This window comes from Cupriavidus sp. USMAA2-4 (assembly GCF_001854305.1).
GTDB classification, from domain to species: Bacteria; Pseudomonadota; Gammaproteobacteria; order Burkholderiales; family Burkholderiaceae; genus Cupriavidus; species Cupriavidus malaysiensis.
In genome coordinates this window covers 2,765,262-2,822,747 of the sequence record NZ_CP017748.1, presented here as the reverse complement: position 1 = coordinate 2,822,747, position 57,486 = coordinate 2,765,262, and the positions used below count along the sequence as shown (strand labels likewise).

Below are 57,486 nucleotides of genomic sequence, written 5' to 3'. Positions count from 1 at the left end.
GCCACGCCGGTGGCGTAGCGCGAGCAAACCCGGCGCAGGGTACGGCCGTCGAGGGTGCCCGGCTGCTTGTCGGCTGCGGCGTCCATGTCAGGCTGCCTGCGGCAGGTACTGCTCGATCAGCGCATGGCAGGCCTGGGCATCGCGCCACCAGGGGAAGAAGTCGGGCGGATTGTCGAAGCCGTTGGCAATGCGGCCCGCCAGCGCCGGCGCCTGGCCAGCCGCGCCCAGCAGTGCCAGGATGTGCGGCGGCGGCGGCGCCAGCAGGGAGTTGGTCCAGTCCACCACATACGAGGCGTAGTCCCAGTAGCGGGCGAAGGTCTGCTCCATCCAGGCGGCGTCGAAGGGGCGGTCGCCGCGGGCGAGGATGGCATCGAGATAGACCTTGCAGCACTTGGCGGCATTGTTCGAGCCCTGTCCGGTGATGGGGTCGTTCACCACCACCGCATCGGCCATGCCGAACACCGGCCGGCCGGACGGCAGCGTCATCACCGGCTTGCGCACCGTGGGAGCGAAGCGCCCGGCCAGGATGCCGTTGGCGTCGGTCAGCTCGACCGCGGCGCAGCGTTCAGCCTCCCAGGGCAGCCAGGTGCGCAGGATGCGCAGGCTCTCCTGCAGGTGCTCCGCGGGCGTACGCGCGTCCTGCCAGCGGTCCATGGGGCCACCCGGCACGCCTTCGAACACCATGATCTCGCAGGGCCCGGACAGGGTCAGCGCGGGAAATACGAAGTATTCGCCCACGCCGGGGATCAGGTTGAAGCAGACCCGGGAGAACGGCTCGCGCGGCGCCATGCCATGCACATAGGTCAGGGCAAGCGAGCGCTGCGGCGCTGCGTAGGGACTGCGCGCGGCATCGCGCTCGAAGCGGCCGACGATCTCTCCCTTGCCGGCAGCCAGCAGCACCAGGTCATGGCTGGCCGCCAGCGCCTCCAGTTCGTCGATGCCGGCGTCACCGATGCGCAGGTCGCCACCACGCGCGGCGAAGGCCTCCATCCATGCCGGCATCTTGAGGCGCTGGTCGACCGCCTGCGCCGGCTTGTCCAGCGGCGCCGCCCAATCGATCAGGCGGGCGCCCGGCTGCTCGGGATGCGGCACGGCCAGGCCGATTCCCTCGACCGGCGGGCAGTCGGCCTCCCACCAGTTCAGGTCGAGGTCGCGCTCAGTCTGCAGCGCACGGTCGAACATGCACTGGCTGGACATGACCTTGCCGGCCCGGACCTGTTCCGGGGTGCGGTTGGTCATCAGGGTCACGTGGTAGCCCCGGGCCTGCAGGCCCAGGGCCATCTGCAGGCCGGACTGGCCGGCCCCGACGATGGCGATGCGTTGGCTCATGGCGTTGTCTCCTCGATGGACGGGTCGCGCGGTCTGGAAAAGGACGAAGGCAGCCGGCCGGCGGCGCGCGACGCCGCGCCGGCAGATAAGGCAACAGAGGGAATGCGGCGCGACGGCCGCGACGGCTCAGCCGGCCAGGCGCGGAATGGCCGGTTCGGCGCGCTCCGGCCCCATGGCCGAGTAACCGCCGTCGACCGCGTAGTCGGCCCCGGTCACGAAGCTGGCATGGTCCGAGCACAGGAACAGCACCACCTGGGCCACCTCGTCGGGCTCGCCGACGCGGCCGAGCAGGTGGAAGTCGGCCGCCACGCGGTCGGTGCGGGCGCGGTCGCCGCCTGACACCTCGTCCATCAAGCGGCACCAGGTCCAGCCGGGCGACACGGCATTGACGCGGATGCGGTCGGGCGCGAGGTCCATGGCCATGTTGCGCGTGAGTTGGCGCAGCGCGGCCTTGGACACCGGGTAGAGCCAGCGGCCGGTCTGGGCGACATTGGCGGAGATGCTGGTGAAGTTGACGATGGCGCCGCCACCGCGCGCGCGCATCAGCGGCTGCACCGCCTGCGCCAGCATCACCGCGGAGACCACGTTGACGTCGAGGGCGGTGCGCCAGTCGGCGCGGCTGGAGCGCAGTCCGTCATCAAGATAGGTGCAGGCCAGGTTGACGAGGAAATCGACCCCGCCGAACTGCTCGGCAACCTGCGCCACGGCCGCTGCGACCTGGGCGTCATCGCTGATGTCGGTACGCAGGAAACGGCAGCGCTCGCCCAGTTCCGCCGCCACCCGCTCACCGCCGGCGGCATCGATGTCCAGGATGGCCACGCGCGTGCCGGCGGCCACGAAAGCACGCGCCACGCCGGCGCCGATCAGCGTCGCGCCACCGGTGATGATGGCGACCTTGTCCTGCAAGCCTTTCATGTCATCGTCTCCTCGTCTGCGGGCGGCGCCTCATGCGGGCGCCGGCTCCGGGGGTTGAAGCGGCCGCACGGCACCTGGCGGTGCCTGGCGGTGCCATGCGGTGGCCATCGCGTCGGCCTTAGTGGTGGTCCTGGCGGTGGTCTTAGCGGTGGCCTACTTGCCTTCGCTGTCCTGCCAACGCGCCATCAGGGTGTTCGATGGCAGCGTTTCGTCGAGCAGCTTGCGCGCGGTCTCGATGCCGGCCACCGGCAGCCCAGCGGGGTCCAGCCTGCCGATCTGCACCAGCACGCTGGCCTGGTCCCAGTAGATGTGTTCGTGATAGAGCTTGTCGCCGCGGAACTTGACGATGGCGACCAGCGGAATCTCCACGCGGCGGCCGGTGGGCGCCACGCCGGGCAGCATCCAGTCGATCTCGCAGGTGTGCGTGAAACAGAACAGCAGCTCGTCGACGATCTGGCTCGCGCCGATGGTGCGCGACAGCGGGATCAGCGCGGTGTCCGGCGGATTGCTGTGCACGAAGTGGTGCTGGTAGAAGCGCTTGAGCTGGCGGTAGCCCACGCCGCCGGTCATGGTCGGAATATGGTTGACGTAGGGCTCGGCGACCATCGTCGCCATGGTGGCGTCGACGTCGCGCGTGGCGAATTCGTACTCGCAGTGCTTGTCCCACAGTGCCGAGAAATCGTAGTGCGGCCCCATCTCGCGACGCAGCGCGGCAATCGAGCGCTGGTGCGCCATCAGGGCGCTGGGCTTGTCGAAGTGCTCGCCGCCGGCGCGCGCGAAGGCGTGGTCCACGCCCGGGTAGACATAGACCTCGATGCCGTCGCGCCCGCCCAGCGCCGCCCCGATGCGCGCCTGAGACTCGGGCGGGCAGAAGCCATCCTGCGCAGCGATGTGCAGCACCAGGCGGCCGCGCACCCTGGCCGCCTCATCGAGGGCATGCTCGATGCCGACCCCGTAATAGGCGACGGCGCAGGCGACGTCCGGCAGCCTGCAGGCAGCCAGGTAAGCCAGCTTGCCGCCGAGGCAGAAGCCCAGCACGCTGGTGCGGCCGACGCATTCCGGGCGCTGGCGCAGGGCCTCGAGGGCAGCGCCGACATCCTTGACCCCCAGGGCCTCGTCGAAGCGCTGGTAGAGGCCCAGCGCGCGCTGGAAGTCTTCGCCGCGATCTCCCAGCTCGATGCCGGGCTCCAGGCGCCAGAACAGGTCCGGCACCAGCACCGTGTAGCCCTCTTCGGCGTAATAGTCAGCTACCTGCCGCATGGTGGCGTTGACGCCGAAGATCTCCTGGCACAGAACGATCCCGGGCCCCTTGCCGGCAGCCGGGGTGGCGAGATAGCCGCTGAAGCTGCCGTCGGGGGTCTGGATCTGGATGGTCTGGCCCATTGCCTGGTCTCCTTGTTGGTGTGGGGGTCGGGCTGCCTGCGGTTGGCGCCGGCGATGACGCCGAAGGGTGACACCGGAACCGGGCCGCGTCGCCACATGGATTCCATCATGGGCGCTCCGCACTGCAGCAAGCTAGCCGCCGCCTGCAGCGGCTATCCGATTAGTGCAGGAAATTGCAGCCGTGCGCAAGCCGGCGCACCCGCGGCCGGTGCGCGGCCCGCGCGCTCCGCTATAGTGGTGCGCAGGGAGTCCACCGCGCGGGCAGAGACCGGGCGTGGCGAGACCATCCCGGGATCGCGCGCGCCACCGGCAGCGCCCGGCCACCTCCAGTGGAGCGAGACATGCTGCTGCCCCCGACCGCCACGGCCACCATGGCCACCCCCGCGCTGGCCGCCGCCCTGCTGGGCGACCCCGGCCGCCTGGTGTTCGCCTCGACCGACCAGGACCAGGCCCGCGCGGCGGTGGGCGCCGTCTTCAAACCCCATCGGCTCGCCATCGGTGGCAACCGCCTGGCCGCCCGCCTGCACCACGCGCCGCTGGGAGCGGTCTCCTTCAACCGCCTCGCCTACGGTGCAGAGGTGGAGATCGACCCCGGGCCCATGGGTGATTTCCTGCTGGTGCAGATGCCGTTGTCGGGCCAGGCCGACGTCGCCTGCGGTACCCAGCGCATCCTGTCCGACGCCGACCTGGCCTCGGTGCTGACGCCGAGCGACCCCGTGCGCATGCGCTGGAGCGCCGACAATGACCAGCTCATCGTGCGGGTGGAACTGGGCGCGCTGGAACGTGTCTGCGCCGCCTACCTGGGACGGCGCCCCGAGCAGGCGTTGCGCTTCGCCCTGGGCATGGCCTGGCGCCGCCAGGCCGGCTGGTACCAGCTGATGCAATACCTGGCCGACCTGCTGGCCTGCTCACCCGAAGCCGCGCAGCATCCCCTGACCGCCTGCCAGCTCGAGCAACTGGTGATCGGCACCCTGCTGACGGTACAGCCGCACAGCTTGTCGGAGGACCTGCGCGGCCGCGGCAAGCCGCTCGCGCCGCGCCATGTGAAGGTGGTCGAGGAATACATCCACGCCCACGCCGACGACGCGCTGACGCCGGCCCACCTGGCCGAGGTCGCCGGCGTCAGCCTGCGCAGCCTGTACGCAGGCTTCCGCGAACACCGGGGCCTGAGCCCGATGGCCTATCTGCGCGCGGTGCGGCTGGAGCGCGTGCGTCATGATCTGCTCAACGTCGCAGCGGTGGGTTCGGTCAGCACGGCTGCGATGCGCTGGGGCTTCACGCATCTCGGGCGCTTCAGCGCCGAGTATCGGCGAGCGTTTGGGGAGTGTCCGGGGGAGACGTTGAGGAGGAGGGGGTGATCTGGCGGGCTGATGCCTGATGCCTGATGCCTGATGCCTGATGCCTGATGCCTGATGCCTGATGCCTGATGCCTGATGCCTGATGCCTGATGCCTGATGCCTGATGCCTGATGCCTGATGCCTGATGCCTGATGCCTGATGCCTGATGCCTGTATGAGCGTAAGCGGTATTCGGGGCAAGAGACTGTTTCGACTCCCCTGCGGGGAGCCGAAACAGGCCGTTGCCTCGCAAACCAACACCTCCGAACAGAGGGCGGAAGGGTATACAACGCACGACCCTGCCCCAAAAACAAAAACGGCGAACTTACGTTCGCCGTTTCCGCTGCAAAAGGCCACATCACTGCGGCCCAAGGCATCAAAACCTTACACCTTGATCTCGACGTCCACGCCGGCCGGCAGGTCGAGCTTCATCAGCGCGTCGACGGTCTTATCGGTCGGGTCGACGATGTCCATCAGGCGCTGGTGGGTACGGATCTCGAACTGATCGCGGCTGGTCTTGTTGACGTGCGGCGAACGCAGGATGTCGAAGCGCTGGATGCGGGTCGGCAGGGGCACGGGACCCTTGACGATCGCGCCGGTGCGCTTGGCGGTATCCACGATTTCAGCGGCCGACTGGTCGATCAGGCGATAGTCGAAAGCCTTCAGGCGGATACGGATCTTCTGGTTCTGCATGATATTTCCTTAAAAGAGCGATGGGCGGATAGCGCCCGGAAACAGGGAACAAGCCGGCGGTATTGTACGCCGACCTGCTCCAGGAAGTTTGCTTAGTCGATGATCTTTGCCACGACGCCGGCGCCGACGGTACGGCCGCCTTCACGGATAGCGAAGCGCAGACCTTCTTCCATGGCGATCGGGGCGATCAGCTTGACGGTGATCGACACGTTGTCGCCCGGCATGACCATTTCCTTGTCCTTCGGCAGCTCGATCGAGCCGGTCACGTCGGTCGTACGGAAGTAGAACTGCGGACGGTAGTTGTTGAAGAACGGGGTGTGACGGCCGCCTTCGTCCTTCGACAGAATGTACACCTCACCGGTGAAGTGGGTGTGCGGCTTGATCGAGCCCGGCTTGCACAGCACTTGGCCGCGTTCCACGTCTTCACGCTTGGTGCCGCGCAGCAGCAGACCGACGTTGTCGCCAGCCTGGCCCTGGTCCAGCAGCTTGCGGAACATTTCCACGCCCGTGCAGGTCGTCTTCACCGTCGGCTTGATACCGACGATTTCGATTTCTTCACCGACCTTGATCACGCCGCGCTCGATACGGCCGGTCACCACGGTGCCGCGACCCGAGATCGAGAACACGTCTTCCACCGGCATCAGGAAGGTACCGTCAACGGCACGCTCCGGCGTCGGGATGTAGGTGTCCAGGGCGTCGGCCAGGTTCATGATGGCCACTTCGCCCAGCTCGCCCTTGTCGCCTTCCAGCGCCAGCTTGGCCGAACCCTTGATGATCGGGGTGTCGTCGCCGGGGAACTCGTACTTCGACAGCAGCTCGCGAACTTCCATCTCGACCAGCTCGAGCAGTTCAGCGTCGTCCACCATGTCGCACTTGTTCAGGAACACGATGATGTAAGGCACGCCAACCTGACGGGCCAGCAGGATGTGCTCGCGGGTCTGCGGCATCGGGCCGTCAGCGGCCGAGCACACCAGGATCGCGCCGTCCATCTGGGCGGCACCCGTGATCATGTTCTTCACGTAGTCGGCGTGGCCCGGGCAGTCAACGTGCGCGTAGTGGCGGTTGGCCGTCTCGTACTCGACGTGGGCGGTATTGATGGTAATACCGCGTGCCTTCTCTTCCGGCGCTGCGTCGATTTCGTCGTACTTCTTGGCGGCACCGCCGAACTTCGCAGCCAGCACCGTCGCGATCGCTGCCGTCAGCGTCGTCTTGCCGTGGTCAACGTGACCAATCGTACCAACGTTCACGTGCGGCTTAGTCCGCTCGAACTTTTCCTTTGCCATGTTTCAGCTCCTAATGGAATACAGTCTGATTCAATTCTTTGCGCCGCCACGCAGGTCGTGCGTGGCGGCGCAGCGTTTATTACTTGCCCTTGGCCGTCATCACGGCTTCGGCGATGTTCTTCGGTGCCTCAGCGTAATGCTTGAATTCCATGGTGTACGTGGCGCGACCTTGCGTGGCCGAGCGCAGCGACGTCGAATAACCGAACATTTCCGACAGCGGGACTTCGGCCTTGATGATCTTGCCACCGCCCACCATGTCGTCCATGCCCTGCACGATGCCGCGGCGGGACGACAAGTCGCCCATCACGGTACCCGTGTAGTCTTCCGGCGTTTCCACTTCCACGGCCATCATCGGCTCGAGCAGGACCGGGCTGGCCTTGCGCATGGCTTCCTTGAAAGCCATCGAGCCGGCCATGCGGAATGCGTTTTCGTTCGAGTCCACGTCGTGGTACGAACCGAACGTCAGCGTGACCTTCACGTCCACCACCGGGAAGCCAGCCAGGATGCCGTTCGGCAGCGTGTCGACGATACCCTTTTCGACCGCCGGGATGTATTCGCGAGGAATCACACCGCCCTTGATGGCATCGATGAACTCGAAGCCCTTGCCCGGCTCTTGCGGTTCCAGCGTGATCACAGCGTGACCGTACTGGCCGCGGCCGCCCGACTGCTTGACGAACTTGCCCTCGACGCCTTCGGCCGTCTTGCGAATGGTTTCGCGGTAGGCCACCTGCGGCGCGCCGATGTTGGCTTCCACGCCGAATTCGCGCTTCATGCGGTCGACCAGAATTTCGAGGTGGAGCTCGCCCATGCCCGAAATGATGGTCTGACCCGATTCTTCATCGGTACGCACGCGGAACGACGGATCTTCAGCGGCCAGGCGGTTCAGGGCGATGCCCATCTTTTCCTGGTCAGCCTTGGTCTTCGGCTCGACAGCCTGCGAGATCACCGGCTCCGGGAACACCATGCGCTCGAGCACGATCGGGGCAGTCGGATCGCACAGCGTATCGCCCGTGGTGGCATCCTTCAGGCCGACCGCAGCGGCGATATCGCCGGCCAGCACTTCCTTGATTTCTTCGCGCTGGTTGGCGTGCATCTGCAGAATACGGCCCAGACGCTCCTTCTTCTGCTTCACCGGGTTGTACACGGTGTCGCCCGAATTGATCTTGCCCGAGTACACGCGGAAGAAGATCAGCTGGCCAACGAACGGGTCGGTCATGATCTTGAACGCCAGTGCCGAGAACTTTTCGTTGTCGTCAGCCTTGCGCTCGAGCTTCTTCTCGCTGTCGTCCTCGTCCGTGCCCTTGACCGGCGGAATGTCGACCGGCGACGGCAGGAAGTCGATCACGGCGTCGAGCATGCGCTGCACGCCCTTGTTCTTGAACGCGGTGCCGCACAGCATCGGCTGGATTTCGCAGGCGATGGTACGGTCACGCAGCGCCTTGACGATCTCGGCGCGGGTCAGCTCTTCGCCGCCCAGGTACTTTTCCATCAGCTCTTCGCTGGCTTCGGCGGCGGACTCGACCATCTTCTCGCGCCATTCGTCAGCGGTGGCTTGCAGCTCGGCCGGGATGTCCTGGTATTCGAACTTCACGCCCTGGCTGGCTTCATCCCAAATGATCGCCTTCATTTCCAGCAGATCGACGACGCCTTGGAAGCCGTCTTCAGCGCCGATAGGCACCACGACGGGCACCGGGTTGGCCTTCAGGCGGGTCTTCAGCTGGTCGTAGACCTTGAAGAAGTTCGCGCCGGTGCGGTCCATCTTGTTGACGAATGCCAGACGCGGCACGCCGTACTTGTTGGCCTGACGCCACACGGTTTCGGACTGCGGCTGCACGCCACCCACTGCGCAGTACACCATGCACGCACCGTCCAGCACGCGCATGGAACGCTCCACCTCGATGGTGAAGTCCACGTGGCCCGGGGTGTCGATGATGTTGAAGCGGTGCTCGGGGTAGTTGCCGCCCATGCCCTTCCAGAAGGCGGTGGTCGCAGCAGACGTGATGGTGATGCCGCGCTCCTGCTCCTGCTCCATCCAGTCCATGGTGGCCGCGCCATCATGCACTTCACCGATCTTGTGGTTCACACCGGTGTAGAACAGGATCCGCTCGGTCGTGGTGGTTTTACCCGCGTCAATGTGAGCCGAAATACCGATGTTACGGTAGCGCTCAATGGGAGTCTTACGAGCCACTTTAATCCTCTATTCGTCCGTGAGACGCCGGCATCTCATCGCCGTCGCCCCTAACACAAACGGGCGAGATGTGTAGGAATACACAGCCCGCCCGGCAACCAACAGCTGTAATCGCGCGCCTTAGAAGCGGAAGTGCGAGAACGCCTTATTGGCTTCGGCCATGCGGTGCACTTCGTCGCGCTTCTTCATCGCGCCGCCGCGGCCTTCGGCAGCTTCCAGCAGCTCACCTGCCAGGCGCAGCGCCATCGACTTCTCGCTGCGTTTCTTCGCGGCCTCGCGCAGCCAACGCATCGCCAATGCCAAACGACGCGACGGACGGACTTCGACCGGAACCTGATAGTTGGCGCCGCCCACGCGACGGCTCTTCACTTCCACCACCGGCTTCACGTTGTTGATTGCAACGGAGAACACTTCGATGGGGGCCTTGCCTGCCTTCTTCTCGATCTGGTCGAACGCGCCGTACACGATGCGTTCGGCAACCGACTTCTTGCCGTCCAGCATCAGCACGTTCATGAACTTGGCAACTTCGACATTGCCGAACTTCGGATCAGGCAGGATCTCCCGCTTGGGGACTTCACGACGACGTGGCATCTTCTTTCCTTTAGATTCAGTTGAGAGCGCGGTAACAGGTTTCCGCTCTCCGGCCACCAACTAGCTTGCCGGCACTGGGCCTGGGCAAATTCGCCGGGTGACCACTTACTCGACGGCACGGCGCTGAACGCTCCGTTGTACCGCCGCCTGGTGACAGCACCATGACGCTGCGCGCCAAGGACCTGCCGCTTGTTGCTTGTCTTACTTCACTGCTTCGCGACGCCTTGCCGGCGCCACGCGGACAGCCTGTCTTAGGCTGCCTTCGGGCGCTTCGCGCCGTACTTCGAACGCGCTTGCTTACGGTCCTTGACGCCTTGCAGGTCGAGGGAGCCGCGCACGATGTGGTAACGCACACCCGGCAGATCCTTCACACGGCCGCCGCGGATCAGCACGACCGAGTGTTCCTGCAGGTTGTGGCCTTCACCGCCGATGTACGAGATGACCTCGAAACCGTTGGTCAGGCGCACCTTGGCGACCTTACGCAGTGCCGAGTTCGGCTTCTTCGGAGTCGTGGTGTACACGCGGGTGCACACGCCACGACGCTGCGGGCAGTTCTCAAGCGCCGGGCTCTTGCTCTTGATGACTTCCGAGACGCGCGGCTTGCGAACCAGTTGGTTGATAGTTGGCATTGTTCAATCCAGCTTGGTTTTTACGACAAAACACCCTTCCGGGCGCCACGTGGCGGAACCGGAACGGCAACTACGGGTTTTGGGCGGGAACAGTGTGAGCGGGCGCTCTTGAGACGATAGACCGGCGGGAACCAGACTGACCAAAGAACGCGAGCTCGACCGGGATCCCCTGTGCCACACCATGCCACCGCCGCATCACGCGACTGGCCGACGGCGCTTGCCGAAAGCGCATCCGGCCTCACAGGCAGGGTGCAAGATCGACGGGCGAGCGAAATCCAAAGCCAAAAACTCGAATCTGACATGCTAGCAGGCAAACCGTAAACGGTCAAGCACGTTTACGTATACCATAAAGCTTGACTCAGACGCCCTCGAGCGTCTCCAGAATCTCTTCGCCATAGCGCTCCAGCTTCGCGGCACCGATGCCCGGCACCTCGGCCAGTTCGTCGAGCGTGGCCGGCGCGCTGCGCGCGATCTCCGCCAGCGTGGCATCGTGGAAGATGACGTAGGCCGGCACGCCGTGCTCGCGCGCGGTGGCGGTGCGCCACTTGCGCAGCGCCTCCCAGTTGGCCAGCGCGTCTTCGTCCATGCCGGCGGTATGGTCGGTGCGGCTGCCGCGCGATGCGGAGCGCTCGCCGCCGCGGGCGGGCTTGCTGGCCTGCCGGCGCAGCGTGATGGTGGTCTCGCCGCGCAGCACCTGGCGCGCCGACTCGCCCAGCAGCAGCGCGCCGTGGCCGCCGTGGTCGATCATCAGCAGGCCGTGGGCGATCAGCTGGCGGAAGATGGCATGCCACTCCGCCACCGAGCGGTCGGCACCGATGCCGAAGGTGGACACCTTGTCGTGTCCCCACTGCCGGATCTTCTCCGACGCATTGCCGCGCAGCACGTCGACCAGGTGGGTGGCACCGAAATGCACGCGGCTGGCCTGGGCCACCCGATAGACGCAGGACAGCGCCATCTGCGCCTCGCGCGTGCCGTCCCAGGTGGCCGGCGGCTCCAGGCAGGTATCGCAGTTGCCGCACGGCTCGGACTGCTCGTCGAAATAGGCCAGGATGCGCACGCGGCGGCAACCTGCCGTTTCGCACAGGCCGAGCAGCGCGTCGAGCTTGGACGAGGACACGCGCTTGTGCGCGTCGTCGGCCTCGGATTCGTCAATCATGCGCTTCTGCTGCACCACGTCGCCCAGGCCATAGGCCATCCAGGCATTGGCGGGCAGGCCGTCGCGGCCGGCACGCCCGGTCTCCTGGTAGTAGCCCTCCATGCTCTTGGGCAGGTCGAGGTGGGCCACGAAGCGCACGTCGGGCTTGTCGATGCCCATGCCGAAGGCGATGGTGGCCACCATCACGATCCCTTCCTCCACGCGGAAGCGCGCCTGATACTGTGCGCGCAGTTGCGCATCCATGCCGGCGTGGTAAGGCAGGGCCTTGAGGCCCTGGGCGCCGAGCCAGGCCGCGGTCTCTTCCACCTTCTTGCGCGACAGGCAGTAGATGATGCCGCTGTCATGGGTGCCGTCGGCGTTGGCATGCTCGGCCTTGATGAAAGCCAGCAGTTGCTGGCGCGCATTGTCCTTCTCGACGATGCGGTAGCGGATATTGGGCCGGTCGAAGCTGGAGAGGAAGACGCGTGCATCCTGCAGCGCCAGGCGCTCGGCGATCTCCTGCCGCGTCAGCGCGTCGGCGGTAGCGGTCAGCGCGATGCGCGGTACCTGCGGGAAACGCTCATGCAGCACCGAGAGCTGGATGTATTCGGGGCGGAAATCGTGCCCCCACTGCGATACGCAGTGCGCCTCGTCGATGGCGAACAGGCCCACGCGGGTGCGCTCGAGCAGGTCGAGGAAGCGCGGCGTCATCAGCCGCTCGGGGGCCACGTAGAGGACCTCGAGCCGCCCGGCCAGCAGGTCGCGCTCGACCGCCGAGGCCTCGCTCGAGGTCAGCGTCGAATTGAGCACGGCAGCACGCACGCCGGCCTCGCTCAGCGCGGCCACCTGGTCCTGCATCAGCGCGATCAGTGGCGACACCACGATGCCCGTGCCCTGGCCTGCACGCTGGCGCAGCAGGGCCGGGACCTGGTAGCAGAGGGACTTGCCACCGCCGGTGGGCATCAGCACCAGGCTGTCGCCGCCGCCGGCCACGTGGTCGATGATTTCGGCCTGCTGTCCGCGGAAGGCGTGGTAGCCAAAGACATCTTTGAGAATGGCCAATGCGGACGACATAGGTGCGGGATCGGGAAAACGGGTGGAGCGGGTACGCCGGAAGGCGTAACCATACCATCAAGCGGGAGACGGATTGCTGCAGATTGTGCCGGCGGCCCGCTGGGCGGCAGGCTGCCGCACGTGCGGCGCTGGCATGAAAAAAGCCCGGCGCGAAGGCCGGGCTGGTTCCGTTCGGCGCCGGGGCAGCGATCGCCGCCCCGGCCGGGAAACGCGTCAGGCCGCGTCGCCCTCGCCTTCGGTGGTGGTCGCCTGCACCACCGGCGGCTCGATGAAGAGCGACTGCTCTTCTTCGGCGATCGCCTGGGCGCGTTCGCGCTCGGCCGCCTCGCGCGCCTTGCGGGCACGGTGGTAGGCCAGGCCGGTACCGGCCGGGATCAGGCGGCCGACGATCACGTTTTCCTTCAGACCGCGCAGGTCGTCCGTCTTGCCCATGATCGCGGCTTCGGTCAGCACGCGGGTGGTTTCCTGGAACGATGCCGCCGAGATGAAGCTGTCGGTCGACAGCGACGCCTTGGTGATACCGAGCAGCAGGTTCTCGTAGGTGGCCGGACGCTTGCCTTCGGCGATCACGCGGTCGTTCTCGTCGAGCAGCTCCGAGCGCTCCACCTGTTCACCCGGGATGAACTTGGTGTCGCCCACATCCGAGATCTGCACGCGGCGCAGCATCTGGCGCACGATCACTTCGATGTGCTTGTCGTTGATCTTCACGCCCTGCAGACGGTACACGTCCTGCACTTCGTCGACGATGTAGTGCGCCAGTTCCTCGATGCCCTTCAGGCGCAGGATGTCGTGCGGGTCCGCCGGACCTTCCACGATCATTTCGCCCTTGTTCACCACCTGGCCATCGTGCACCAGGACCTGCTTTTCCTTGGCGATCAGGAACTCGTGGGCGTTGCCGTCCAGGTCCGTGATCACCAGGCGCTGCTTGCCCTTGGTGTCCTTGCCGAACGAGGTCGTGCCGGTGACTTCCGCCAGCACGGCGGCGTCCTTCGGCGAACGCGCTTCGAACAGCTCGGCCACACGCGGCAGACCACCGGTAATGTCGCGGGTCTTCTGCGATTCGGTCGGGATACGTGCGAGCACTTCACCCACGTGCACCTGCTGGCCGTCCTTCACGGTGATCAGCGCGCCGACCTGGAAGCCGATGGTCACGGAGTGGTCCGTGCCCGGGATCTTCACTTCCTGGTTGTTGGCGTCGAGCAGCTTCACCTGCGGGCGGATGCCCTTGGTGGCGGCCGTGCGGCGCTTGGCGTCGATCACCACGAGGGTCGACAGGCCCGTCACTTCGTCCATCTGCTTGGCGACGGTCACGCCCTCTTCGACGTTCTCGAACTTGATGGTGCCCGAGTACTCCGAAACGATCGGACGCGTCAGCGCATCCCAGGTAGCCAGCTGCGTGCCGGCCTTGATCGCCTGGCCATCCTGCACCAGCAGCGTGGCACCGTACGGGATCTTGTGGCGCTCACGCTCGCGGCCATGGTCGTCGGTGATCAGCGCCTCGCCCGAACGCGAGATGACGATCAGCTCGCCCTTGGCGTTGGTGACGTAGCGCATGGTCGCCGTGAAGCGCACGGTACCGGTCGCCTTGGCTTCCACGCTCGACGCGACTGCCGCACGCGATGCCGCGCCACCGATGTGGAAGGTACGCATGGTCAGCTGCGTGCCCGGCTCGCCGATCGACTGCGCGGCGATCACGCCCACCGCTTCGCCCGAGTTCACCAGCACGCCGCGGCCGAGGTCGCGGCCGTAGCACTTGGCGCACAGGCCGTAGCGCGTGTCGCAGGACAGCGGCGTACGCACCTTGACCTCGTCCACGCCGATGTTGTCGATCAGCTCGACCAGATCTTCGTCCAGCAGGGTGCCGGCCTCGATCGCGGTTTCCTGGGTTTCCGGGTTCACCACGTCGGAGACGGTCACGCGGCCGAGGATACGGTCACGCAGGGCTTCGATCACTTCACCGCCTTCGACCAGGGCCTTCATGGCCACGCCGTTGCTGGTGCCGCAATCGTCTTCCACCACCACCAGATCCTGCGTCACGTCGACCAGACGGCGGGTCAGGTAACCGGAGTTCGCGGTCTTCAGTGCCGTATCGGCCAGACCCTTACGCGCACCGTGGGTCGAGATGAAGTACTGCAGAACGTTCAGGCCTTCGCGGAAGTTCGCCGTGATCGGCGTCTCGATGATCGAGCCGTCCGGCTTTGCCATCAGGCCGCGCATGCCGGCCAGCTGGCGGATCTGCGCCGCGGAACCCCGCGCGCCCGAGTCGGCCATCATGTAGATGGAGTTGAACGACTCTTGCTTGACGGTATTGCCGTTGCGGTCGACCACGTCCTCGTGCTGGAGCTGCTCCATCATCGCCTTGCCCACCTGGTCGCCGGCGGCGCCCCAGATGTCCACGACGTTGTTGTAGCGCTCCTGGTCGGTCACCAGGCCCGACATGTACTGCTTGTCGTATTCCTTCACCTTGGCCGAGGCTTCGGCGATGATCTTTTCCTTCGCGGGCGGCACCAGCATGTCGTCGATCGCGATCGAGATGCCGGCGCGCGTGGCCAGGCGGAAGCCCGACTGCAGCAGCTTGTCAGCGAAGATCACGGTCTCACGCAGGCCGCACTTGCGGAAGGCGGTGTTGATCAGGCGCGAGATCTCCTTCTTCTTCAGCGGCTTGTTCAGCACCGAGAAGGGCAGGCCCTTGGGCAGGATCTCCGACAGGATGGCGCGGCCGACCGTGGTGGCCTGCAGCGTGATCTTGGGCGCGAAGCGGGCGTCGCCCTCGGCGTCCTTGTCCACCAGCTCGAACTCGGTGATACGCACGTTCACGCGGGAAGCCAGCTCGACTTCCTTGTTCTCGTAGGCGCGGATCACTTCGCTGATGTCGGCGAAGGTCATGCCCTCACCGCGGCCGTTGATCTTGTCGCGGGTGGTGTAGTACAGGCCCAGCACCACGTCCTGCGACGGCACGATCGACGGGTCGCCGTTGGCCGGGAACAGCACGTTGTTGGAGGCCAGCATCAGGGTGCGGGCTTCCATCTGCGCTTCCAGCGACAGCGGCACGTGGACGGCCATCTGGTCACCGTCGAAGTCGGCGTTGAACGCCGCGCAGACGAGCGGGTGCAGCTGGATCGCCTTGCCTTCGATCAGCACGGGTTCGAAGGCCTGGATGCCCAGGCGGTGCAGCGTCGGCGCGCGGTTCAGCATCACCGGATGCTCGCGGATCACCTCTTCGAGGATGTCCCACACCACCGGCGTCTGGCTTTCGACTTCCTTCTTCGCCGCCTTGATGGTGGTGGCGATGCCCATCGTCTCCAGCTTGTGGAAGATGAAGGGCTTGAACAGCTCGAGCGCCATCAGCTTGGGCAGGCCGCACTGGTGCAGCTTCAGGGTCGGGCCCACCACGATGACCGAACGGCCCGAGTAGTCGACGCGCTTGCCCAGCAGGTTCTGACGGAAGCGGCCGCCCTTGCCCTTGATCATTTCGGCCAGGGACTTCAGCGGACGCTTGTTGGCGCCGGTCATCGCCTTGCCGCGACGGCCGTTATCCAGCAGCGAATCCACCGCTTCCTGCAGCATGCGCTTCTCATTGCGCACGATGATCTCGGGCGCCTTCAGTTCCAGCAGGCGCTTCAGGCGGTTGTTGCGGTTGATGACGCGGCGATACAGGTCGTTCAGGTCCGAGGTGGCGAAACGACCGCCATCCAGGGGCACCAGCGGACGCAGCTCGGGCGGCAGCACCGGCAGCACTTCCATGATCATCCACTCGGGCTTGATACCCGAGCGCTGGAAGGCCTCCAGCACCTTCAGGCGCTTGGCGAACTTCTTGATCTTGGCTTCGGAGCCGGTGGCCTGCAGCTCGGCGCGGATCTGTTCGATCTGCTTCTCGATATCGATGCCGCGCAGCAGTTCGCGGATGCCCTCGGCACCCATCATGGCGACGAACTCACCCTCGCCGTACTCGTCGCACTTGGCCAGGTAATCGTCCTCGGACATGATCTGGCTCTTCTTGAGCGGGGTCATGCCGGGTTCGATCACCACGAATGCTTCGAAGTACAGCACGCGCTCGATGTCGCGCAGCGTCATGTCGAGCACCATGCCCAGACGCGACGGCAGCGACTTCAGGAACCAGATGTGCGCGGTCGGCGCGGCCAGTTCGATGTGGCCCATGCGCTCGCGGCGCACCTTGGCCAGCGTCACTTCGACGCCGCACTTCTCGCAGATCACGCCACGGTGCTTCAGGCGCTTGTACTTGCCGCACAGGCACTCGTAGTCCTTGATCGGGCCGAAGATCTTGGCGCAGAACAGGCCGTCGCGCTCGGGCTTGAACGTGCGGTAGTTGATCGTTTCCGGCTTCTTCACTTCACCGTACGACCACGAGCGGATCTTCTCGGGCGAGGCCAGGCCGATCTTGATCGCGTCGAACTGCTCTTCCTGCTGTACCTGCTTAAAGAGATCGAGCAATGCTTTCATTGCAACTCCTTGTTTCGCCGCCGTGTCCGGCTCCGGCCGGGCCGGCGGCATTCATCCTGTGGGAAATCCTTCGCTGGCGGGGCCGCACGCGCGGCCCCCGCATCGTCACGATCAGTAGCGATCGAGGTCGATGTCGATACCCAGCGAGCGGATTTCCTTCACCAGCACGTTGAACGACTCCGGCATGCCGGCATCGATCGAGTGCTCGCCCTTGACGATGTTCTCGTACACCTTGGTACGGCCGTTCACGTCATCGGACTTGACCGTCAGCATCTCCTGCAGCACGTAGGAGGCGCCGTAGGCTTCCAGCGCCCACACTTCCATCTCACCGAAACGCTGGCCACCGAACTGCGCCTTGCCGCCCAGCGGCTGCTGGGTCACCAGGGAGTACGGGCCGGTCGAACGCGCGTGCATCTTGTCGTCGACCAAGTGGTGCAGCTTCAGCATGTGCATCACACCCAGCGTGACCGGACGCTCGAACGCCTCGCCGGTGCGGCCGTCATACAGCGTGACTTGCTGCTTGGAGGCGGTCAGGCCCTTCTCCTTGGCCACGTCGCTCGGGTAGGCCAGGTCCAGCATGCGGCGGATCTCGTCCTCATGCGCACCATCGAACACCGGCGTCGCGAACGGCACGCCCTTCTTCAGGTTGGTGGCGAGTTCCAGCACTTCGGCGTCGGACAGGCTGTCCAGGTCTTCCGCCTTGCCGCTCTCGTTGTAGACCTGAGCCAGCAGCGGACGCAGTTCCTGTGCCTTCGCCTGTGCCTTGAGCATCGCGCCGATGCGCTCGCCCAGGCCGCGCGCGGCCCAGCCCAGGTGGGTTTCCAGGATCTGGCCCACGTTCATCCGCGACGGCACGCCGAGCGGGTTCAGCACGATGTCGGCAGGGGTGCCGTCGGCCATGTAGGGCATGTCTTCGATCGGCACGATCTTCGACACCACACCCTTGTTACCGTGGCGGCCTGCCATCTTGTCGCCAGGCTGCAGGCGACGCTTGACGGCAAGGTAGACCTTGACCATCTTGATCACGCCCGGCGGCAGTTCGTCGCCCTGGGTCAGCTTCTTGCGCTTCTCTTCGAAGGCGAGGTCGAACTCGTGGCGCTTCTGCTCGATGGCCTCCTTGACGGCCTCGAGCTGGGCGGCGACTTCCTCGTCGGCCGGACGGATGTCGAACCAGTGGTACTTGTCCAGTTCGGCCAGGTACTCCTTGGTCAGCGTCGCACCCTTCGACAGCTTCTTCGGGCCACCGTTGACGGTCTTGCCGACCAGCAGGCGCTCCAGACGCTGGAAGGCATCGCCTTCCACGATACGCAGCTGGTCGTTCAGGTCCAGGCGGTAACGCTTGAGTTCGTCATCGATGATCGACTGGGCGCGCTTGTCGCGCGTCACGCCTTCACGGGTGAAGACCTGCACGTCGATCACGATGCCGCTCATGCCCGAAGGCACGCGCAGCGAGGTGTCCTTCACGTCCGAGGCCTTCTCCCCGAAGATCGCGCGCAGCAGCTTCTCTTCCGGCGTCAGCTGGGTCTCGCCCTTCGGCGTGACCTTGCCCACCAGCACGTCGCCGGCTTCCACCTCGGCACCGATGTAGGTGATGCCCGACTCGTCCAGGCGCGCCAGCTGGGCTTCGGCCAGGTTCGAAATATCGCGCGTGATTTCCTCGGGTCCGAGCTTGGTGTCGCGGGCCACGACCGACAGTTCCTCGATGTGGATCGAGGTGTAGCGGTCTTCGGCGACCACGCGCTCCGAGATCAGGATCGAATCCTCGAAGTTGTAGCCGTTCCAGGGCATGAACGCGACCAGCATGTTCTGGCCGAGCGCCAGCTCGCCCAGGTCGGTCGACGCGCCGTCGGCGACCACGTCGCCGCGGGCGACGATGTCGCCGACCTTGACCATCGGACGCTGGTTGATGTTCGTGTTCTGGTTCGAACGCGTGTACTTGATCAGGTTGTAGATGTCCACGCCGACTTCGCCGGCCACGGCTTCGTCGTCGTTGACCCGGATCACGATACGCATCGCGTCGACGTAGTCCACCACGCCGCCGCGCATGGCCTGCACGGCAGTACCCGAGTCGACCGCGACGGTGCGCTCGATGCCGGTACCGACCAGGGGCTTGTCCGGACGCAGGCAGGGCACGGCCTGGCGCTGCATGTTCGCGCCCATCAGTGCACGGTTCGCGTCATCGTGCTCGAGGAACGGCACCAGCGAGGCTGCCGCCGAGACGATCTGCGACGGCGCCACGTCGATGTACTGCACGCGGTCCGGCGTGACCATGCGGGTCTCGCGCTCGGATCCTTCGCGCGCCGACACCAGCTCGTCGATCAGGTTGCCCTCGGCATCCACGGTCGCGTTGGCCTGCGCCACAACGTACTTGCCTTCCTCGATCGCGGACAGGTAGTCGACCTGGTCGGTCAGCTTGCTGTTCTCGACCTTGCGGTACGGCGTTTCCAGGAAGCCGTATTCGTTCAGGCGGGCATACAGTGCCAGCGAGTTGATCAGACCGATGTTCGGGCCTTCCGGCGTTTCGATCGGGCAGACGCGGCCGTAGTGGGTCGGGTGCACGTCGCGGACTTCGAAGCCGGCGCGCTCGCGGGTCAGACCGCCCGGGCCCAGTGCGGAGACACGGCGCTTGTGCGTGATCTCGGACAGCGGGTTGGTCTGGTCCATGAACTGCGACAGCTGCGACGAACCGAAGAACTCGCGGATGGCCGACGAGATCGGCTTCGAGTTAATCAGGTCGTGCGGCATCAGATTCTCGGTCTCGGCCTGGCCGAGGCGCTCCTTGACGGCGCGCTCGACGCGCGACAGGCCGGCGCGGAACTGGTTCTCGGCCAGTTCACCGACGCAGCGCACGCGACGGTTGCCCAGGTGGTCGATGTCATCGACCTCGCCCTTGCCGTTGCGCAGGTTGACCAGGATCTTGATGGTCTCGAGGATGTCCTCGTCCTGCAGCACCATGGCGCCTTCGCCGCTGGGGCGGCCCAGACGGCTGTTGACCTTCATGCGGCCCACGCGCGACAGGTCGTACGACTCTTCGCTGTAGAACAGGCGCTGGAACAGCGCTTCGACGGCCTCCTCGGTGGGCGGCTCGCCCGGGCGCATCATGCGGTAGATGGCGATGCGCGCCGCGGTCTGGTCGGCCGTGTCGTCCGTACGCAGGGTCTGCGAAATGTACGGACCCTGGTCCAGGTCGTTGGTGTACAGGGTCTGGATCTGCTTGACGCCGGCTTCGCGCAGGTTTTCCAGCACGGTCTCGGTCAGCTCGTCGTTGGCGTTGGCGATCACCTCGCCCGTGTCGGGGTCGATGATGTTCTTGGCCAGCACGCGGCCCAGCAGGTAGTCTTCCGGCACGCTGATCAGCTTGGTGCCGGCCGAGTCCAGGTCGCGGATGTGCTTGGCGTTGATCCGCTTGTCCTTCTCGACGACCACGCGGCCGTTCTTGTCGACGATGTCGAAGCGGGCGACTTCGCCGCGCAGGCGCTCGGGCACGAACTCGAGCTGCGCACCTTCGGTCTGCAGCGTGAAGTTGTCGAAGACGAAGAAATGCGCGAGGATCTGCTCCGGCGTCAGGCCGATCGATTTGAGCAGGATCGTGACCGGCATCTTGCGACGGCGGTCGACGCGGAAGTACAGGATGTCCTTCGGGTCGAATTCGAAGTCCAGCCACGAACCGCGGTAGGGGATGATGCGCGCGGAGAACAGCAGCTTGCCCGAGCTGTGCGTCTTGCCCTTGTCGTGCTCGAAGAACACGCCCGGCGAACGGTGCAGCTGGGACACGATGACACGCTCGGTGCCGTTGATCACGAAGGAGCCGGTCGAGGTCATGAGCGGAATCTCGCCCATGTACACTTCCTGTTCCTTGACTTCCTTGACCTTGGTCGGGTTCTCGCGATCGTTGATGATCAGGCGCACCTTGGCACGCAGCGCCGAGTGGAAGGTCAGACCGCGCTGTTGACACTCCTTGACGTCGAACGGCGGGTTCGAGAGGTGGTAGGAGACGAACTCCATGCGGGCGAGGCCGTTATGGGACACAATCGGGAAGATTGCGTTGAAGGCGGCCTGCAGGCCTTCGCTCTTGCGACGCGCGGTTGGCGTATCCGCTTGCAAAAACTGGGTGTAGGATTCAATCTGAGTCGCAAGCAGGAATGGAACCTGATGGACCGTCGCGCGCTTCGCAAAGCTTTTGCGAATGCGCTTCTTTTCGGTGAAGCTGTACGCCATGGGATCTCCGAATCATCGCAGGGCTGGCTGGACCTGGCACAGCACCTGAGGTGTTCAGCGACTGGGAGGGGATTTGGCGGTTGGCCGCTACCAACCTCTGGCTGACGGTGCCCGCACGCAGTGGACCGGAGCGATCGTCGCGAAGCGACGCCATGCCTGCACCGGTCCGGGGACACCCGACCAAACTTGTCTTCTGCAGTCGGTTCAGAAGACAAACATCAGCAACCACTTAGTGTGCCACTGATGTTTAGCCTCTGCTGAGCCATCGGGCAAGGTCCGCATAAAAGCGATCCCCACTCCACTCACAGGCCTCTTAAAACGCATTTGCGCGGAGAAAAAACACCCTCCGCTAAAGCGCAAAAAGGCTGGCGCCGGGATTCCCCTTTGCCAGCCCCATTCGCGTGCCCAAAAGGCACGCGAGCACCACTTACTTGACGTCGACCTTCGCGCCAGCGTCTTCCAGCTTCTTCTTGGCTTCGGCAGCAGCAGCCTTGTCCACGCCTTCCTTGACGGGCTTCGGTGCGCCATCGACCAGGTCCTTGGCTTCCTTCAGGCCCAGGCCGGTGATTTCGCGCACGGCCTTGATCACGCCAACCTTGTTGGCGCCGACTTCGGCCAGGATCACGTTGAACTCGGTCTGCTCTTCGGCAGCAGCGGCAGCACCGCCAGCGCCCGGAGCGGCGGCCACGGCCATCGCAGCGGCGGACACGCCAAACTTCTCTTCGAACGCCTTGACCAGGTCGTTCAGTTCCATCACGGACATCGCGCCTACGGCTTCGAGGATGTCGTCTTTGGTGATTGCCATTTGGATTACTCCTAGATGTGATTCGGTATCGGTATTGCGATCGGGTGGTGCGAGGCCTGGATTGCCTTAGGCTTCGGCGGCTTCCGCAGCAGCGGGAGCGCCTTCTTCCTTCTTGGCAGCCAGTGCGGCCAGCAGACGGGCAAAGCCCGACACCGGCGCCTGCATCACGCCAAGCAGCTGAGCGATCAGTTCGTCGCGGCTCGGGATCGTTGCCAGCGCCTTGACGGCGTTGACGTCGAGCACCTTGCCGTCGTACGACCCTGCGCGCAGGACCAGCTTGTCGTTGGTCTTGGCAAAGTCGTTCAGAACCTTGGCCGAGGCCACTGCGTCTTCGGAAATCCCGTAGATCAGCGGACCGGTCATTTGCTCTGCGAGGCCTGCAAACGGCGTACCTTCCACGGCACGGCGAGCCAGCGTGTTCTTCAGAACGCGCAGGTACACGCCTTGCTCACGGGCCTTGGTACGCAGCTTGGTCAGATCGCCAACCGTGATGCCGCGATATTCGGCGACGACGATGGTCTGAGCTTTCGCGACTTGCGCCGAAACCTCAGCAACGACGGCCTTCTTATCTTCAATATTGAGTGGCACGGTTAAGCTCCAAAACGATGCTTGTCTCCCGGAAGACCGGGACACGCACATCAGTCCAAACGAACGGCGTCCGATTGGCCCGAATCACCCGGGCTGGGCCCGGATTCTTCAATCCCTTCGGGTGCGCCATCTGCGCTGGTTGGGCGGTGATTGCCACGGCGGACCGGAGTCCGTCACTGCATGTCGCCCGATTAAGATCACGCTGCGCCAGGCGCGGCACGACCACCAGCGGTCTTTGATAACCAGCGGAAGCCGTCCGTGCTTGCGCATCGGCGGGCTCCACTGCCCAAAGCCTTGCTTCCTTCCCGGCCCGCCGGCGAGGCGGGTACCGTTCCGGAAGAACGCCGCGGCAGTGCCGCGGCTTGCGATTCTGTTCCGACCGGCGTTATCGGGTCCGGTCGGATCGCGCTGTCAGCCTCAGGCTGCCAGCGAAGCCTGCTCGACGCGCACGCCAACGCCCATGGTGGACGAGACGGCGATCTTGCGCAGGTAGACACCCTTGCTGGTGGCCGGCTTGGCCTTGACCAGCGCGTCCAGCAGCGCAGCCAGGTTGCTCTTCAGCGCGGCGTCCTCGAACGAACGGCGGCCGATGGTGGCGTGGATGATACCGGCCTTGTCGACACGGAACTGGACCTGACCGGCCTTGGCGTTCTTCACGGCCTGGGCCACGTCGGGGGTCACGGTACCGACCTTCGGGTTCGGCATCAGGCCGCGCGGGCCCAGGATCTGGCCCAGCGTACCGACGATACGCATGGTGTCGGGCGAAGCGATCACCACGTCGAAGTTCAGGTTGCCGGCCTTGACCTGTTCAGCCAGGTCTTCCATGCCGACCACCTCAGCGCCGGCGGCCTTGGCAGCCTCGGCCTTCTCGCCCTGGGCGAACACGGCCACGCGCACGCTCTTGCCGGTACCGGCAGGCAGCACCACGGAACCACGGACGACCTGGTCCGACTTCTTGGCGTCGATGCCCAGCTGGACGGCGACGTCGATCGACTCGTCGAACTTGGCGCTGGCGCAACCCTTGACCAGGCCCAGGGCCTCGTCGATCGGGTAGAACTTGGTACGCTCGATCTTCGCCTTGTTGGCGGCGACGCGCTTGGAAACCTTAGCCATTTACAGACCCTCCACGGTGATGCCCATCGAGCGAGCCGAGCCGGCGATGGTACGCACGGCCGCGTCCAGGTCGGCGGCGGTGAGGTCAGCGTTCTTCGCCTTGGCGATTTCTTCAGCCTGGGCGCGGGTGATCTTGCCGACCTTGTCGGTATGGGGCTTGGGCGAACCCTTGGTGATGCCTGCTGCCTTCTTGATCAGCACGGTCGCGGGGGGCGACTTCATCACGAAGGTGAAGCTCTTGTCGGCGAAGGCGGTAATCACCACCGGCACCGGCAGACCGGGCTCCATGCCCTGGGTCTGGGCGTTGAACGCCTTGCAGAACTCCATGATGTTCAGACCACGCTGACCCAGTGCCGGGCCCACGGGCGGGGAGGGATTTGCCTTACCAGCCGGAATTTGCAGCTTGATAAAGCCAACGATCTTCTTGGCCATCTTTACTCCAATCCAGACCGCTCCATCGCTGGATACGGTCCTGTTGAGTCGTAACGCGCTGTCGCCTTGCAAACCGTTGCCGGCCTGCCCGACCTCACGCTCCTCTTTCGGCACGCCATCTCTGGCCTGCCACGCTTGCTGCCTACCAGGAGGTCGGCCGCATGCGCAAAATCTTCAAACCGATCAGACCTTCTCGACCTGGCCGAACTCCAGTTCGACCGGAGTGGCGCGACCGAAGATGGTGACCGAGACGCGCAGGCGCGATTTCTCGTAGTTCACTTCCTCGACGTTGCCATTGAAGTCGGTGAACGGACCGTCCTTGACGCGGACCATCTCGCCCACTTCGAACAGCGTCTTGGGGCGCGGCTTCTCGACCCCTTCCTGCATCTGGGTCATGATCTTGTCGACTTCCTTCTGGGAAATCGGGCTCGGGCGGTTGCGTGCACCGCCCACGAAACCGGTCACCTTGCTGGTGTTCTTCACCAGGTGCCAGGTCTCGTCAGTCATTTCCATCTCGACCAGCACGTAGCCGGGGAAGAAACGACGCTCGGTGACCGACTTCTGGCCACCCTTGATTTCCACCACTTCTTCCGACGGCACCAGGATGCGGCCGAACTTGTCCTGCATCTCGGCGCGCTCGATGCGCTCCTGCAGCGCCCGCTGCACGCTCTTTTCCATGCCGGAGTAAGCGTGAACCACATACCAGCGCTTCTTCGACGAAGGCGATTCAGCGGCGGCAGTTTCCTGCTGTGCGTTATCCGTCATGTCCGATTCCTTCATTTCCAGCCGAGCACGAGTGAGAAAATAACCCACTCGATCAGCTTGTCGGCCGACCACAGAAACAGCGCCATGATCACGACGAAGGCGAACACCAGCCCCGTCATCTGCCCCGCTTCCTTACGCGTCGGCCAGACGACTTTGCGGAGCTCCCGATACGATTCCTTGGCGAATCCGATGAATTCCTTGCCCGGCAGGGAGGTCAGGGCAACGGCTGCACCCAGCGCGAGACCGGCGATCAGCGCTGCCGCGCGAACGTAGGACGGCTGCTGCGCCAGAACATAGAAACCGATGACGCCGGCAACCACAAGAAGCACCGCGAGGCCGAGCTGCAATTTGCCGCCCGAGGCGTTGACGGTTTCGACGTTGGGATTGGCCATGTTTCGCAAACGAGATAGGCCGCGCCGCGAGGAAGATCGCGGCGCGGCCAAGGATTTGGCAGGGGCAGAGGGAATCGAACCCCCAACCTTCGGTTTTGGAGACCGACGCTCTGCCAGTTGAGCTATACCCCTAGAACAACTGTGGAGCCGACCGGATCGCCAGCTCCTCTGGCAACGAGCGCGACCGGTTGCTGCCGCGCTCGCCTGTTACAGCCTGTACTACTTAGTCGATGATCTTTGCCACGACGCCGGCGCCGACGGTACGGCCGCCTTCACGGATAGCGAAGCGCAGACCTTCTTCCATGGCGATCGGGGCGATCAGCTTGACGGTGATCGACACGTTGTCGCCCGGCATGACCATTTCCTTGTCCTTCGGCAGCTCGATCGAGCCGGTCACGTCGGTCGTACGGAAGTAGAACTGCGGACGGTAGTTGTTGAAGAACGGGGTGTGACGGCCGCCTTCGTCCTTCGACAGAATGTACACCTCACCGGTGAAGTGGGTGTGCGGCTTGATCGAGCCCGGCTTGCACAGCACTTGGCCGCGTTCCACGTCTTCACGCTTGGTGCCGCGCAGCAGCAGACCGACGTTGTCGCCAGCCTGGCCCTGGTCCAGCAGCTTGCGGAACATTTCCACGCCCGTGCAGGTCGTCTTCACCGTCGGCTTGATACCGACGATTTCGATTTCTTCACCGACCTTGATCACGCCGCGCTCGATACGGCCGGTCACCACGGTGCCGCGACCCGAGATCGAGAACACGTCTTCCACCGGCATCAGGAAGGTACCGTCAACGGCACGCTCCGGCGTCGGGATGTAGGTGTCCAGGGCGTCGGCCAGGTTCATGATGGCCACTTCGCCCAGCTCGCCCTTGTCGCCTTCCAGCGCCAGCTTGGCCGAACCCTTGATGATCGGGGTGTCGTCGCCGGGGAACTCGTACTTCGACAGCAGCTCGCGAACTTCCATCTCGACCAGCTCGAGCAGTTCAGCGTCGTCCACCATGTCGCACTTGTTCAGGAACACGATGATGTAAGGCACGCCAACCTGACGGGCCAGCAGGATGTGCTCGCGGGTCTGCGGCATCGGGCCGTCAGCGGCCGAGCACACCAGGATCGCGCCGTCCATCTGGGCGGCACCCGTGATCATGTTCTTCACGTAGTCGGCGTGGCCCGGGCAGTCAACGTGCGCGTAGTGGCGGTTGGCCGTCTCGTACTCGACGTGGGCGGTATTGATGGTAATACCGCGTGCCTTCTCTTCCGGCGCTGCGTCGATTTCGTCGTACTTCTTGGCGGCACCGCCGAACTTCGCAGCCAGCACCGTCGCGATCGCTGCCGTCAGCGTCGTCTTGCCGTGGTCAACGTGACCAATCGTACCAACGTTCACGTGCGGCTTAGTCCGCTCGAACTTTTCCTTTGCCATTTCGCGACTCCTGTCTTGGTAGCGATATTGCCAGTGCGGTGTATTGGTGCCCATGGGCAGGATCGAACTGCCGACCTCTCCCTTACCAAGGGAGTGCTCTACCACTGAGCCACATGGGCGAAACTTGACTTACTTCGATCGGCAGCGGCGCCTGGAGCGGGTGAAGGGAATCGAACCCTCGTCGTAAGCTTGGAAGGCTTCTGCTCTACCATTGAGCTACACCCGCCCGGTTACTACACTTGCTCACCGACGAGCCACTCGCGCCGCGATACTGCCTTGCGGCTGGCGCAGCGCTTGCTTGGCTCGCTGCCTTGCATTCTGGTGGAGAGGGTTGGATTCGAACCAACGTAGGCGTAAGCCAACAGATTTACAGTCTGCCCCCTTTAGCCACTCGGGCACCTCTCCGCAGAGAACTTGCGATTATGATGGAACTTGCCAGGGGTGTCAAGCACTTTCGGGTCGCGAAACCTGGCAGGTCCTGTGGGACCGCTCTGCTTGGTGGCTTGGCGCCGCTCAGCATTGCGTCACAATCGCACGCATCGAAGTTCGATGCTCTCACCCTATAGGGGCTCTGGAAACGCGCCAGGAGGCGCCGTCAGAGGGCTCGGCAAGGCATCGAGTGCGCCGCTGCGCAGCTCACGACACGCGCTGCGAGCGCCGCAAAGACAAAACCCCTCGCAGCGTTTGCTGTCGAGGGGTTTTGCGGGAGGGAGAGCCTGGCGATGACCTACTTTCACACGGGTAGTCCGCACTATCATCGGCGCAAAGTCGTTTCACGGTCCTGTTCGGGATGGGAAGGGGTGGTTCCGACTCGCTATGGTCACCAGGCATAAGGGGTTGCTGCGCCGGGGTTGAGCCGTCGCAGCGAATAGGGATGTAGTCTTGGTTGTGAGGTATCGGCACCGTCTTGGGCACACGCGATACGTCAACCAGTGAAACACACTGGTTATAGGATCAAGCCTTACGGGCAATTAGTACTGGTTAGCTTAACGCATTACTGCGCTTCCACACCCAGCCTATCAACGTCCTGGTCTCGAACGACCCTTCAAGGAGGTCAAGCCTCCAGGGAATCCTCATCTTCAGGCGAGTTTCCCGCTTAGATGCTTTCAGCGGTTATCTCTTCCGTACATAGCTACCCTGCGATGCCTCTGGCGAGACAACAGGTACACCAGCGGTACGTCCACTCCGGTCCTCTCGTACTAGGAGCAGCCCCCGTCAAGATTCCAACGCCCACGGCAGATAGGGACCAAACTGTCTCACGACGTTTTAAACCCAGCTCACGTACCTCTTTAAATGGCGAACAGCCATACCCTTGGGACCGGCTACAGCCCCAGGATGAGATGAGCCGACATCGAGGTGCCAAACACCGCCGTCGATATGAACTCTTGGGCGGTATCAGCCTGTTATCCCCAGAGTACCTTTTATCCGTTGAGCGATGGCCCTTCCATACAGAACCACCGGATCACTATGTCCTGCTTTCGCACCTGCTCGACTTGTCGGTCTCGCAGTTAAGCACGCTTTTGCCATTGCACTTTAGGTACGATGTCCGACCGTACCAAGCGTACCTTCGAACTCCTCCGTTACACTTTGGGAGGAGACCGCCCCAGTCAAACTGCCTACCATGCACTGTCCCCGACCCGGATTCACGGGCCAAGGTTAGAACCTCAAACAAACCAGGGTGGTATTTCAAGGACGGCTCCACCGGAACTAGCGTCCCGGTTTCAAAGCCTCCCACCTATCCTACACAGATCGGTTCAAAGTCCAATGCAAAGCTACAGTAAAGGTTCATGGGGTCTTTCCGTCTAGCCGCGGGGAGATTGCATCATCACAAACACTTCAACTTCGCTGAGTCTCGGGAGGAGACAGTGTGGCCATCGTTACGCCATTCGTGCAGGTCGGAACTTACCCGACAAGGAATTTCGCTACCTTAGGACCGTTATAGTTACGGCCGCCGTTTACCGGGACTTCAATCAAGAGCTTGCACCCCATCATTTAATCTTCCGGCACCGGGCAGGCGTCACACCCTATACGTCCACTTTCGTGTTTGCAGAGTGCTGTGTTTTTATTAAACAGTCGCAGCCACCAGTTTATTGCAACCCCTTCACCCTTCTGGCGCAGGCCAGTCAAGCTACCAGGGCGTACCTTATCCCGAAGTTACGGTACCAATTTGCCGAGTTCCTTCTCCCGAGTTCTCTCAAGCGCCTTAGAATACTCATCTCGCCCACCTGTGTCGGTTTGCGGTACGGTCTCGTATGACTGAAGCTTAGAGGCTTTTCTTGGAACCACTTCCGATTGCTTCGCGACGCATGGTCGCTCGCCCCACAGCCTTGAATCCCGCGCCCGGATTTGCCTAAGCGCCTTCTCCACTGCAGGGACCGGGACTTCCAACACCCGGACAACCTTCCGCGATCCGTCCCCCCATCGCATCATACGACGGTGCAGGAATATTAACCTGCTTCCCATCAGCTACGCATCTCTGCCTCGCCTTAGGGGCCGACTCACCCTACGCCGATGAACGTTGCGTAGGAAACCTTGGGCTTACGGCGAGGGGGCCTTTCACCCCCTTTATCGCTACTCATGTCAGCATTCGCACTTCTGATACCTCCAGCATCCTTTACAAGACACCTTCACAGGCTTACAGAACGCTCTCCTACCACGCACTTGCGTGCGTCCGCAGCTTCGGTGACTGGCTTAGCCCCGTTACATCTTCCGCGCAGGACGACTCGATCAGTGAGCTATTACGCTTTCTTTAAAGGGTGGCTGCTTCTAAGCCAACCTCCTGACTGTTTTAGCCTTCCCACTTCGTTTCCCACTTAGCCAATCTTTGGGACCTTAGCTGGCGGTCTGGGTTGTTTCCCTCTTGACACCGGACGTTAGCACCCGATGTCTGTCTCCCGTGATTGCACTCTTCGGTATTCGGAGTTTGCTATGGCGGGGTAATCAGCAATAGACCCCCCAACCATGACAGTGCTCTACCCCCGAAGGTGAGACACGAGGCACTACCTAAATAGTTTTCGGAGAGAACCAGCTATTTCCAGATTTGTTTAGCCTTTCACCCCTATCCACAGCTCATCCCCTAGTTTTTCAACACTAGTGGGTTCGGTCCTCCAGTACGTGTTACCGCACCTTCAACCTGGCCATGGATAGATCATCTGGTTTCGGGTCTACACCCAGCGACTGAACGCCCTGTTCGGACTCGCTTTCGCTACGCCTGCCCTAATCGGTTAAGCTTGCCACTGAATGTAAGTCGCTGACCCATTATACAAAAGGTACGCCGTCACCCGTTTCCAGGCTCCGACTGTTTGTATGCATGCGGTTTCAGGATCTATTTCACTCCCCTCCCGGGGTTCTTTTCGCCTTTCCCTCACGGTACTGGTTCACTATCGGTCGATCACGAGTATTTAGCCTTGGAGGATGGTCCCCCCATCTTCAGACAGGATTTCACGTGTCCCGCCCTACTTGTCGTACACCTAGTTCCACAACGCTGTTTTCGCATACAGGGCTATCACCTGCTATGGCCGGGCTTTCCATCCCGTTCTGCTAACAATGCTGCTAAAGAGTACAAGGCTGTTCCCATTTCGTTCGCCACTACTCTGGGAATCTCGGTTGATTTCTGTTCCTGCAGCTACTTAGATGTTTCAGTTCGCCGCGTTCGCTTCCCTTGCCTATGTATTCAGCAAGGGATGACCCATACGGGCCGGGTTTCCCCATTCGGACATCTCCGGATCAAAGCTCGTTTGCCAGCTCCCCGAAGCTTTTCGCAGGCTACCGCGTCCTTCATCGCCTGTGATCGCCAAGGCATCCACCACATGCACTTGTTCGCTTGACCCTATAACGAGTGTGTCTCAAGCTCGCGCTTGAAACGCTCATTACAGGTTGAGTTCTCGCATTTGTGCCGTATTCCAAGTCATCTTTCGATCACTTAAATACTTTGGTTGATACAATCACAACCCGGTATCGTGTTGGTTACTTCAGCCTCTCATCAAGGCTTCACGACACCTTTACTACATCCCATATTGTTAAAGAACAGCCGATGCTTTCACATCGCTTGGCCAACGCCAAATGCAAGCGCTCAACGCTAAGCGCTTGCATTTGGCTTGTCCAACCCAAGGTCGATGGTGGAGGATGACGGGATCGAACCGACGACCCCCTGCTTGCAAAGCAGGTGCTCTCCCAGCTGAGCTAATCCCCCTCGGATAACTTGGTGGGTCTGGTAGGACTTGAACCTACGACCCCCGCCTTATCAAGACGGTGCTCTAACCACCTGAGCTACAGACCCTTGGCTGTAACAGCAAACAGACCGATAAGTGTGAACGCTTCACTTGGGAAGCACGCTCTGGAAAGGAGGTGATCCAGCCGCACCTTCCGGTACGGCTACCTTGTTACGACTTCACCCCAGTCATGAACCCTGCCGTGGTAATCGCCCTCCTTGCGGTTAGGCTAACTACTTCTGGCAAAACCCACTCCCATGGTGTGACGGGCGGTGTGTACAAGACCCGGGAACGTATTCACCGCGGCATGCTGATCCGCGATTACTAGCGATTCCAGCTTCACGTAGTCGAGTTGCAGACTACGATCCGGACTACGATGCGTTTTCTGGGATTAGCTCCCCCTCGCGGGTTGGCAACCCTCTGTACGCACCATTGTATGACGTGTGAAGCCCTACCCATAAGGGCCATGAGGACTTGACGTCATCCCCACCTTCCTCCGGTTTGTCACCGGCAGTCTCTCTAGAGTGCCCTTTCGTAGCAACTAGAGACAAGGGTTGCGCTCGTTGCGGGACTTAACCCAACATCTCACGACACGAGCTGACGACAGCCATGCAGCACCTGTGTCCACTTTCCCTTTCGGGCACCTAATGCATCTCTGCTTCGTTAGTGGCATGTCAAGGGTAGGTAAGGTTTTTCGCGTTGCATCGAATTAATCCACATCATCCACCGCTTGTGCGGGTCCCCGTCAATTCCTTTGAGTTTTAATCTTGCGACCGTACTCCCCAGGCGGTCAACTTCACGCGTTAGCTTCGTTACTGAAGAAATGAATCCCCAACAACTAGTTGACATCGTTTAGGGCGTGGACTACCAGGGTATCTAATCCTGTTTGCTCCCCACGCTTTCGTGCATGAGCGTCAGTCACGTCCCAGGGGGCTGCCTTCGCCATCGGTATTCCTCCACATCTCTACGCATTTCACTGCTACACGTGGAATTCTACCCCCCTCTGACGCACTCTAGCCTTGCAGTCACAAGCGCCATTCCCAGGTTGAGCCCGGGGATTTCACGCCTGTCTTACAAAACCGCCTGCGCACGCTTTACGCCCAGTAATTCCGATTAACGCTCGCACCCTACGTATTACCGCGGCTGCTGGCACGTAGTTAGCCGGTGCTTATTCTTCCGGTACCGTCATCCCTCCGGGGTATTAGCCCAAAGGATTTCTTTCCGGACAAAAGTGCTTTACAACCCGAAGGCCTTCTTCACACACGCGGCATTGCTGGATCAGGGTTGCCCCCATTGTCCAAAATTCCCCACTGCTGCCTCCCGTAGGAGTCTGGGCCGTGTCTCAGTCCCAGTGTGGCTGATCGTCCTCTCAGACCAGCTACTGATCGTCGCCTTGGTGAGCCTTTACCTCACCAACTAGCTAATCAGACATCGGCCGCTCCTATTGCGCGAGGCCTTGCGGTCCCCCGCTTTCACCCTCAGGTCGTATGCGGTATTAGCTAATCTTTCGACTAGTTATCCCCCACAACAGGGCACGTTCCGATGTATTACTCACCCGTTCGCCACTCGCCGCCAGACCGAAGTCCGCGCTGCCGTTCGACTTGCATGTGTAAGGCATGCCGCCAGCGTTCAATCTGAGCCAGGATCAAACTCTTCAGTTCAATCTCTGTGTGGTTCCGCGCAGTTGCCTGCGCAAACCTCGCTCTTTCGAGCGGTCGCTCACTCTCAGAAAACTGACTGGCTCCGTCCGAAGACGAAACCAAACATGTTTACTGTGCGAGCACTGATAACTTGTAAGCTAGAAGACCGAGGTCTTCCGCTTCCCGCATCAAGCGCCCACACTTATCGGCTGTTTGTTTGTTAAAGAACTCACGCGATTCGCTTTGCTTACCGCGTCGCTGCGTTGTCAGCAGCAGAGAAACGAGATTATGAAGAACTTTCTGCGTTTCGTCAACAGGTTCGAAGCATCTTTTTCGCTTCGGTCAGTCGCGCTTCGCAGCACCACCCACCATCCTGCCAACCCCGCAACCCGCGTCGCTGCTGGCTTTGCCGCTGCGCTTCGTGTTGCGAGGGGGCGAATAGTAGGCCAGTCCGGCCGCCTTGGCAAGCCTTTTTGACAAGAAGAAGAAAAGACCCAAAAAAACCAAGAAAAGAAACGCAAGCAGCTCTTTCCCCGGTCGGGTACGCATCGCCTCGCTGCCTGCAAGCCGGTCTCTATATATAGAGATAGAGGCTGGAGTACATCCATAAGCTCGCGACCCGCGTCCGGGGCGCCGCGCGGCAAGGGCCACGGCAGCCTCCAGCGCCGAGGCCGCGGGTATCATGCATTACCGCCGGCGGCGCGGATGCGCGGCGCCCGGGTCAATCCCAAGACTCCGCCCACCCGCGATGGCACTGAATTTCGTCTGGCTGTCCTTTTTCCTGCTCTCCTTCATCGTCGCCTGCGTCCGCCTGGTCGGCGGCGACGATGCCGTCTTTCCGGCCATGATGGCCAGCCTCTTCGACAATGCCCGGAGCGGCTTCGAAATTTCTCTCGGGCTGGCCGGTGTGATGAGCTTGTGGCTGGGCATCATGCGCGTCGGTGAGCGCGCCGGTGTGGTGGACATGTTCGCGCGGCTGGTGAATCCGCTGCTGCGCCACTTCTTTCCCGGCGTACCGCAAGGGCACCCCGCGCAGGGGGCCATGATGATGAATGTGTCGGCCAACCTCCTGGGCCTCGACAACGCCGCCACGCCACTCGGCCTGAACGCCATGCGCGAGCTGCAGTCGCTGAACCGGCAGCCGGACACGGCAACCGACGCGCAGATCATGTTCATCGTACTCAACACCGCCGGCCTGACCCTGATCCCGTCATCGGTCATCGCGATCCGCCAAGCGGTTGCCGTCAAGCAGGGGCTGACCGGCTTCAACGCTGCCGATATCTTCCTGCCCACCCTGCTGGCCACCGCAGCCTCCTGCCTGGCGGGCCTGCTGGCCGTAGCTTGGGCCCAGCGCATCAACCTGTTCAAGCCGCTGGTGCTCGCCAGCTTCGGCCTGACGCTGGCCGCCATGTCCGCGCTCGCGCTGTGGTTGCACCACGCGGCGCCAGGGCGCGCGGCCTGGCTGGCGGCCCAGGCGGGCAGCGGTGTGATCGTTGGGCTGATCGTGCTGTTCCTGGCCTGCGGGGCGTTGCGCCGTGTTTCCGTCTACGAGGCCTTCGTCGACGGGGCGAAAGAAGGCTTCGGCGTGGCGGTGCAGATCATTCCTTATCTGATCGCGATCCTGGTGGCGGTCGGCCTGTTCCGTGCCAGCGGCTGCATGCAGGCATTGATGGACGCGCTGACACGGCTCTTTTCCCACCTGGGCATCGATACCGCCTTTGTACCGGCACTTCCGGTCGGACTCATGAAGATCTTGTCCGGAGCGGGCGCACGGGGCCTCATGATCGACGTCATGAACACCTACGGCGTCGATTCCTTCCAGGCCCGGCTGGCAGCAATCATCCAAGGATCGACCGAAACCACCTTTTACGTGCTGGCGGTCTATTTCGGCAGTGTCAATGTGCGCAAAACAAGACACGCGCTGGCGTGCGCCCTGTTCGCCGACTTCGCCGGCCTCGGCGCCGCCATCGGCATCGCCTACCTGTTCCGGTGATAAGCAAGATTCCGGCGCGGCAAATGCGACAATTACGTCACATGATTGAATGCCAAAGGCATGGAGTGTTGTAATGGAACAACAAAAGATCTTCGCGAGCCACGCCGCCGAACAAATTGCTTGGTGCGTCGCAGCAAAGCTAGTATAGTGAAACCTGTCTCCTCCACCACCTCGGTGGATTCCAACCCGCGCAAGCAATTGCGCGGGTTTTTTTTATCCCGATTCGACCCCGCGGAGGCAGATTCTGCCGAAGTGGCGCCAGCAGCATGCGCATCGCGCGCCGGCCGCAAGACCCTCCCGTGGGGTATCCGCGAGTCCCTTGCAGCCGACTGCAGCCCCACGCGACCCGCCCTTTGATTCGATTTGTTGCATTGCAACAATCCCTATCGTAGGTTGGTACGGAATGCGCGCTGCGCCTTCGTCTCGTATCCACTACTTCCGCAGTCCGCCTCATCATGCTTGCCGCCTTGCGCCTGCCGCGCCCCGGGCCCGATGCCGAAATGCTCCGGCGAGGCGGGATCTACGCCACCGCCTTCCTGATGCTGGCGGGCATGGCCTGGCTGACCGGCCAGCCGGGATTTCTCTGGTCAGCCACAGCATCGCTCTGGACGTGCCTGGCCGACCGGCGCGGCACACCAGCCGAACGGCTCGGCGGGCTTGCCGCGGTAGGCGTCGGCGGCAGCGTGGCCGCAGCACTGGGTGCGGCGGTCGCCCCGATGCCCTGGCTGGCATTCCCGGTCATCCTCATCAGCGGCTTCGCCGCCGGCCTGGCCGAGACCCGCGGTCCTGCCCGCGCGCTCGAAGCCAAGCTGCTCTACGTGGTGCTGATCGCCGCCTGCCTGCAGCCGGCCACGGAGCCCGCGCTGGCGGCGCGGGTATTGGCCAGCGGCGTCGACTTCCTGTGCGGCGGCCTGTTCGCCTGCCTGGTCTGCCTGAGCCTGATCCCTTCCCGTCGCGATACCCGGCCACGGGCAGAAGTGAGCGCCGCCTTCGAAGCTCTCCGGCACCTGGCCGGCACCTTGGCCGCCAGCCCCTACCCGGCCGCCACGGTGATGACCGGCAAGCACGCGGTGCGTACCCGCCTGGAAGCCGCCAGGCAAGCGATCGCGGCCCGCCGCAACCTGCGCGAGACGCCGCAGCTGCTCTACTACGCCTATCTGCTGAAGGCCGCAGACGCTGTCTTCGGCCTGCTGATCGTCGCCGCAGAGTTGCGCGAGCGGGCCCCCGACGGTGCCGGCCTGCCACTGCGGCATATCGTCCGCTGTGCCAGCGATATCCACGAACTGGTGGCCCAGGCCTTGGCGCGGCACGCTCCCGACCTGCCGGCCCTCGCCAGCGCGATCGGGCGCGAACTGCGCCATCTCACCGCCCAGATGCCGAATGCCTGCGCCGCGCCCCCCTACCAGGCCGCGCTCGCCATGCTGGCGCGCTTCCCCGCGTTCGACACTTGGCGCGCCGCGCACCAATGGCCTCGGCCGAGCCTGCGCCATAGCTGGCAGCGCTGGCGCACGGCCGTCGGCGAGCATCTCGCGCGCGACGCCTTGGCCGGCAGGCATGCCTTGCGCTTGGCCCTCGCCGGCGGACTGAGCCTGTTGCCCGCCCAGGTCTGGCGCATGAACCATGGCTATTGGGTGGCCGTTACCGTGATCATGGTACTGAGCCCGCAGCTGACCACCACGCGCCAGATCTCGCTCAAGCGCTTCGCCGGGTCTCTGGCAGGCGCCACGCTGGCTTGCGCCGTCGGTCTGGCACACCCGTCGGAGGGACTGGCCCTGCTGCTGAGCGCCGCCTTTCTGGCCGGTGCCTATGCCTGGCGCCTGGCGGGTCAGCCGGCAGGCTTCGCCTTCTGTCTGACGCCGGCGGTCATCCTGTTTTCCTGGATCGGCACCCCTGCCGCCGACAGCAGCTATTTCGCCGCGCTGCGCGGTCTCGACACCGCACTCGGGTGCCTGATCGCGCTGGCCAGCTACGCCGTGTTGGCGCCCCGCGTGGAGCTTTCGCGCGTGTTCCGGCACAGCCTGGAGGCCTTGGCGGTGAACGCCGTCTACCTGCGCGCCGCCTTCGCCGCCAGCCGCCACGGCAGCGGAGATTCCGCGCGGCTGGAAGCCCTGCGGGTGGCAGCCGGCCGCGCCTCGGTCCGTGCCGAGCAAACCCTGCAGCAAGGACACAGCGCGCTGGCCACCGACATGAGCACTCACTATCAGCGCCTGCACGCCGACACGCGCCGATTGGCGGCCCTGGCCGGGCTGGTACGTACCCGAGTGGAGGGCGACTCCCGCGTGCCACCCGATCCGGCCACGCGATCGATGGTGGAGCAGGTTGAGGCAAGGCTGGCCAAACTGGCCATCCGCCCTGGCGACAACGGTACGGCCACGCCCTCTTTCCCCACGGCCGGCATCGACGCCTTCCTGCTGGAGCAGGCGACCTACGCCCTCGCCCATATCGCCGCGGCGCATGACACCGTGACGTCACTCAGGCAATTGGGGAAGGCCGCGCGGCAGCGCAACACGGCGCGTGCAACCGGCCTGCTCTAGCAGGAAGCCCCCCGCCTGGCGGCCCTAAGGCAAAGTACGGGGCTTCGGGATCGAATGGAATCGCCTAGAATGGTCCGCATCCACCTACCGTCGTGAGGTGCGCCATGGCCGAAATCACCTTCCCCCGCAGCCTTCCGACCTATTGCGCGGCAAGCTTGACGCTGTCATGCCCCGCCACCGTGGATGGGGAGCCCAGCCTTTATTCGGTCACCGCGGAAGCCCTCAAGAGCCAGTTCGGCGCGCGCTCGCCGCGCGAGGAAGACCTGGTCCAGGCCTTCACCGCGCATCGGGAACAGATCGAGAACATCGCCTTGAGCTGGTTCGAGATGACGCAGGCCCACGAGATCGTGCTGCGCAGCGGACATTTCCGCTTTGCCAACTAACTGACGCCAGGCGGGCCGGCGGGATGGTCAGGCTGGCGCGGTGCCACGCACCAGCAGCACGGGCAGCGTCGATTCGCGGATCACCTCCTCGGCCACGCTGCCCAGGACCAGGCGTCGCACGCCACGGCGGCCGTGCGTACCCAGCACGATCAGGTCCGCGCCCCAGGCCTCGGCCGCGCCATTAAGCGAGCCGGCCACGTCGCCGACCACGGCCGGCTCGTCCACCAATCGGGTCTCGTAGGCGACAGCGGCGGCTTTCAGGCGCTGCGCCGCATCCTCCAGCGCGCGCTTGCCGCTTTCGACAAAGGCATTGCGCAGCTGCGTCGGATCGTAGTAGCCCGCGTCGAACAGCACCTGGCCGTTATCGACCACATAGATCGCCAGCACTTGCGCGCCCGACAGACGCGCCACGCGGATCGCTTCGTCGAGCGCGCGCTCCGCCGTGGTGCTGCCGTCGACTGCCACCATGATCTTCTGATACGCCGAATCCGTCATTGCCATTGCCTCCATCATGAGAAAGGAAAAGAGAAAGGAAAAGAGAAAGGGAATAGTCCGCCAGCAGCGCGGCAGCCGCGGCGCCAGGCCTGTCGTCACCCGGCGGCGCTACCGGCGAGGTGATCTTACCTCCGCCTGGCCGAGGTTGCTGGCGGTCTCATTGCATATTGGCCGTCGCGCCGGCCACGCCGCGTGGTGCCTCGCCCCGTACGGCAAGGGCCGCGGACACCTTGCGTGCCGAGTCCACGATGACCAGATAGCGGCCGGGAAAGGACACCGGCGTACGGTCTCGCCGCAGCACCCATAGCGCATCACCACGCGCGACCGCGTCGAGATAGTCGGCATCCAGCAGTCCGAAAGCATCGACGATGCGGTTCAAGGCTGCCGGGATGCGCACACAGCCCTTGGATGCGGCCTGACCCAGCCTGGGCTCCAGGTAGACAGGATCGGTGGCGTGCATCTGCAGCCGGATCTCGCTGCGCCCGCCTTTGCCCCAGCCCCGTTCGGCTTCCACCCAGCCGAAATCGTAGACGCGCATGCCGCGCGCGCCGTAGCCGCGGATACCGTTCTCATTCAGCGTGCCCTCGGCGCGGAAGTCCATGTTGTCCAGGCTGTGCTCGAACACGCCGGTCGGCGTGACGAAGTAGTCGTAACGCCCGGGCCGTCCGGTCGAGATCGGCGCGGCACCCACCCATTGCCAGGGCCCGTCCGGCGCTGCGCGGGTGTAGACCAGGACGGTCTGGATGCGTGGATTACGGTCCACCACCAGCACCCAGCCGCCGGCCCGCGCCTCCAGCCCCTGCCGCGCCAGCGCCGCATCGAGCAGGCCGGCGTAATAGTCCGCCCTGGCGGGCGCCACCGCGCGGTGCCGTTTGATCCCGGCCACCAGCGCGGCGTGGACCCGCTCCAGGTCAGTGGCGGGCAGGGGCGCCGGTGCCGGCCATACGGCGCGCGCGACCAGCATCAGGATCAGGCTCGCCAGCGTGGACGAGCGCCTGGCTGGCGTAGCCAGCCAGTGGCCGGTGCCACTCGAAACGGGCGGGAACGGATGCCACATGGTCGGCCTCATGGTCGGGATGGCGCTTGCTGGGAACGGCGCCTGGACGCCGGGATCCGATTGCCTGCGAGGAGGATGTGCCTGCCACCAGCGGCAGACCTTGAGCAGGGTCACGGAGGGTCGGGACCTTGCGCGCGCCGCGGCGTGCGGCAGGCAACACCCGCGGCGCATTGCCGCCGTTCCCTGCTATGTAGACTGGGAGAACGGGCCCGGATATCCCGCGGGGGACAGAGCCCGTGGCCAGGAGGCCCGCTGCATCACATTCCGGAGCTGGCCGGAGGCGGTGGCAAACAGCCATCCATGGCGCCGTTGCCGAACGCCTGGGCGCTATGGCAATATTGCAACGAAGTTGCATTTAAAAGGGGCTGTCGCCTGCGCCGTCGCCCCCTCCAAGAAGAAATACGAGTCCACCCGATGCGGCGACGCTGGCTACCCCTGCTGCTTGTCCTGTTCCTGCTGTGCGGGCAGGTCGCGGCATCGGTGCATGCGCTCGCCCACCTGCAGGCACAGCGCAGCAATCCCTGTGCGGCACCAGCGGACCTGGAGCAGTGCGGGCCTTCGCACGAAGTCTGCCCCCAGTGCCTGGTGCTGGCGGCGCTGGCCGTCGCGCTGCCGGCCATGGCCCTGCGCCTGCCGGCCTCGGGACGCAGCTGGCACTTTCCTTATCTCGCGCAGCGCCACGCCGCACCGGTATGGCGGCCGCAACCCAGCAGCCGCGGCCCGCCCGTGCGGTCCGGATCGTTCTGTCTCGCTAGCTAGGGTCCTGATTCTTGAGTTCGTCGAGAAAGCGAATTCGTGATTCAGGACACTCGATGCCGGGCGCCCTGGGTGCCCGGCGACCGACGTTTCCGCACCGCCAAGGCTCACCATGTCCAGATTTCCGCTCCGCGCGCTCGCGGCCGGCGCCGCGTCGGCGTTCGCGCTCGCCGCGCAGGCGCAGTCCGCCCCGCCCGCCCCCGCCTCCAGCGCCTCCAGCGCTTCCACCAACCCGCCGGCCCTGCCAGCCGGCGACGGCACGCCGCCGCCCGACAGCAAGACACTGAACGCCGTGGTCGTGTCCGCCAAGCGCCTCGACGAGGCGCGCAACAAACTGTCCCCCGAAACCGGCAGTTCGGTCTACCGCTTCGACAAGGAAGACATCGCCGCACTGCCGCAAGGCGACAACACCGCACTGAACCAGGTCCTGCTGCAGGCCCCCGGGGTCACACAGGACTCCTTCGGGCAACTGCATGTGCGCGGCGACCATGCCAACCTGCAATACCGCATCAACGGCGTCATCGTCCCCGAGCCGATCAGCGGCTTCGGCCAGATGCTGGACACGCGCTTTGCCGACCAGGTCAGCCTGATCACGGGCGCGCTGCCAGCCCAGTACGGCTACCGTACTGCCGGCATCATCGACATCCGGACCAAGGGCGCCGCCGCCGGCGGCGAGGACGAGGAGACGCCGCCGAAGCCCTTCGGCGGCGAAATCGGCACCGTGATCGGCAGCCATGGCGACCGCGAGGTCAACGCTCAGGTGCAGGGCACCGCGGGACGGCTCAGCTACTACCTGAGCGGCTCCTTCATCGAGAACAACCTCGGCATCGAGAATCCGACCGGCTCGCGCAACGCCATCCACGATCACACCGACCAGGGCAAGGCCTTCGGCATGCTGTCCTACCTGATCGACCCCGACCAGCGGGTCAGTTTCGTCTTCGGCAACGCCAACAACCGCTTCGAGATTCCCAACCGGCCCGGGCTGACTCCCGCCTTCACGCTGGATGGTGCCGTCGCGCCAAGCTCCGCGAGCCTGAACGCCAGCCAGCGCGAGAAAACCGACTTCCAGATCCTGTCCTACCAGAACAAGGTCTCCTCGACGCTCGACTACCAGGTGTCGCTGTTCCACCGCACCAGCCGCATCGACTACAACCCGGATCCGATCGGCGATCTGGTCTACAACGGCGTCGCCTCCAACATCATGCGCAGCAACGAGGCCTACGGCATGCAGGCCGACGCCAGCTACGCGCTCAACGGCAGCCACACGCTGCGCAGCGGACTGTTCGTGCAATACGAGCATGCCATCGTCAACAACACCTCCAGCGTGTTTCCGGCCGACGCCGACGGCAACCAGACCAGCAGCGCGCCGTTCAGCATCACCGACAACGGCACCCTCGGCGGCACCACCATGGGCTTCTACCTGCAGGACGAGTGGAAAGCCACCGACAAGCTGACGGTGAACTACGGTGCACGTTACGACCACGTCAACACGGTGGTCAGCGAACAGCAGTTGAGCCCGCGCCTGGGCCTGACCTATGAACTGAGCCATGCCACCCGCCTGCACGCCGGCTATGCGCGCTACTTCACGCCGCCGCCGACCGAACTGATCGATACCACCTCGGTGGCCGCCTTCCAGGGCACCACCAACGCGCTGCCGTCGGGCGCCAACACTTCGGTGCGTTCGGAACGCTCGAACTACTTCGACCTGGGCATCTCGCACCAGGCCACGCGCAACCTGACGCTGGGCCTGGACGCCTACTACCGCGACGTGCGCCACCTGCAGGACGAGGGCCAGTTCGGCAACGCGCTGATCTTCTCTTCCTTCAACTACGCGCGCGGACGCATCTACGGCCTGGAAGGCACGGCCAACTACCGCCAGGGCAACTTCGGCGCCTATGCCAACCTGGCGCTGTCGCGGGCGATGGCCAAGGGCATCGAGAGCGGGCAATTCAACTTCTCCGCCGACGAACTCGCCTACATCGCCAATAACTGGGTGCACCTGGACCACGACCAGACCGTCAGCGGCTCCTTCGGCGCGTCTTACCTGTGGCGCGGCACGCAGTTCAGTGGCGACGCGCTGTTCGGCTCCGGGCTGCGCAACGGCTTCGCCAACACCACCCACCTGCCGGGCTATTTCCAGGTCAACGTGGGCGTGGCGCATACCTTCGATGCACCGGTCATCGGCAAGCTCAAGACGCGCTTCAGCATCGTGAACCTGTTCGACCGCTCCTACGCGCTGCGCGACGGCACTGGCATCGGCGTGGGCGCGCCCCAGTACGCGCCGCGGCGCAGCTTCTACCTGGCGCTGTCCAAGCCGTTCTGACACTTCCCTCCCCGGTGCGGGCCGGGCCGGGAAAAAGCGACGCCCGCTGCGCCGGCCCCTGCCGCGCGGCGGTGCCGCTCCCGCCCTCCCCACGCCGGCGCCGGCACACCCCAAGCCCTTGATTTTCTTATTAATTGACCGACTGGTCGGTTTATATATAATGATGCTACCCGCCCCTGGCCCCAGACCGACATGAAACGGGCGGACCGCCAAAGGAGGCGCCATGTACACACAAAGCCTGGACCTGCCCGCCGCGCCCGGTGCGCAGCCCGCAGTTTCCGAGCCGACCGATGCCGCGCGCCAGGCGGCCTTCGACACGCGCGTCGCAGCCGACGCCAAGATCGAACCGCAGGACTGGATGCCGCCGGCCTACCGCAAGACGCTGGTCCGGCAGATCTCCCAGCATGCGCACTCGGAAATCGTCGGCATGCTCCCCGAGGGCAACTGGATCCTGCGCGCCCCGTCGCTCAAGCGCAAGGCCATCCTGCTGGCCAAGGTGCAGGATGAGGGAGGCCACGGCCTCTATCTCTATTCCGCCGCGGAAACGCTGGACGCCTCGCGCGACGACATGATCGACGCGCTGCACAGCGGCCGCGCCAAGTATTCGTCGATCTTCAACTACCCGACCCTGACCTGGGCCGACGTCGGCGTGATCGGCTGGCTGGTCGACGGCGCGGCAATCATGAACCAGATCCCGCTGTGCCGCTGTTCCTACGGCCCCTACGCGCGGGCCATGATCCGCATCTGCAAGGAGGAGTCCTTCCACCAGCGCCAGGGCTTCGACGCCCTGCTGGCGATGATGCGCGGCACCGACGCACAGCGCGAGATGGTGCAGGACGCGGTGAACCGCTGGTGGTTCCCGGTGCTGATGATGTTCGGCCCTCCCGACGCCGCCTCGCCCAACAGCGCGCAGACCATGGCCTGGGGCATCAAGCGTATTTCCAACGACGACCTGCGCCAGAAGTTCGTCGATGCCACCGTCGAGCAGGCCAGGGTGCTGGGCGTGACCCTGCCCGACCCGGGACTGACCTGGAACGCCGCGCGCGGCCACTATGACTACAGTCCGCTGGACTGGGACGAGTTCTGGCGCGTGGTCAACGGCGAAGGCCCCTGCAACCGCGAGCGGCTGGCCACGCGCGTCAAGGCGCACGAGGATGGCGCCTGGGTCCGCGAAGCGGCGCTGGCGCATGCGGCCAAACAGGCACAGCGCGACGCTGAAGCGTCGCGCCAGGCCGCCTGAGCCCCACACACCGAATGGAGACAACGATGACGCAAAAGGAATGGCCGCTGTGGGAAGTCTTCGTCCGCAGCAAGCAGGGTCTGGAACACAAGCATTGCGGCAGCCTGCATGCCGCCGACGCGCAGCAGGCGCTGCACATGGCGCGCGACGTCTACACGCGGCGCCAGGAAGGCGTATCGATCTGGGTGGTGCCATCGGCGGCGATCACCGCCAGCGCGCCCGAGGAAAAGCCCGAACTGTTCGACCCGATGGCGGACAAGATCTACCGGCACCCGACCTTCTACCAGCTGCCTGCTGAAGTCAACCATATGTAAGGGCCGGCCGCCATGAGCTACCCGACTTCCCCGACCCTGCTGTCGCAATTGCCGCTGGCGCGCAGCGCGGCCTTGCAGTATGTGCTGCGCCTGGCCGACAACGCGCTGGTACTGGGCCAGCGCAACGCCGAGTGGTGCGGCCACGGACCCGTGCTCGAAGAGGACATCGCGCTGGCCAACATCAGCCTGGACCTGATCGGCCAGGCGCGCCTGCTGTACGGCCGGGCCGGCGCGCTCGAGGGCGAGCTGACCGGCCGCGCCTGCCAGGAGGACGACTACGCCTACTGGCGCGCCGAGCGCGAATTCCGCAACTGGACCCTGCTGGAGCTGCCGCACCGGGGACCGCTGGCAGGTACCGCCAGCGCCGACCGCGACTACGCCGTCACCATCGTGCGCAACTTCCTCTACAGCGCGCTGATGGCCGAGCTCTGGAGCCGCCTCGAAGCCAGCGCCGACGCCGAACTGTCCGCCATCGCCGCCAAATCGGTGAAGGAGACGCGCTACCACCTCCATCACGCCGCCGGCTGGCTGGTGCGGCTGGGCGACGGCACCGAGGCCTCGCACGCCCGCGTGCAACGGGCGCTCGACCATCTGCTGCCCTATATGAACGAGTGCTTCTCGCCCGACCCGGTCGAGGACGCCGCCGCCGCGCAGGGCGTCGGCGTGCGGGCCGCCGACTGCCGCGCGGCCTGGGAAGCGACCGTGCGCGACACCGTCGAAGCCGCCACGCTGACCATGCCGCCCGCCTCGGGCTTCCTGACGAGCGGCAAGCACGGCGTACATTCGGAACACATGAGCTACCTGCTGGCCGAGCTGCAGGGACTGGCGCGCGCCCACCCCGGCGCGCAGTGGTAAGCCGCCCGCGCCCGCCGACAGCCGATGGAGACCGCAGCCATGCCGGCAGCCACCCCGAAGCCGACCACCCCTGGCGCTGGCGCGGACCGCACCAGCCTGGCCTGGGCGGTACTGGAGACCGTGCCCGACCCGGAGATCCCCGTCGTCTCCATCCGCGACCTGGGCATCCTGCGCGGGATCGGTACCGATGCCGACGGCACGCTCGAAGTAGTGATCACGCCGACCTATTCGGGCTGTCCGGCCATGGCGCAGATCGCCCAGGACATCGGTGCCGCCCTGGACGGCGCCGGGCTGGCCCCCTGGCGCATCCGCACCGCGCTGGCACCGGCCTGGAGCACTGACTGGATCAGCCCGGCCGGCCGCGCCAGGCTGCGCGACTTCGGCATCGCTCCGCCGGGCGCCTGCGGCAGCGGGCAGGAAGGCGGCGCGGCCCGGCCGCTGCGCTTCGTGCCGGGCGCCGCCGGCACGCGAGAGGCGGTGGCCTGCCCCCGCTGCGGCAGCCTGCATACGCAGGAACTGGCGCGCTTCGCCTCGACCGCCTGCAAGGCGCTGTACCGCTGCCTCGATTGCCGCGAGCCCTTCGACTACTTCAAGCCCTACTGAAAAGGCGGAGAAGCGAAGCAGCGCGAACCCTGAACCCGGTCCGGACGCCCCCCCCCGTTGCAAGGCGCCCGCGCCCCGACCCGCAACCCAGAACCGGCACCAGGCCGGAAGTGCGATGACCCCACAGTTCCATCCGCTGCGCGTGGCGCAGGTCCGCCCGGAAACGGCCGACACCATCTCGATCGCCTTCGACGTACCGCCCGCGCTGCGCGACGCCTACCGCTTCACGCAGGGCCAGTTCCTCACGCTGCGCGCGCCGCTCGACGGCCAGGACGTGCGCCGCTCCTATTCGATCTGCTGCGGTGTGCAGGACTACGAAGAGCGCGGCGAGTTGCGCGTGGCGGTCAAGCGGGTCGAGGACGGCCTGTTCTCGAACTACCTCCACGATAGCCTCGCCCCCGGCCAGGCCCTCGACGTGATGACGCCGGATGGCCGTTTCCACACCCCGCTGGAAGCCGGCGCGGCACGCCACTACGTGGCTTTCGCGGCGGGCAGCGGCATCACTCCGGTGCTGTCGCTGATCCGGACCACGCTGGCACGCGAGCCCGCCAGCCGCTTCACGCTGGTCTACGGCAACCGCAGCGTGGACAGCATCATCTTCTCGGAAGCGCTGGAAGACCTGAAGAACCAGTACCTGTCGCGCTTCACGCTGTACCACGTACTGTCGCGCCAGCCGCAGGAGGTCGAACTGCTGCACGGACGGCTGGACCGCGCCCGCGTGGCCGCCTTCCTCGGCGCGCTGATCCCGCCGCAGGGCATCGACGCCGCCTTCGTCTGCGGGCCGGCCTCGATGATCGATGACGTGGAGGCCGCGCTGCGCGAGGCCGGCATCGATCCGCACCGGATCCACGCCGAGCGCTTCGGCGTGCCGGCTGCCCCCGTGCGCCGAAGCCCCCCCGCGGCCCGCGCCAGCGATGCCGGCACGGCCGAGCTGGTGGTGGTGCTGGACGGCAAGCAGCACGCGATGCGCCTGCCGCTGCAGGATGCCAACGTGCTCGATACCGCGCTGGCGGCCGGGCTGGACCTGCCCTATGCCTGCAAGGGCGGGGTCTGCTGCACCTGCCGCGCCAAGGTGCTGGAGGGCAGGGTCGAGATGGAGAAGAACTACACGCTGGAGCCCTGGGAAATGGAAAAGGGCTTCGTGCTGACCTGCCAGGCGCGCGCGCTGACGCCGCGCGTGGTGGTCAGCTACGACGAGCGCTGAGGCCGCGGCGGACGCCGCCCGGCGCGCGCCCGCCCGCACGGTACGATCGCGCGCGATGACGCACCGCAGCTACAATGCATGGAGGAGAGGGATGCCGGGCCGGAGGTCGCCCGCGGCAACCCGTGCTCGGGTTCGGCGCCGGACCTGCCATCTACAATCTTGCCCATGCAATACATCCATGTCGTCAACGGTGACGTAGCGGGAAACACGATGCGCCAGGCCCTCGCGGAGGCCGCCCGGCCCGACCCGGTGGTGGTGCTGCGCGACGATCTCGCGGTGGGGCCGCTATCGGACATCGACAGTACCGGCCTGATCCGCTCCGGCTTCTGGCAGCGCGTTGCCCCGCACAGCGACATCGACTTCGCCGCCGAGATGCGCCAGGCGCTGGACCAGTTGCAGGACGTGCGCAAGAGCGAGACCGAAGTGGCGATCTGGCACGGCCAGAGCGCCTCCGACCAGCTGATGCTGCGCCGCGTGGTTTTCCACCTCTACCAGGCACCGCAGCGCATCAACGAAGTGGCGCTGGACGTGCGCGAGCTCGACATGCCGGCCCACAGCCATCTGGCCTCGGTCGGCATGTACCCCGCGGCACGGCTGGCGCGGCGCTTCTCCACCATCGCGCCGGTCTCGGTGCTGCGCCTGGGACGGCTGGGCTACGAGTGGCAGCAATGCGTCAAGGAGAACGCCGACGTGCGCCTGTGGAAGGGCAACACGCTGGTGCCGGCCGCCTACCACACGGTGGACGACGTGATCCTGGAGCGCTGCCCGGCCGCATGGACGCCCGCCGCGCAGGTGGTGGGCGGCGTGATGGGCGCGGTCGAGGGCCTGCTGGCCAGCGACTGGTTCGTCTTCTGGCGCTGCCGCGAGCTGATCGGCACCGGCCAGCTGGTGCTGCGCGGCAATGCCGATTCCCTGCAGACCTGCGAACTGCGCCGCAACGTCGTGGCCAGCCCGGAGTAATCGGAGCGACCCGCAACATGGCACGTACCAAGGCGCCCGACTTCGAGGCGCAGCGCGAGCAGATCCTGGAACTGGCGGCCACCGCCTTCGCCGCCAGCAGCTACCCCAGCACCTCGATGGCCGACCTGGCCGCCGCCTGCGGCACTTCCAAGGCGCGCCTGTACCACTACTACGAAAGCAAGGAAGCGATCCTGTTCGACCTGCTCGACCGCTATACCCGGCGGCTGATGCTGATCGTCACCGAGGTCGACGCGGAGGCCGAACGCCGCCACCTCGACGACCGCGCGCGCTTCGCCAACCTGATCCGCGCCTTCCTCGCCGAGTACGAGAATTCGCAGACGCGGCATATCGCCCTGATCAACGACGTCAAGTTCCTGGCCGAGGCACAGCGCGACCTGATCCTCAAGCGCGAGCGCGACGTGGTCTCCGCGTTCTCCCGGCTGCTGCGGCTGGCCTACCCCGAGCGTGTCACCCGGGACAACCAGACGGCCCTGACCATGACCGTGTTCGGCATGATCAACTGGACCTTCACCTGGCTCAAGCCCGGCGGCCGGCTGTCCTATGCGGACTTTGCCGAGATCGTCATCGAACTGCTGGCCGGCGGCCTGCCGGCCGCGGCAGCGGCCGCGGGCCAGCCGCTGACGGGCGGGGACGAAGTCCGCCTGGCGATCGGCGCCGGCAAGACGCAAGCCGGCCGCTGACGGCACGCCGCCCCGCGGCGGCGCGCCTCAGTCCCACTGCGCCCGTTCGCGCTGCCGGCGCTGCTCCCGGTCCTGCCGGAACATCTCTTCCAGCTCCTCGCGCGCCTGCCGCGCCAGCGAGACCAACTTGGTCTGGTCGGTATAGTGCGGGTAGAAGCGGTCGATCGCATCGATATTGTGGCGGCGGAACTTGAGCGCCAGCTCGCGCGCCTCGGCACGGTCGTAGCCCAGCCCTTCCAGCACGCGGCGGCCCAGCGCCAGCGAACCCTCGAACAATTCACGCTCAAAGATTTCCACGCCACGGGCCTTGAGCTGGTAGACATGCGACACATGGCGCGCCCGGGCATAGATCTTCAGGTGGGGGAAGCGCTCGCGCACCCGGTCGATCAGCGCCAGGCCGTCCTCCATGCCGTCGATGGCGACCACCAGGATGCGCGCGTTGGCCGCCCCCGCCGACTCGAGCAGGTCGACGCGGGTGGCGTCGCCATAGAAGACCTTGAAGCCGAACTGGCGCAGGAACTCGATCTGGTCGGGATCATGATCCAGCACGGTCACACCCAGGCCCTGCGCATACAGCAAGCGCCCGACGATCTGGCCGAAGCGGCCGAACCCGGCGATCAGCACGGGGTTGTCCTGCGGTGGGATCACATCGTCCTCGCGCGCCGACAGCCGCGCCAGCCGGGGCGCCAGCAGCCGGTCGTAGGCCAGCAGCAGCAACGGCGTGCAGACCATCGAGAGCGCCACCACCAGTACCAGCAGGTCGGCACTGCCGGCCGGCAGCAGGCCGCCGCCCGCCGCCGCGCCGAACACCACGAAGGCGAACTCGCCACCCTGCGACATCACGCAGGCGAACAACAGGCGCTGGCCGCGCGCGATGGCGAAGCGCGGCGCCAGCAGCGCCAGCACGGCCACCTTGATCGCCACGAAAGCCGCCACCAGGCCTAGCACCTGCCACGGCGCCTGCGCCAGCACGCCGAAGTCGATGGACATGCCGACGGCCATGAAGAACAGGCCCAGCAGCAGTCCCTTGAAGGGCTCGATGTCGGCCTCCAGCGCATGGCGGTACTCGGAGTCGGCCAGCAGCACGCCGGCCAGGAAGGTACCGAGTGCCATCGACAACCCGACCGCGTCCATCATCAGCGCGATGCCGACCACCAGCATCAGCGCGAAGGCGGTGAACATCTCGCGCATGTCCGTACGCGCGATCATGCGCAGCGCCGGCCGCACCAGGTAGCGCCCGCCCACCACCACCGTGCCGATCACCGCGACCGCCTTGAGCGCGGCCAGCCAGGCCGCGCCCGGCGCGGCGGCACCGCCTGCGCCCCCGGCACCCAGCAAGGGCAGCAGCGCGATCATCGGAATCGCCGCGATGTCCTGGAACAGCAGGATACCGAAGCTGGCCGAGCCGGCCGGCGTGGCCAGCAGGCCGCGCTCGGCGAGGGTCGCCAGCGCGATCGCGGTCGATGACAGCGCGAGACCCAGGCCGGCCACCAGCGCCACCTGCCAACTGGCGCCGGCCAGCGCCGCGGCCCCGCCCAGCGCCAGCGCGCAGGCCGCCATCTGCGCACCGCCGAAGCCGAAGATGGATCGACGCAGGGCCCACAGCTTCTTCGGCTGGAGCTCCAGGCCGATCACGAACATCATCAGCACCACACCGAACTCGGAAAAGTGCAGGATGGAATCCACGTTGGTCACCAGGCGCAAGGCCCAGGGCCCGATGGCGGCACCGGCCAGCAGGTAGCCCAGCACCGCGCCGAGGCCGAAACGGCGCGCCAGCGGCACCGCCACCACCGCCGCTGCCAGGAACACCAGCAGGGCGATCAGGAAGTCATGCGGATTCATGCACGGCCTCCTTGCCCGGTACCCGGGCATGGCCGCCCAGGCAGGCCGAGACCCGGTCGATATGCCCCGCCAGGGTCGCGGCATCGGCCGCATTGGCGTCGAGCAGCAGCAGCGGCTCCAGCCAGTCCATGCCGCACAGCCGCGCGGTCTGCTCGAGCGGCAGCAGGAAGCGCTCGATCTCGTGGCCGTGGCTGCCCTGCGGGGAATAGGCATCGGCGCTGCCCCCGGCGCTGGCCACCACCAGCAGCGACTTGCCGCGCAGCGCGGTGCCGCCCGGACCATAGGCCCAGCCCATCTCCAGCACCTCGTCGATCCACAGCTTGAGCAAGGGCGGCACGCTGTACCAGCGCACCGGAAACTGGAACACCACGGTATTGGCCATGGCCAGGGCGCGCTGCTCCGCCACCACGTCGATGTCGTAGTCGGCATAACGGGCGTACAGATCGTGCATCGTCACGCCAGGCAGCCTGGCCAGCGCGGCGGCCAGCGGGCGATTGATCCGCGAATGGCGCGGCAGGGGATGGGCGTAGATCACGAGGACAGGCGGCTCGATCATCGGGCTTGCGGATGGGTGATGTTGCGGATGGAAGATGCAGGGGGAATGGCAGGCGTCCAGGGCCGAGGATGGCTTGCTGCAAAGCAGCAAAACTTCCCCAACCACGCCTGTCGCGCCGACACCACAAGACAGACACCCTTGATTTTGTTGGATTTTTCCAAAATTTACAAAATCGAGCGCCTGTTGCGGCGCACGATTCTTACGTCAAACTGACAAATCCACTACAATAGTTTTTGCGTTGCAGCAAGATGGTGTTTGCCCGTATCGAGCATGCTGGTCTGGCAGACGATACGACAAGTGCCTGGACATCCACCTCCATCCTGCTATTTATATACTGACCGGAACAGCCGGAACCATAAGGAAAGACCGTGAATCCGCTCGAACTGAGCAAGGCCGTCGGAGCCGTCACCGACGAAGACATCCGCAAGGCAGCCGAGGCCGCACAGGCCGCGCAGCGCCCCACCATCCTGGTGCGGGAACTGGCAGCGCATCATCGCTCGCGACTGCTGAAGCATTTCCTCGCCCTCGGCGAGGAGGATCGCCTGCTCCGTTTCGGCCAGTCGGTGGGCGACCATGTGGTCGAGGCCTACGTGGACAGCATCGACTTCGACCACGACTCGGTCTTCGGCGTCTATGACGAGCATCTGGAGCTGGTCGGCGTCGGGCACTTCGCCAACCTGCGCGACAACGCCCAGGGCCGTGTGGCGGAGTTCGGCGTGTCGGTCTCGCGCAGCGCGCGCGGACGCGGCATCGGCAGCGCGCTGTTCGAGCGTGCCGCCATGCACGGGCGCAACACCAGCGTGCGCACGCTCTACATGCACTGCCTGTCGCGCAACGCCGCCATGATGCACATCGCCAAGAAGGCGGGCATGAAGGTGCAGTACGCCTATGGCGAGGCCGACGCCTACCTGGAACTGCCGCCGGCCGACACCGTCAGCCGCCTGACCGAAGCGCTGGACGAGCAGGTCGCCGACCTCGACTATCTGGTGCGCCGCAACCTGCGCGATGCGCGCCGCTTCGGGCTGCGCTTCTGGCGCTCGATGGTGCCCCAGAAGCACACGGCCTGAGTTCCACCCTGACGCCTCCGGCGCGCAAACGCGCCCGCCCATGCTCGCATGGCGGGCCGTTTTGCCTGGATGGGCGAGCCGCGCACGAGGTCGCTCAGGTGCTGCCGGTGCTGCCGACCGGCAAGGCCGTCGTGTCCTTGATGCTTTCCAGCGCAAAGCTGGAGCGCACGTCGATCACCGCCGGATGCGCCAGCAGCTGCTCGTTCATGAAGCGGGCAAAATGCTCCATATTCTCCACGTACACCTTCAGCAGCAGATCCATCTCCCCCGTCATCGTGTGGCAGGCCACCACCTCGGGCCAGACCTCGATGGCAGCGCGAAACTGCTCCAGCGGCGCCTTGCCCTTGGGCGCGCCGCCATGCTTCTCGAGCCGCACGTTGATATAGGCCAGCAGGCCCAGGCCGATCTTGCCCGGCTCGAGCAGCGCCGCATACTGGCGGATCACGCCGATCTCCTCCAGCCGGCGGATGCGCCGCAGGCATGGGCTGGGCGATAGGTTGACCCGTTCCGCCACTTCCAGGTTGGTCAGCCGGCCGTTGGTCTGGAGCACCTCCAGAATCTTCCGGTCGATCTTGTCAAGCTCCACCTTGCTCACGATATTGTTGCTCCGCAATATATTTATCGGCAATTTTTTTGCGCAAATTTAGCAAGTCGTGCATAAGTACGCAATTTCTTGTGCGGGCCAAGCCCGGGCGTCGGCAGCGTCGGCGTGAGCACGCGCCGACCGCACCGGCATGCGGCGGCCGCAGGAGCGCATCGGGCACTATCGCGGGGCTCGGTGCGTTCCGTTGCCGGCCGGCACGCACCGGGAACGGGCAACTGCGGCCGCGCGGCCCGGTCGAGGGTACCGACGAGCCCGGCCGTTGCGCTGCGCCCCTGGTCGCTGGCGCCTGAGGCAAGGACGGTGCCAGGCAAGCTGTGAGGAGCCCCAAAGAAAAACGCGGCCCGCAGGCCGCGTTTTTCTTTGGGGCGGGCATGGGCCCGCCGTGGCATCAGCCCCCCGACGGCGTGGTCGCGCCACCGGGCACCGGCTGCCCGCCGCCATCCTGGCGATGCTGCCAGCGCTGCATGCGCGCCTCGTGCATCTTGCGCATGCCGGCGCGGATCTCGTCCAGCGTCAGCTTGCCATCGTGATTGGCATCGAGCTGGTCGAAATGAGGCGCCAGGCGCGGCAGTCCGGCTTGCACCTCTTCCCGTGTCAGGGCACCGTCGCCGTTCTTGTCGGCAGCCTTGAACCTGGCCTCGAAACGGGCTTCCATCTTGGCCCGCCGCTGCTCCCACATCGCCTTGCGGAAGGCCTGGGCCTCAGCCTTGTCGATCTTGCCGTCGTGATTGGTATCGATGCGCCGGAACAAGGCATCGAACTCCGCCTTGGTGACGGCGCCATCGCCGTTGGCGTCGGCGGCATCGAGCCAGCCGAGGCCATCGCGATGGTGGCCCATATCCATGCCCATCATCGGCTTGGCACCATCGGCCGCCGACGCGGCGGGGTCGACAGCGCTCTGGGCGAAAGCGGCCCCCGTCACCAGGAAAACAGCCGATGCCGCCAGAAATCGCTGAATGTTCTGCTTCATCTTCTTGCCTTGCATGTCCGTGCTCCTTTCATTCAAGTGGGCATATGGCGATTAGAACGCGGACGATACCGACAAGTTGGCGGATTTAATAAGATGTTACGCCCCTCACAGAATAGCCTGAGGGGCGTAAGGAAGCGTAGGGTGCCGAAAGATACGGCGCGGGCGGGGCCGGCCCTCAGTCCTTGGCCGCCCCGGGCTCGCTACCGTGTTCGACCTGCGCAGGCGGCGGCACCGCCGGCGGATTGGCTGGCTGCGGCACGGCTGCCGGCAGGGTCTGGATCGGCGCCGCGGCCCCCGCCGGCGGAGCGGGCTGCGCCGCCGCGCCACGCGCGGGCACCGCGCCGGACTGCACCGGCAGCAGCACCTCCTGACGCACGCCGTTGCGCTCGATGACCACCGCACGGCCGCGGATCTCGACCAGGCGCAACTGAGGCGACAGCACGGCACCGGCGCGCACGGCCTTGGGCGGACCGCCGTCCAGCGAGACGATCGCCGCGCCGGCGCCATTGTCGATGTCGGCCACCACGCCGATCAGTTGTACGTCTCGCACGCCGGATTGCGCAGAGCCGCCGAACAAGGTGCCCAACGCCCCGCTCTCGACCGCCTCGCTCTGGACCACGCGCGCACTCTGCGGCACCGGAATCGTGTTCAGCGCGGCCAGCCGCAGCACCCACCAGGTGGCCAGGGCGCATAGCGCGACGAACAGGGCCACGCCTGCCAGGCGCGGCAGCCAGGCGCCGGGAGGTGCGATGCGCAGGGGGGGCCGGATCGAGAGTTGCACGGGAGCTTCGGCGAATGGTAAAGCGGCAAGGGTACCAGAGCCATGCGACAACTGTCTGACCCGCCGCCCCCCTCGCACGAAGCATCAATCCGTCATACAGCCGCGGTTATACTGAGCGGCTCGACCGGCCGCGGGCGGACGGTGCCGTCGCGTCCCGCCCCCTTCGCCGGTCCCTGCCAGCTCCCTGCCGGTCCGACCGGCTCCGTTCCAAAGACCCATGTCCGCGATGCAACGATTCGCCTCTGCTTCCCTCGCCCGCCGCCCCGGCACGCGCCGCCAGCGTGGCTTTACCCTGATCGAGATCATGGTGGTGATCGTGATCCTCGGCGTGCTGGCCGCCCTGGTCGTGCCGAAAATCATGAGCCGCCCGGACGAGGCCCGCATCGTGGCCGCGCGCCAGGACATCTCGTCCATCATGCAGGCGCTGAAGCTCTACCGCCTGGACAACGGGCGCTACCCGACCACCGAGCAGGGGCTTGCTGCCCTGGTCAGCAAGCCCACCGTCGAGCCGGTGCCCAACAACTGGAAGGGCGGCGGCTACCTGGAGAAGCTGCCCAAGGATCCCTGGGGCCACCCCTACCAGTACCTGAATCCGGGCGTGCGCAGCGAGATCGACGTGTTCAGCTTCGGCGCCGACGGCCAGGCCGGCGGCAGCGGCAACGACGCCGATATCGGCAACTGGGAATAAGCCCGTACGGCCCTCTCCATGCGTCCGGTGCCCATGCGTCCCGCGGCGGCCCGGAACGGGCGCCGGCACGGCTTCACCCTGCTCGAGCTGCTGGTGGTGATGGTGATCGCCGGCATCGTGATCTCGCTGGTGGCAGTCAATGCCTCGCCCAACGAGCGCGGCCGCCTGCTCGATGACGGGCAGCGCATCGCGCGCCTGTTCGAACTGGCGCAGGAAGAAGCGCAGCTGCGCGCGCGGGCGCTGGCCTGGGAAGGCGATGCCGGCGGCTGGCGCTTCCTGGTGGCCACGCCGAACGGCTGGCAGCCGCTGACGCAGGACGTGTTCGCCCCCGCCCGCTGGCGCCTGCCACCCGACCGCGTCAGCGTGCTCGAAGGCGGCGCCATGGAGCGCGGCGTCGCACGCCTGGTATTCGGCCGCGAGCCGCTCGGCGATCCGCAGCGGCTGGTGCTGGTACGCGGCAACCTGCGCGTCGACATCGTGGGCGACGGCAGCGGCCGCTTCAGCGCCACGGCGCCATGACCACCATGACGCACCGCCCTGCGCGCCAGGCCCGGCGCGGCTTCACCCTGATCGAAGTGCTGGTGGCGCTGACCATCCTGGCGGTGGCGCTGACCGCCGCGATGCGCGCGATGGGCTCGATGATCGAAGCCGGCTCCGCCCTGCAGAACCGCATGCTGGCCGAGTGGAGCGCCGAAAACCATCTCGCCAACCTGCGCCTGACCAAGGCCTGGCCCGAACCGGGCACGCGCGGCTACGACTGCCCGCAGGGCGGCGTGGCGCTGTATTGCGAGGAAACGGTCTCGGGCACCCCCAATCCCTTCTTCCGCCGCGTCGAGATCGCGGTCTACCCGTCCGCCGCCGACCGTTCGGTGCGGCTGGCCTGGCTGGTCACCATCCTTCCCAATGAATCGCGCAATCTGCTCTGAGCGCGGGCCGCGCCGCGCCAGTCCGGGCTTCACCCTGCTCGAGATGCTGGTGGCCATCACCTTGCTGGCGGTGATCGCCGTGATCGGCTGGCGCGGCCTCGACGCGATGACGCGCGGGCGCGAACGCCTCGTCGACCACGATGCCCGCCTCGATGCGCTCAAGGTGCTGTACGGCCAGTTCCAGTCCGACTGCGAACACCTGGCGAGCCCGGCCGCGCTGCAGGGCAGCCCGGTGGAGTTCGCTCCCGGCCTGCTGCTGATGGTGCGCGATCGCCGCAGCGAGAACAATCCGACCACCTGGCAGGTGGTCGCCTACCGGCTCGACGGCAATACCGTGGTACGCGCGGCCGCGCCGCCCGCCGACAACCGCGGTGCCGTGCAGGCCGCCCTGCAGGCGCTGCGGCGTCCGGACGGCGGCCCGGCGCGGGCGCTGGTGGCCAACGCCGACGCGCTGACGGTTCGCGCCTGGGTCGAACCCGGCGGCTGGCAGACCGACAGCGCCGCGGTGCGCGGTGCGCTGCTGGCCGGCAGCGTGTCGGCGGTGCCGGCCTCCTCGGTCGTGGTCGCGGCCACCAGCGGCCCGGTGCTGCGCGGGCTGGAACTGACGCTGATGGCACGCATGGGCGACGGCGACACGCCCCGCCGCTTCCAGAAGACCTGCCTGACCGGCCTATGACGACGCGCCGCCTGCCCGCCGCCCTCGCCACACGCCGTGCCGGTGCCCGCCGGCGTGCGCGCGGCGCCGCCGTGGTGACCGCGCTGCTGATCGTGACGCTGGCCGTGGTGGTGGTCTCCGGCATGCTGTGGCGCCAGCAGGTACAGATCCGCTCGGTGGAAAACCAGCGCCTGGTTGCCCAGGCGGCCTGGATCGAGCGCGCCGCGGTCGACTGGGCGCGCCTGATCCTGCGCGACGACCAGCGCCGCACCAGCGTCGACCAGCTCGGCGAGCCGTGGGCCGTTCCAGTCGCCGAGACGCGCCTGTCGGACTTCCTGGGCGCCGCGCTGCGCACCGACCAGGCCGGCGAGACCTCCTTCCTGTCCGGGCGCGTGATGGACGCCCAGGCGCGCTTCAACCTCAACAACCTGGTGATCTGGACCACCGTCGAAGGCCAGGGCAGCGCGGCCACCATCGATACCATCGCGCTGGCCGCCTACCGTCGCCTGCTGCAGACGCTGGGCCAGAACGGCGCCCTGGCCGATGCCACCGCACGCTACCTGCTGGCCGCCCAGCGCGGCCGCCAGGGCGGCGCGCGGTCGCCGCGCCCGCCCGACAGTGCCGAGGACCTGCTGGCGGTGCCCGGCTACACGCCGCAGATCGTGGCCGCGCTCGCGCCTTTCGTCATCCTGCTGCCCGAGCGCACCGTGGTGAATGCGAACACCGCCGACCCGGAAGTGCTGGCCGCCGTCATCGAAAACCTGCCGCTGGATCGCGCGCGCGAACTGGTGCGCCAGCGCGACCGCGCCTATTTCAACAATGTCGGCGACGTGCAGACCCAGTTGCGCACGCTGGCGCCGCAGGCCGATCCCAACAGCGTGGCCAACGCCGTCGACGTGCGCAGCCATTACTTCCTGATCTACGGCCAGGTCCGCCACGAGCGGGCCCTGCGCATGCAGGTCTCGCTGGTCTACCGTGCCGATGCCCAGCCCAACGCCAACAGCACGCGGATACTGTGGGTCCACGATATCGACCGCATGCCTGAATCGCGCTGACGGGCAATCCCCCCTTGGTCGGCCGTCAAAGGCCTGAACAAGGGCCGGAAATGCCTCAGAATTCCGTATTGACGCCAATCAGTCACACAGGCAAGGTATGCTCCGGCCTGGCGCAGGCATGCACCCGTCAGGCCGGCGCCCCAGCCTTGCGCCGGCCTGAGCGGCGCGCCACCGTAAGGGGGAGGCGGCGTTGCTCCCGCCCGGCCCGCCCGCCAGTTTCCGACCCGTTCCAGCCAGCAAGACCGCAAGACCTTGAGCACCTCCCTGTACGTCCGCATTCCGCCGCGCCCGCATGACCAGCCACAACCGTGGCGGTTCGGCGCCCTGCC

At 65.4% G+C, this 57,486-nt stretch carries 48 protein-coding genes, 6 tRNA genes and 3 rRNA genes (2 of these 57 running past the window's edge); 21 read left to right on the top strand and 36 right to left on the bottom strand.

Annotated elements, in window-relative coordinates; all coding sequences use genetic code 11:
- The 4 genes from BKK79_RS12355 to BKK79_RS12340 form a co-directional block, all read right to left on the bottom strand.
- Positions 1-86 carry the 5' portion of a flavin reductase family protein gene (locus BKK79_RS12355; protein ID WP_071037797.1) on the bottom strand. 418 nt of this gene lie to the left of the window's left edge, so only the first 86 of its 504 coding nucleotides appear in the window; it begins with the start codon at positions 84-86; the stop codon falls past the left edge of the window.
- A gap of 1 nt (position 87) precedes the next feature.
- Positions 88-1,329, bottom strand: coding sequence for a styrene monooxygenase/indole monooxygenase family protein (locus tag BKK79_RS12350; protein WP_071010142.1), 1,242 nt, complete (start codon positions 1,327-1,329; stop codon positions 88-90).
- Positions 1,330-1,455: 126 nt separating this feature from the next.
- Complete coding sequence (locus BKK79_RS12345; protein WP_071010144.1) at positions 1,456-2,244, bottom strand: SDR family oxidoreductase; 789 nt, start codon at positions 2,242-2,244, stop codon at positions 1,456-1,458.
- A gap of 153 nt (positions 2,245-2,397) precedes the next feature.
- On the bottom strand, positions 2,398-3,627 hold the full coding sequence (locus BKK79_RS12340) for a dienelactone hydrolase family protein (RefSeq protein WP_071010146.1): 1,230 nt from the start codon (positions 3,625-3,627) through the stop codon (positions 2,398-2,400).
- Positions 3,628-3,968: 341 nt separating this feature from the next.
- Here BKK79_RS12340 and BKK79_RS12335 point away from each other — a divergent pair, with 341 nt between their 5' ends.
- On the top strand, positions 3,969-4,985 hold the full coding sequence (locus BKK79_RS12335) for an AraC family transcriptional regulator (protein ID WP_071010147.1): 1,017 nt from the start codon (positions 3,969-3,971) through the stop codon (positions 4,983-4,985).
- Positions 4,986-5,347: 362 nt separating this feature from the next.
- Here the strand turns inward: BKK79_RS12335 and rpsJ are convergent, their stop codons facing one another.
- The 25 genes from rpsJ to BKK79_RS40330 all read right to left on the bottom strand — a co-directional run bounded on the left by rpsJ (position 5,348) and on the right by BKK79_RS40330 (position 33,144).
- Entirely contained in the window at positions 5,348-5,656 is a 309-nt protein-coding gene (gene rpsJ, locus BKK79_RS12330; protein WP_006160488.1) for a 30S ribosomal protein S10, read from the bottom strand.
- A 92-nt stretch (positions 5,657-5,748) separates the two neighbouring features.
- On the bottom strand, positions 5,749-6,939 hold the full coding sequence (gene tuf / locus BKK79_RS12325; RefSeq protein ID WP_071010149.1) for an elongation factor Tu: 1,191 nt from the start codon (positions 6,937-6,939) through the stop codon (positions 5,749-5,751).
- A gap of 79 nt (positions 6,940-7,018) precedes the next feature.
- Positions 7,019-9,127, bottom strand: coding sequence for an elongation factor G (gene fusA, locus BKK79_RS12320; protein WP_071010150.1), 2,109 nt, complete (start codon positions 9,125-9,127; stop codon positions 7,019-7,021).
- A 120-nt stretch (positions 9,128-9,247) separates the two neighbouring features.
- Positions 9,248-9,718 (bottom strand): 30S ribosomal protein S7, encoded by a 471-nt coding sequence (gene rpsG / locus BKK79_RS12315; protein WP_006576502.1) that lies wholly within the window; start codon positions 9,716-9,718, stop codon positions 9,248-9,250.
- Between the two features lie 251 nt (positions 9,719-9,969).
- A complete protein-coding gene (rpsL, locus tag BKK79_RS12310; RefSeq protein WP_006576501.1) occupies positions 9,970-10,347 on the bottom strand; it encodes a 30S ribosomal protein S12 in 378 nt (125 codons plus the stop codon).
- Between the two features lie 358 nt (positions 10,348-10,705).
- On the bottom strand, positions 10,706-12,556 hold the full coding sequence (gene recQ, locus BKK79_RS12305) for a DNA helicase RecQ (RefSeq protein ID WP_071010152.1): 1,851 nt from the start codon (positions 12,554-12,556) through the stop codon (positions 10,706-10,708).
- 213 nt (positions 12,557-12,769) lie between these two features.
- Entirely contained in the window at positions 12,770-17,017 is a 4,248-nt protein-coding gene (rpoC, locus tag BKK79_RS12300; RefSeq protein ID WP_071010154.1) for a DNA-directed RNA polymerase subunit beta', read from the bottom strand.
- Between the two features lie 111 nt (positions 17,018-17,128).
- Positions 17,129-21,235 carry a DNA-directed RNA polymerase subunit beta gene (rpoB, locus tag BKK79_RS12295; protein ID WP_071010155.1) on the bottom strand — a complete coding sequence of 1,369 codons (4,107 nt, stop codon included), beginning with the start codon at positions 21,233-21,235 and terminating at the stop codon, positions 17,129-17,131.
- 427 nt (positions 21,236-21,662) lie between these two features.
- Positions 21,663-22,040 carry a 50S ribosomal protein L7/L12 gene (gene rplL / locus BKK79_RS12290; protein ID WP_071010157.1) on the bottom strand — a complete coding sequence of 126 codons (378 nt, stop codon included), beginning with the start codon at positions 22,038-22,040 and terminating at the stop codon, positions 21,663-21,665.
- Between the two features lie 66 nt (positions 22,041-22,106).
- Entirely contained in the window at positions 22,107-22,628 is a 522-nt protein-coding gene (rplJ, locus tag BKK79_RS12285; protein ID WP_071010159.1) for a 50S ribosomal protein L10, read from the bottom strand.
- Positions 22,629-23,045: 417 nt separating this feature from the next.
- The gene (gene rplA, locus BKK79_RS12280; RefSeq protein WP_071010161.1) at positions 23,046-23,741 is read right to left on the bottom strand and encodes a 50S ribosomal protein L1; all 696 of its coding nucleotides are present in this window, start codon (positions 23,739-23,741) and stop codon (positions 23,046-23,048) included.
- Positions 23,742-24,173 carry a 50S ribosomal protein L11 gene (gene rplK, locus BKK79_RS12275; protein ID WP_019447978.1) on the bottom strand — a complete coding sequence of 144 codons (432 nt, stop codon included), beginning with the start codon at positions 24,171-24,173 and terminating at the stop codon, positions 23,742-23,744. It abuts the gene before it with no gap.
- A gap of 183 nt (positions 24,174-24,356) precedes the next feature.
- Positions 24,357-24,938 (bottom strand): transcription termination/antitermination protein NusG, encoded by a 582-nt coding sequence (gene nusG / locus BKK79_RS12270; protein ID WP_071037796.1) that lies wholly within the window; start codon positions 24,936-24,938, stop codon positions 24,357-24,359.
- 11 nt (positions 24,939-24,949) lie between these two features.
- The gene (gene secE, locus BKK79_RS12265; protein WP_071010165.1) at positions 24,950-25,330 is read right to left on the bottom strand and encodes a preprotein translocase subunit SecE; all 381 of its coding nucleotides are present in this window, start codon (positions 25,328-25,330) and stop codon (positions 24,950-24,952) included.
- Between the two features lie 56 nt (positions 25,331-25,386).
- Positions 25,387-25,462 (bottom strand) — tRNA-Trp (locus BKK79_RS12260).
- 91 nt (positions 25,463-25,553) lie between these two features.
- Complete coding sequence (gene tuf, locus BKK79_RS12255; RefSeq protein ID WP_071010149.1) at positions 25,554-26,744, bottom strand: elongation factor Tu; 1,191 nt, start codon at positions 26,742-26,744, stop codon at positions 25,554-25,556.
- Between the two features lie 44 nt (positions 26,745-26,788).
- Positions 26,789-26,863: transfer RNA gene (locus BKK79_RS12250), tRNA-Thr, on the bottom strand.
- 33 nt (positions 26,864-26,896) lie between these two features.
- Positions 26,897-26,970 (bottom strand) — tRNA-Gly (locus BKK79_RS12245).
- A gap of 93 nt (positions 26,971-27,063) precedes the next feature.
- Positions 27,064-27,149 (bottom strand) — tRNA-Tyr (locus BKK79_RS12240).
- Positions 27,150-27,458: 309 nt separating this feature from the next.
- A 5S ribosomal RNA gene (rrf, locus tag BKK79_RS12235) occupies positions 27,459-27,572 on the bottom strand.
- A gap of 122 nt (positions 27,573-27,694) precedes the next feature.
- Positions 27,695-30,573, bottom strand: a 23S ribosomal RNA gene (locus BKK79_RS12230).
- A 287-nt stretch (positions 30,574-30,860) separates the two neighbouring features.
- A tRNA-Ala gene (locus tag BKK79_RS12225) sits at positions 30,861-30,936 on the bottom strand.
- A gap of 10 nt (positions 30,937-30,946) precedes the next feature.
- A tRNA-Ile gene (locus tag BKK79_RS12220) sits at positions 30,947-31,023 on the bottom strand.
- Positions 31,024-31,084: 61 nt separating this feature from the next.
- Positions 31,085-32,616, bottom strand: a 16S ribosomal RNA gene (locus BKK79_RS12215).
- Together the 16S, 23S and 5S rRNA genes with 5 tRNA genes alongside form the textbook arrangement of a ribosomal RNA operon.
- A gap of 321 nt (positions 32,617-32,937) precedes the next feature.
- Positions 32,938-33,144: a hypothetical protein gene (locus BKK79_RS40330; protein WP_157128426.1), complete on the bottom strand. Its 207-nt coding sequence runs from the start codon at positions 33,142-33,144 to the stop codon at positions 32,938-32,940.
- A gap of 199 nt (positions 33,145-33,343) precedes the next feature.
- On the opposite strand from BKK79_RS40330, the gene BKK79_RS12210 reads away from it, so the two are divergent.
- From BKK79_RS12210 to BKK79_RS12200, 3 genes are all read left to right on the top strand, one after another.
- Positions 33,344-34,588, top strand: a complete 1,245-nt coding sequence (locus BKK79_RS12210; protein ID WP_071037795.1) for a nucleoside recognition domain-containing protein — start codon at positions 33,344-33,346, stop codon at positions 34,586-34,588.
- Between the two features lie 455 nt (positions 34,589-35,043).
- Positions 35,044-37,122: an FUSC family protein gene (locus BKK79_RS12205; RefSeq protein ID WP_071010168.1), complete on the top strand. Its 2,079-nt coding sequence runs from the start codon at positions 35,044-35,046 to the stop codon at positions 37,120-37,122.
- Positions 37,123-37,226: 104 nt separating this feature from the next.
- On the top strand, positions 37,227-37,505 hold the full coding sequence (locus BKK79_RS12200) for a DUF1488 domain-containing protein (RefSeq protein WP_071010170.1): 279 nt from the start codon (positions 37,227-37,229) through the stop codon (positions 37,503-37,505).
- Positions 37,506-37,532: 27 nt separating this feature from the next.
- Here BKK79_RS12200 and BKK79_RS12195 read toward each other — a convergent pair whose 3' ends face one another.
- Both BKK79_RS12195 and BKK79_RS12190 read right to left on the bottom strand, forming a co-directional pair.
- Entirely contained in the window at positions 37,533-38,000 is a 468-nt protein-coding gene (locus BKK79_RS12195) for a universal stress protein (RefSeq protein WP_071010172.1), read from the bottom strand.
- Between the two features lie 157 nt (positions 38,001-38,157).
- Positions 38,158-39,057: a L,D-transpeptidase gene (locus BKK79_RS12190; protein WP_071037794.1), complete on the bottom strand. Its 900-nt coding sequence runs from the start codon at positions 39,055-39,057 to the stop codon at positions 38,158-38,160.
- Between the two features lie 414 nt (positions 39,058-39,471).
- Between BKK79_RS12190 and BKK79_RS12185 the strand changes: the two genes are divergently transcribed.
- From BKK79_RS12185 to BKK79_RS12145, 9 genes are all read left to right on the top strand, one after another.
- Positions 39,472-39,816: a hypothetical protein gene (locus BKK79_RS12185; RefSeq protein ID WP_071037793.1), complete on the top strand. Its 345-nt coding sequence runs from the start codon at positions 39,472-39,474 to the stop codon at positions 39,814-39,816.
- A gap of 109 nt (positions 39,817-39,925) precedes the next feature.
- Positions 39,926-42,136 (top strand): TonB-dependent receptor, encoded by a 2,211-nt coding sequence (locus BKK79_RS12180; RefSeq protein WP_071037792.1) that lies wholly within the window; start codon positions 39,926-39,928, stop codon positions 42,134-42,136.
- A gap of 223 nt (positions 42,137-42,359) precedes the next feature.
- Positions 42,360-43,376, top strand: coding sequence for a 1,2-phenylacetyl-CoA epoxidase subunit PaaA (paaA, locus tag BKK79_RS12175; protein ID WP_071010179.1), 1,017 nt, complete (start codon positions 42,360-42,362; stop codon positions 43,374-43,376).
- A 26-nt stretch (positions 43,377-43,402) separates the two neighbouring features.
- The gene (gene paaB / locus BKK79_RS12170) at positions 43,403-43,690 is read left to right on the top strand and encodes a 1,2-phenylacetyl-CoA epoxidase subunit PaaB (protein WP_071010181.1); all 288 of its coding nucleotides are present in this window, start codon (positions 43,403-43,405) and stop codon (positions 43,688-43,690) included.
- A gap of 12 nt (positions 43,691-43,702) precedes the next feature.
- On the top strand, positions 43,703-44,545 hold the full coding sequence (gene paaC / locus BKK79_RS12165; RefSeq protein ID WP_071037791.1) for a 1,2-phenylacetyl-CoA epoxidase subunit PaaC: 843 nt from the start codon (positions 43,703-43,705) through the stop codon (positions 44,543-44,545).
- 39 nt (positions 44,546-44,584) lie between these two features.
- Positions 44,585-45,148, top strand: a complete 564-nt coding sequence (paaD, locus tag BKK79_RS12160) for a 1,2-phenylacetyl-CoA epoxidase subunit PaaD (protein WP_197523939.1) — start codon at positions 44,585-44,587, stop codon at positions 45,146-45,148.
- Between the two features lie 115 nt (positions 45,149-45,263).
- Positions 45,264-46,352: a 1,2-phenylacetyl-CoA epoxidase subunit PaaE gene (gene paaE / locus BKK79_RS12155; RefSeq protein ID WP_071010186.1), complete on the top strand. Its 1,089-nt coding sequence runs from the start codon at positions 45,264-45,266 to the stop codon at positions 46,350-46,352.
- A 165-nt stretch (positions 46,353-46,517) separates the two neighbouring features.
- Positions 46,518-47,312 carry a DUF1835 domain-containing protein gene (locus tag BKK79_RS12150; protein WP_071010188.1) on the top strand — a complete coding sequence of 265 codons (795 nt, stop codon included), beginning with the start codon at positions 46,518-46,520 and terminating at the stop codon, positions 47,310-47,312.
- Between the two features lie 17 nt (positions 47,313-47,329).
- Positions 47,330-48,013, top strand: a complete 684-nt coding sequence (locus BKK79_RS12145) for a TetR/AcrR family transcriptional regulator (protein WP_071010190.1) — start codon at positions 47,330-47,332, stop codon at positions 48,011-48,013.
- Positions 48,014-48,040: 27 nt separating this feature from the next.
- Here BKK79_RS12145 and kefC read toward each other — a convergent pair whose 3' ends face one another.
- Both kefC and kefF read right to left on the bottom strand, forming a co-directional pair.
- Positions 48,041-49,855 (bottom strand): glutathione-regulated potassium-efflux system protein KefC, encoded by a 1,815-nt coding sequence (kefC, locus tag BKK79_RS12140; protein WP_071037790.1) that lies wholly within the window; start codon positions 49,853-49,855, stop codon positions 48,041-48,043.
- Positions 49,842-50,411 (bottom strand): glutathione-regulated potassium-efflux system oxidoreductase KefF, encoded by a 570-nt coding sequence (gene kefF, locus BKK79_RS12135; RefSeq protein ID WP_071010193.1) that lies wholly within the window; start codon positions 50,409-50,411, stop codon positions 49,842-49,844. Before kefF ends, kefC begins: the two co-directional genes overlap by 14 nt.
- An 18-nt stretch (positions 50,412-50,429) precedes the next feature.
- Between kefF and BKK79_RS40325 the strand changes: the two genes are divergently transcribed.
- Both BKK79_RS40325 and BKK79_RS12130 read left to right on the top strand, forming a co-directional pair.
- On the top strand, positions 50,430-50,624 hold the full coding sequence (locus tag BKK79_RS40325) for a hypothetical protein (RefSeq protein WP_157128425.1): 195 nt from the start codon (positions 50,430-50,432) through the stop codon (positions 50,622-50,624).
- 155 nt (positions 50,625-50,779) lie between these two features.
- Entirely contained in the window at positions 50,780-51,478 is a 699-nt protein-coding gene (locus BKK79_RS12130) for a GNAT family N-acetyltransferase (RefSeq protein WP_071010195.1), read from the top strand.
- Between the two features lie 94 nt (positions 51,479-51,572).
- Here BKK79_RS12130 and BKK79_RS12125 read toward each other — a convergent pair whose 3' ends face one another.
- The 3 genes from BKK79_RS12125 to BKK79_RS12115 form a co-directional block, all read right to left on the bottom strand.
- Positions 51,573-52,073, bottom strand: a complete 501-nt coding sequence (locus BKK79_RS12125; RefSeq protein ID WP_071015866.1) for an Lrp/AsnC family transcriptional regulator — start codon at positions 52,071-52,073, stop codon at positions 51,573-51,575.
- A gap of 397 nt (positions 52,074-52,470) precedes the next feature.
- Complete coding sequence (locus BKK79_RS12120; protein WP_071037789.1) at positions 52,471-53,067, bottom strand: EF-hand domain-containing protein; 597 nt, start codon at positions 53,065-53,067, stop codon at positions 52,471-52,473.
- A 160-nt stretch (positions 53,068-53,227) separates the two neighbouring features.
- On the bottom strand, positions 53,228-53,833 hold the full coding sequence (locus BKK79_RS12115; protein ID WP_232346210.1) for a general secretion pathway protein: 606 nt from the start codon (positions 53,831-53,833) through the stop codon (positions 53,228-53,230).
- Positions 53,834-54,059: 226 nt separating this feature from the next.
- Between BKK79_RS12115 and gspG the strand changes: the two genes are divergently transcribed.
- The 6 genes from gspG to gspL form a co-directional block, all read left to right on the top strand.
- Positions 54,060-54,521, top strand: coding sequence for a type II secretion system major pseudopilin GspG (gene gspG, locus BKK79_RS12110; RefSeq protein ID WP_071015870.1), 462 nt, complete (start codon positions 54,060-54,062; stop codon positions 54,519-54,521).
- 18 nt (positions 54,522-54,539) lie between these two features.
- Positions 54,540-55,040 (top strand): GspH/FimT family pseudopilin, encoded by a 501-nt coding sequence (locus BKK79_RS12105; protein ID WP_071037788.1) that lies wholly within the window; start codon positions 54,540-54,542, stop codon positions 55,038-55,040.
- A gap of 5 nt (positions 55,041-55,045) precedes the next feature.
- Positions 55,046-55,447, top strand: a complete 402-nt coding sequence (gene gspI, locus BKK79_RS12100; RefSeq protein ID WP_156811065.1) for a type II secretion system minor pseudopilin GspI — start codon at positions 55,046-55,048, stop codon at positions 55,445-55,447.
- On the top strand, positions 55,425-56,123 hold the full coding sequence (locus tag BKK79_RS12095) for a PulJ/GspJ family protein (protein WP_071037787.1): 699 nt from the start codon (positions 55,425-55,427) through the stop codon (positions 56,121-56,123). Before gspI ends, BKK79_RS12095 begins: the two co-directional genes overlap by 23 nt.
- The gene (gene gspK / locus BKK79_RS12090; protein ID WP_071037786.1) at positions 56,120-57,157 is read left to right on the top strand and encodes a type II secretion system minor pseudopilin GspK; all 1,038 of its coding nucleotides are present in this window, start codon (positions 56,120-56,122) and stop codon (positions 57,155-57,157) included. Before BKK79_RS12095 ends, gspK begins: the two co-directional genes overlap by 4 nt.
- A gap of 252 nt (positions 57,158-57,409) precedes the next feature.
- On the top strand, positions 57,410-57,486 hold the 5' end (the start) of the coding sequence (gene gspL, locus BKK79_RS12085) for a type II secretion system protein GspL (RefSeq protein ID WP_071037785.1). 1,339 nt of this gene lie beyond the right edge of the window; the window shows 77 of its 1,416 coding nt (coding positions 1-77); its start codon is at positions 57,410-57,412; its stop codon lies beyond the right edge, outside the window.

Coding starts and splice junctions, on each gene's coding strand:
- BKK79_RS12350 (WP_071010142.1), bottom strand. CDS start 1,329: ATGAGCCAACGCATCGCCATCGTCGGGGCCGGCCAGTCCGGCCTGCAG.
- BKK79_RS12345 (WP_071010144.1), bottom strand. CDS start 2,244: ATGAAAGGCTTGCAGGACAAGGTCGCCATCATCACCGGTGGCGCGACG.
- BKK79_RS12340 (WP_071010146.1), bottom strand. CDS start 3,627: ATGGGCCAGACCATCCAGATCCAGACCCCCGACGGCAGCTTCAGCGGC.
- BKK79_RS12335 (WP_071010147.1), top strand. CDS start 3,969: ATGCTGCTGCCCCCGACCGCCACGGCCACCATGGCCACCCCCGCGCTG.
- rpsJ (WP_006160488.1), bottom strand. CDS start 5,656: ATGCAGAACCAGAAGATCCGTATCCGCCTGAAGGCTTTCGACTATCGC.
- tuf (WP_071010149.1), bottom strand. CDS start 6,939: ATGGCAAAGGAAAAGTTCGAGCGGACTAAGCCGCACGTGAACGTTGGT.
- rpsG (WP_006576502.1), bottom strand. CDS start 9,718: ATGCCACGTCGTCGTGAAGTCCCCAAGCGGGAGATCCTGCCTGATCCG.
- rpsL (WP_006576501.1), bottom strand. CDS start 10,347: ATGCCAACTATCAACCAACTGGTTCGCAAGCCGCGCGTCTCGGAAGTC.
- recQ (WP_071010152.1), bottom strand. CDS start 12,556: ATGTCGTCCGCATTGGCCATTCTCAAAGATGTCTTTGGCTACCACGCC.
- rpoC (WP_071010154.1), bottom strand. CDS start 17,017: ATGAAAGCATTGCTCGATCTCTTTAAGCAGGTACAGCAGGAAGAGCAG.
- rpoB (WP_071010155.1), bottom strand. CDS start 21,235: ATGGCGTACAGCTTCACCGAAAAGAAGCGCATTCGCAAAAGCTTTGCG.
- rplL (WP_071010157.1), bottom strand. CDS start 22,040: ATGGCAATCACCAAAGACGACATCCTCGAAGCCGTAGGCGCGATGTCC.
- rplA (WP_071010161.1), bottom strand. CDS start 23,741: ATGGCTAAGGTTTCCAAGCGCGTCGCCGCCAACAAGGCGAAGATCGAG.
- rplK (WP_019447978.1), bottom strand. CDS start 24,173: ATGGCCAAGAAGATCGTTGGCTTTATCAAGCTGCAAATTCCGGCTGGT.
- nusG (WP_071037796.1), bottom strand. CDS start 24,938: ATGACGGATAACGCACAGCAGGAAACTGCCGCCGCTGAATCGCCTTCG.
- secE (WP_071010165.1), bottom strand. CDS start 25,330: ATGGCCAATCCCAACGTCGAAACCGTCAACGCCTCGGGCGGCAAATTG.
- tuf (WP_071010149.1), bottom strand. CDS start 26,744: ATGGCAAAGGAAAAGTTCGAGCGGACTAAGCCGCACGTGAACGTTGGT.
- BKK79_RS40330 (WP_157128426.1), bottom strand. CDS start 33,144: ATGCGTACCCGACCGGGGAAAGAGCTGCTTGCGTTTCTTTTCTTGGTT.
- BKK79_RS12210 (WP_071037795.1), top strand. CDS start 33,344: ATGGCACTGAATTTCGTCTGGCTGTCCTTTTTCCTGCTCTCCTTCATC.
- BKK79_RS12205 (WP_071010168.1), top strand. CDS start 35,044: ATGCTTGCCGCCTTGCGCCTGCCGCGCCCCGGGCCCGATGCCGAAATG.
- BKK79_RS12200 (WP_071010170.1), top strand. CDS start 37,227: ATGGCCGAAATCACCTTCCCCCGCAGCCTTCCGACCTATTGCGCGGCA.
- BKK79_RS12195 (WP_071010172.1), bottom strand. CDS start 38,000: ATGACGGATTCGGCGTATCAGAAGATCATGGTGGCAGTCGACGGCAGC.
- BKK79_RS12190 (WP_071037794.1), bottom strand. CDS start 39,057: ATGTGGCATCCGTTCCCGCCCGTTTCGAGTGGCACCGGCCACTGGCTG.
- BKK79_RS12185 (WP_071037793.1), top strand. CDS start 39,472: ATGCGGCGACGCTGGCTACCCCTGCTGCTTGTCCTGTTCCTGCTGTGC.
- BKK79_RS12180 (WP_071037792.1), top strand. CDS start 39,926: ATGTCCAGATTTCCGCTCCGCGCGCTCGCGGCCGGCGCCGCGTCGGCG.
- paaA (WP_071010179.1), top strand. CDS start 42,360: ATGTACACACAAAGCCTGGACCTGCCCGCCGCGCCCGGTGCGCAGCCC.
- paaB (WP_071010181.1), top strand. CDS start 43,403: ATGACGCAAAAGGAATGGCCGCTGTGGGAAGTCTTCGTCCGCAGCAAG.
- paaC (WP_071037791.1), top strand. CDS start 43,703: ATGAGCTACCCGACTTCCCCGACCCTGCTGTCGCAATTGCCGCTGGCG.
- paaD (WP_197523939.1), top strand. CDS start 44,585: ATGCCGGCAGCCACCCCGAAGCCGACCACCCCTGGCGCTGGCGCGGAC.
- paaE (WP_071010186.1), top strand. CDS start 45,264: ATGACCCCACAGTTCCATCCGCTGCGCGTGGCGCAGGTCCGCCCGGAA.
- BKK79_RS12150 (WP_071010188.1), top strand. CDS start 46,518: ATGCAATACATCCATGTCGTCAACGGTGACGTAGCGGGAAACACGATG.
- BKK79_RS12145 (WP_071010190.1), top strand. CDS start 47,330: ATGGCACGTACCAAGGCGCCCGACTTCGAGGCGCAGCGCGAGCAGATC.
- kefC (WP_071037790.1), bottom strand. CDS start 49,855: ATGAATCCGCATGACTTCCTGATCGCCCTGCTGGTGTTCCTGGCAGCG.
- kefF (WP_071010193.1), bottom strand. CDS start 50,411: ATGATCGAGCCGCCTGTCCTCGTGATCTACGCCCATCCCCTGCCGCGC.
- BKK79_RS40325 (WP_157128425.1), top strand. CDS start 50,430: ATGTTGCGGATGGAAGATGCAGGGGGAATGGCAGGCGTCCAGGGCCGA.
- BKK79_RS12120 (WP_071037789.1), bottom strand. CDS start 53,067: ATGCAAGGCAAGAAGATGAAGCAGAACATTCAGCGATTTCTGGCGGCA.
- gspG (WP_071015870.1), top strand. CDS start 54,060: ATGCAACGATTCGCCTCTGCTTCCCTCGCCCGCCGCCCCGGCACGCGC.
- BKK79_RS12105 (WP_071037788.1), top strand. CDS start 54,540: ATGCGTCCGGTGCCCATGCGTCCCGCGGCGGCCCGGAACGGGCGCCGG.
- gspI (WP_156811065.1), top strand. CDS start 55,046: ATGACGCACCGCCCTGCGCGCCAGGCCCGGCGCGGCTTCACCCTGATC.
- BKK79_RS12095 (WP_071037787.1), top strand. CDS start 55,425: ATGAATCGCGCAATCTGCTCTGAGCGCGGGCCGCGCCGCGCCAGTCCG.
- gspK (WP_071037786.1), top strand. CDS start 56,120: ATGACGACGCGCCGCCTGCCCGCCGCCCTCGCCACACGCCGTGCCGGT.